This window comes from Aeromonas sp. BIGb0405 (assembly GCF_024807335.1).
Classification (GTDB): Bacteria; Pseudomonadota; Gammaproteobacteria; order Enterobacterales; family Aeromonadaceae; genus Aeromonas; species Aeromonas rivuli.
Genome location: NZ_JANUEP010000002.1, coordinates 749,085 through 806,755, shown reverse-complemented (window position 1 = coordinate 806,755; position 57,671 = coordinate 749,085). Strand labels below are relative to the sequence as shown.

Below are 57,671 nucleotides of genomic sequence, written 5' to 3'. Positions count from 1 at the left end.
CTTCTGCTTTGGTACGAGCCACGTTGCTGCTGACATCGAAACCGTCAAACAGCATCTGGCGCAGACTGAGGCCAGCCTCTTTGCGGGTCATGGAGTCATCGACACCAGGGCCCCCCAGACGAGTAGCTGGACTGTCGGTATTCTCATACCCCACCCCGGCTCTCAGATCTATGGTGGGGTAATAGCCGCCCTTGGCACCATCATGCTGATACATGCGGGCCTGATAGAGATCAAATGCCTCCTTGATCTTGGGATGAGTCGCCAACGCCTGAGCAACGGATTGCTCCAGCGTTTCGGCCTGAACCAGGCCAGGAAGTAATACAGCGCCACTTACAAGCATGGCAACAATCGTCTTTTTCATAATATCTCCAGTCATATGCTTTTATTGATTGTTGGCTTATCGTTCCCTCAGTGCCGACTGTTTGGCCCGCAATATCGGTTTTAGCAAATAGTCTAGAACACTCTTTTTACCAGTGATGATATCTGCACTGGCTAACATACCGGGGATGATGGGTAATGCATTTGTTTCATCGCCCAGAAAGCTTTTATCCGTCCTGACTCGTACCAGATAGAAGGAGTTACCTTCCTCATCTTGAATAGAGTCGGCACTTATTTGTTCTACCTTGCCATGTAAGCCCCCATAGATGGTGAAATCATAGGCAGTGAATTTCACCACGGCTTCCAATCCGGGTCGCAAAAAAGCAATATCCTTGGGCGACACCTTGGCTTCAACTAAGAGTGTATCCTCAAGTGGCACTATCTCCATCAAATCCATGCCTGGCTGGACCACACCACCCAAGGTATTGATCTTCAGCTTTTTGATGGTGCCTTTAAGAGGTGCAACCACGCTGGTTCTGTCGACGCGATCTCGCAGCCCCACCTGGCCTGCGGAGAGCTGACCCAATTTACCCTGACGCTCATTCAATTCAGTCTGGGCATCGGCTCGGAATTTCAGTGCGATATCATTGCGCTTGGAGATGGCTTCCCGCAATGCGGAGTTTAGTTTGGGAATTACCAGGCGATTACTCTCCAGCTCACCCTGCATTTCGTTTACCTGGCGTTCCAGTTTGATCAATTCAACCTGAGGTACTATCCCCTCTTTCGCCAATGGGCGGCTGATATTCAATTCTTGGCGAGCAAGATCCACACTGCGGCCCACGGTACGTATTTTCGAGTTGAGTTCGATTAGCTCCTGCTCTTTTTGCTCTATCTGTTGTCCCAGGATATAGAGCTGATTCTGAAGGTTGTTGAGCCGATCATTTTGCACCGACACCTCACGGGCCGCATATTCGGCAAATACATTCTCATAACCTTCCGGGAAATCGATGGCCTGTTTGTCAATCGCCACCTGCTCGCGCCAACTCACGTTAGCCTCGCTTTTGACGACCACGCTGCGGATCTCCGCTCGCAGGCGAGCGATGTCGCCCTTTAGGGTGACCAGCTCCTGCTCGCGCTCACGAAAGTCGGAGCGAAACCGGGTGTCATCGATGCGCAACAAGGTCTGGCCCTTCTCGACGATGTCGCCCTCCTTGACGAAGATCTCTTTGACAATCCCCCCCTCCAGGTTCTGGATCACCTGCAATTGGCGGGATGGGATCACCTTGCCCTGTCCCACGGTCACCTCGTCGAGCTTGGCCCATGCGGCCCAGATCAGGGCGCTCATAAAGAAGAGGAAACAGCACCAGAGTAGCACTCGTGCCCGGGTTGGTGTACTGAGCAATACGGCGGCGGCCCCATCATCCACGAAGGCCAGATGCTCCTGGGCGGGCAACACATCCTTCTTAAGCATTAGATGCCTCCTGAACCCGTACCTTGCCTTCTTTGAGCTGTTGCAACACCTGAACCTTGGGACCGTCCGCCACTATTTTGCCTTGCTCGATAACGATCACCCGATTGACCACATCCAGCATCAATGTTTTGTGGGTAATGACAATCAGGGTAGTCTCAGAGCCGAGCCTGGCCAGCTCCTGCTTGACCTGTTGCTCGGACTGGTTGTCCATGTTGGAGGTCGGCTCATCCATCACCAGTATGGGAGGGTCATTGAGCAGCGCCCGAGCCAGCAAAATAGCCTGGCGCTGACCACCGGATAGCTGACGCCCCCCCTCACCAATCTGGCGATCCAGACCGTTGGGATCCCGATTGGTGAAGTTGGTCACCCCGGCTCGCTTGGCGGCGCGCAACACCCTGGCATCATCCACCAGAGGATTGCCCAGCATGATGTTGTCACGCACCGAGCCAAAGAAGAGCGTCACATCCTGGGGCACGCAACCTATGTTACGGCGCACCGCGGCAGGGGCCAGCTGATCGAGATCGAAACCATCCAGACGCACCGAACCATCGGTCGGGCGATATAACCCCATCAGTAACTTTTCAAGCGTGGTCTTGCCCGCCCCGATCCGACCTATGATTGCCACCTTCTCGCCCGGTTCAATCTTGAGACTGATGTCGTGCAAGGTGCTGGTCTCCATGCCCGGGTATTTGAAGGTAACATTCTCGAATTCGATGCGCCCCTCCACCACGGGGTGGTGAATGTACTGCCGCCCCTCCTCCTGCTCACCCGGGGTGCTCATGATCCCCTCTAGGATGGTCAACGCAGAGCGGGCCTGGTTATAGCGGGTGGCGAGCACGGAGAGCTGCACCATGGGCGCGATGGCACGACTCGACAGCATGACGGCCGCTATCATGCCGCCCATGGTGACCAGGCCATCCGAGATCTGGTAAACACCGACAATCACCAGTCCGACCGTCACCACCTGCTGGATGTAACTCGCCAGGGATGACATGGAGTTGGTGATACGGCGGGTCTGTACCCCCCAGGTGGATATGTGGGAAACCGCCTGTTCCCAGCGATGCTGGAACATGCTTTCGGCCCCGAAGATCTTGACGGTTTCAAGACCCGCGATGCTCTCCACCAGGTTGGCGTTTTTCTGGGAGGCGAGCCGTGAGCCCTCCTCAATCGACTGTTTGAGGGAGCCCTGTATATAGAAGCTGTAGGCCAGCAGGATCAGCATGGCAACGATGGGCACCACCACCATGACCCCGGCAAACATCCAGATCACCACCAGGAAGAAGATGGCAAATGGCAGATCGATCAGGGTTGAGACAGTGGCCGATGTGAAGAACTCCCGCACCGACTCAAACTCCTGCAAATGTTTGGCAAAGGCACCGGTAGACGCGGGTCTCGACTCCATTCGCATCCCCATCACCTTGGCAAAAATCTTGGCCGACAGCAGCACATCCGACTTCTTGCCGGCAATATCGATAAAGTAGCTGCGCAACTGGCGCATCACAAAATCGAAGGTAAACACCACCACGGCGCCCACCGCTAGCACCCAGAGGGAATCGAAGGCAAGGTTGGGTACTATTTTGTCATAGACGTTCATGGTGAACAGAGGGCTGGCCACCGCAAACAAATTGATCAGAATGGAGGCCACCAGGACATCGCGATAGATGCCCCGCGACTCCAGCAGGGTACTCCAGAACCAGTGACCATCGCGGGTCTCCAGCACTTTGGGGGAGCGTTCGTCGAAGCGAAACTGCTTCTTGACGAAAAAGAGCCGCCCCAGATACGCATCGCCGAGTTGAGCTGCCGTTAGCCACTCGGCCGCATCGCCTGCCTGAGGAAAAATAACCTTGGCCTGACTGCGATCCTCGTTCCACTCCAGCAAGATGCAGGCACCGCCATCGCGGGTCTGCAAAATACAGGGCAACAGCAGTGAGGATATTTGTTCGAGAGGTTGCAGCACCTCCCGGGCAGAGAGGCCAGCACGTTCTGCGGCGCGGCTGAGCAGCGCCGTGGTCAACCGACCGGACACCAGTGGCAGCCCAGTGGTCAACGCATCCTTGCTATTGGGAACGCCATAGAAGCGGGTCAGGAAGACCAGGCATTCCAACAGCTCATCGATATGGTCGGTTTCTGCTTGCATAAAATCCTGTTCGATAAATAGGCTGGGGGTCAACCTTGCTTATCCATGCTCAGCGCCAAAACGCCGTTTACCTGAGGCGTCTGGTTGTGATGATAAGCACAAAGATACTCACATGATACCCAATAAAAACACGTAATCCCTAATAAGAGACATGCCATCGTGCGCTGTGGCCCATGTCACCTCTATCACGATAAGGCACCAAACAGGTCACCTCAAGGTTCGGTGCTACATCGGCCTGATAACATTGAATGCGTGGCCTGACAGATATCTCCGAACGGCGCACCTTAACAGCTTAACGACCTGAGAACTATAGAACAGAGTCTGATTTTCATCTAATAACCCACTGTTTTTTTTGCTAAATTTGATAGGTTAGTCAGCTATTGGCTATCGAGTAGAAAGGGGGTTCCCAACCGATGGCCCTGAGGACCGCTCTCAGACAAGCCTGCTGCAATCAGACTCATGGCTGTCCAGCGATTCTCGCACCAGTCCGGAGCCAGCAGGGTCGGTTTACGGGCCGAGGCAGAGACCCTGTGATAGACCACCTCCGGCGGCGTGTGCTGGATCATGGCGACCGCCGCCGCCACATATTCTGCCAGCGTCGGCACCACCAGCCTCCCTGCCAGCCAGGCTTTGCCCAGGGTGCTGCCAGTCACCACATGCAGAGGGTGCAACTTGATCCCCTCGACCCCGGTCTCGACGACTCGTTGCAGGGTCTGCACACTATCCATCGCCTGTTCACCCGGCAAGCCGACAATGAGATGCGTGCACACCTTGATACCACGCACCTGGGCACGGCGCACCGCATCGGCATAAGCCCCATAGCCGTGGCCACGATTGATCCGCCTGAGTGTCTCGTCATTGGCGCTTTGCAGCCCCAACTCCAGCCACACCTCATAACCCTGGGACTGATAACCGGCCAGCAGATCGAGTACGGCATCCGGCACGCAATCAGGCCGGGTGCCGACACACAAGCCCACCATGTCGCTCACCGAGAGCGCCTCTTCGTACATCTGCTTCAGATAGGCCACCTCGGCATAGGTGCTGGTATAGGCCTGAAAATAGGCGAGATAGCGCCGCGCTCGCGTCACTTCCTCACGCCGGGCCTTGAGTTGAGCCATCACCGAGAGCTGCTGGGCCGACTCATCGGCGAAGGAGGAGACATTGCAGAAGGTGCAGCCCCCACGCCCCAGGGTGCCGTCCCGATTCGGACAGCTGAAGGCACCATGAATGGAGAGTTTGTGGATCTTCTCACCATGGCGGCGCTTGAGATCCTGCCCCAGGGTATTGACCATTTCATGTAACTGCATGACAACTCCCGATAAAAAGCGAAATTGTACAGGCTGGGTTGGCCATCATGCTGAGCTGGATCAAGAGTCAGCCCGGTGTAAAAACATATAAATATTCATCCTGAACCGAATAAATATCTCCAACCGAGACTTTATCCCGTTCGGTGCTGCCGTCATGCTGGCAACAGTGAACCTCAGGTGATGAGAATAAATTCCACTAAGCTTTTGTTTATAAAAACAAATAAATCGGTATCTCGGTGGGAAGTAAAAGCAAGTCGCACAACAGAGAAATGTGATCGAACTCATTCACTGATTGCGCAGCTTGGTAAGATTACTACAAGAGGGTCTGGTCGCTACCTCAACTGACAAAGTGCAATATTTAGATATATAACGCTGGTATATCAACAAAAAGCAAACCAATACACCAAAACACCCCCCACATATCAATACGCAACCACATTTTGTTATGTGGATGTAACAAGTAAAACATCTGACTTGTCCAATTGACCTAGTGCAAAATTCCCATTAGTTTGGAGATTCGCCACTTCAGGCAGACGGAACCACAAGAGCCAATCGCAATTTATGCAGTTTGCGAATCAAGGCCGAGCAAGGGAGATATGCAATGTCACTATATGATCCAAAGCTGGAGAGGGATAACTGTGGCTTCGGCCTGTTGGCCCACATGGAAGGGGAAGCCAGCCACAAGCTTGTCCGTCTCGCGATGTCAGCATTGGCTCGCATGCAACACCGCGGCGGTATCTCCGCCGATGGCAAGACCGGCGATGGCTGCGGCCTGCTGCTGCAAAAACCCGACAGCTTCTTTAGAGCCGTGGCCGAGGAGAAGGGTTGGCATCTGGGTCGCAAGTATGCGGTCGGCATGCTGTTCCTCAACCCGGACCCCGTGTTGGCCCAGCAAGCCCGTGACATCATCAACGAAGAGCTCGAGCGGGAAACCCTGAGCCTGGTCGGCTGGCGTCAGGTGCCTATTGATACCCATGTCCTCGGCCCCATTGCCAAGGCGTCCCTGCCCAGCATAGAGCAAGTCTTCGTCAACGCCCCTCCCGGCTGGGTCGACAAGGATCTCGAGCGCCGCCTCTATATAGTGCGTCGCCGCATCGAGAAGCGGATCAGCGATGACTACTTCTACGTGGTCAGCCTCTCCAATCTGGTCACCGTCTACAAAGGGCTCTGCATGCCCGTGGACCTGCCGCATTTCTACCTGGATCTCGCCGACATCCGTCTGCAGTCAGCCATCTGCGTCTTCCACCAGCGCTTCTCCACCAACACCAGCCCGCGCTGGCCGCTGGCGCAGCCGTTCCGTTATCTCGCCCACAACGGCGAGATCAACACCATCGCCGGCAACCGCCAGTGGGCCAAGGCGCGCAGCTACAAGTTCGCCACCCCGCTCATTCCGGATCTGCAAGAGGCCGCCCCCTTCGTCAACACCACCGGATCGGACTCCTCCAGCCTGGACAACATGCTGGATCTCTTCCTGGCCGGTGGCATGGATCTGTTCCGCGCCATGCGCCTGCTGATCCCGCCTGCATGGCAGAAGCACCCCAACATGGATGAGGACTTGCGGGCCTTCTACGACTTCAACTCCATGCACATGGAGCCCTGGGACGGCCCGGCCGGTATCGTCATGACCGACGGCCGCTACGCGACCTGCGCCCTGGACCGTAACGGCCTGCGCCCTGCCCGTTATGTCATCACCAAGGACAAGTTCATCACCCTCGCCTCCGAAGTGGGCACCTGGGACTACACCCCGGACGAGGTGCTGGAGAAGGGCCGGGTTGGCCCGGGTGAGCTGTTCGTCATCGACACCAGCAATGGCAAGGTGTGGACCAGCTTCGAGATCGATGACGATCTCAAGAGCCGCCACACCTACAAGCAGTGGATGACAGATCACTGCAAGCGCCTCATCCCCTTCGAGCAGATGGACGACGCCAACACCGGCGCCCGCGAGCTGGACGACGATCAGCTCAAGACCTATCAGAAGCTGTTTGGCTACTCCTATGAGGAGCTGGATCAGATCATTCGCGTGCTCGGCGAAAACGGCCAGGAGGCGGTGGGCTCCATGGGCGACGATACCCCCATGGCGGTGCTCTCCTCCCGTCAACGCACGCTCTATGATTACTTCCGCCAGATGTTTGCCCAGGTGACCAACCCGCCCATCGATCCCCTGCGGGAAAATCATGTCATGTCCCTGGCGACCTGCATCGGCAGCGAGCAGAACGTCTTCAACGAGACCTTTGGTCACGCCCATCGGGTGCTGTTCCAGTCTCCTATCCTGCTCTACTCCGACTTCCATCAGCTGCTGGCCCTGGAAGGGGATCACTATCGCCACACCCTGATCGACCTCAACTTTGCCCCAAGCGAAGGGCTGGAGGCCGCGGTGCAGCGCATCTGCCAGGAGGCAGAGACTGCCGCCCGTGCCGGTACCGTGCTGCTGGTACTCTCGGACAGAAACATCAGTGCCGATACCCTGCCTATCCCGGCCGCCATGGCGGTGGGCGCGGTGCAACGCACCCTGGTTGACAACAACCTGCGCTGTGACGCCAACATCCTGGTAGAAACCGCCAGCTGCCGCGACCCGCACCACTTCGCCGTGCTGCTCGGCTTTGGCGCAACTGCCGTCTACCCCTATCTCGCCTACGAGACCCTGGCCAAGCAGCTGGAAGAGGGCGTGCTCAAGATGAGCCTGCGCCAGGCCATGCTCAACTACCGTAATGGCATCAACAAGGGCCTCTACAAGGTGATGTCCAAGATGGGCATCAGCACCATCGCCAGCTACCGCTGCTCCCAGCTGTTCGAGGCGGTAGGTCTGTCCAAGTCCATCGTCGAGACCTGCTTCCGCGGCGTGTCCAGCCGGATCCAGGGTGCAGACTTTGACGATATCCAGCAGGATCAGCACAATCTGGCCCGTACCGCCTGGCTCAAGCGCAAGCCCCTCAACCAGGGCGGCCTGCTCAAGTACGTCCACGGCGAGGAGTACCACACCTATAACCCGGACGTGGTGCAGACCCTGCAAACCGCGGTGCGCTCCGGCGAATACAGCGACTACCTGCACTATGCCCGGCTGGTCAACGAGCGGCCGGTGGCGACCCTGCGCGACCTTATCGGGGTCAAGCAAGGCCAGCAGGCCATCTCCATCGACGAGGTAGAGCCGGCCACCAATCTCTTCAAGCGCTTCGACTCTGCCGCCATGTCCATCGGCGCCCTCGGCCCTGAGGCTCACGAAGCCCTGGCGATTGCCATGAACCGCCTCGGCGGTCAGAGCAACTCGGGGGAAGGCGGTGAAGATCCCAAGCGTTTTGGCACCGAGAAGAACTCGCGCATCAAGCAAGTTGCCTCGGGCCGCTTCGGCGTCACCCCCCACTATCTGATGAATGCGGATGTGGTGCAGATCAAGGTGGCCCAGGGCGCCAAGCCCGGCGAAGGCGGCCAGCTGCCCGGGGACAAGGTGACAGCCCAGATAGCCCAGTTGCGCTATTCGGTGCCTGGCGTGACGCTCATCTCGCCGCCGCCCCACCATGACATCTACTCCATCGAGGACTTGGCCCAGCTCATCTTCGACATCAAGCAGATCAATCCGGGCTGCCTGGTCTCGGTGAAACTAGTCTCCGAACCCGGAGTGGGCACCATCGCCTGCGGCGTGGCCAAAGCCTATGCCGACTTCATCACCATCTCCGGTTATGACGGCGGCACAGGGGCCAGCCCCATCACCTCGGTCAAGTATGCCGGCTCCCCCTGGGAACTGGGCCTGGCCGAGACCCAACAAGCCCTGGTCGCCAACGGCCTGCGCCACAAGGTGCGGTTGCAGGTGGATGGCGGTCTCAAAACGGGTCTGGACATCATCAAGGCGGCCATCCTCGGCGCCGAGAGCTTCGGCTTCGGTACCGGCCCCATGGTGGCGCTCGGTTGCAAATACCTGCGTATCTGCCACCTGAACAACTGCGCCACCGGCGTGGCCACCCAGGATGAGAAACTGCGTCGCGACCACTTCACCGGTCTGCCGGAGATGGCGATGAACTACTTCAGGTTCGTGGCTCAGGAGACCCGTGAGTTGATGGCCGGTTTGGGTATCAGCCAGCTGACCGACCTCATCGGCCGCACCGAGCTGCTCGAAGCCCTGCCCGGCCTCACCGCCCGCCAGGCCAAGCTGGATCTCTCCGGCATCCTGGCCAAGCCGGTGGCGGTGGCGGGTTCCAGCCTGTTCTGCCAACAACACAACCCCACCTTCGACAAGGGGCCGCTCAACCTGCGCATGGTCGAGGACCTGCTCGAGGCGGTGGAAACCAAGAGCGGCGGCGAGTATCGCTACGACATCCGCAACACAGACCGCTCCATCGGTGCGCGCCTGTCCGGTGAAATTGTCACCCGTCACGGTAACCAGGGCATGGCCAGCGATCCGGTACGCGTACACTTCAACGGCACCGCAGGCCAGAGCTTCGGCGTCTGGAACGCCGGCGGTCTGGAGCTGATCCTGACCGGTGACGCCAATGACTACGTGGGCAAGGGCATGACCGGCGGCAAGCTGGTGGTCAAACCCCATGTCGGCGTGTCGTTCAAGTCCCATGAGGCGGCCATCATCGGCAACACCTGCCTCTATGGTGCCACCGGCGGCAAACTCTATGCGGCAGGTACCGCAGGCGAGCGCTTTGCGGTGCGTAACTCCGGAGCCCTGGCGGTGGTCGAGGGCATTGGCGACAACGGCTGCGAATACATGACAGGCGGCATAGTGACCGTCCTCGGTGAAACCGGGGTCAACTTCGCGGCGGGCATGACCGGCGGCTTCGCCTACGTGCTCGATAGCGATGGTCACTTTACCAAGCGTACCAACCCCGAACTGGTGGAACTGCTGGAAGTGGCAGACCTTGCCATTCATCAGGAACACCTGCGCGGCATCATTACCGAACATCTGAACGAAACCGGCAGCTCACGCGCCGAGGAAATTTTGGCCAACTTTGATTCCTATGTGCCGAAGTTCAAGCTGATCAAGCCCAAGTCTAGTGACGTCAAGGCACTGTTGGGCCACACCAGTCGTTCCAGTGCAGAACTCAGAATCCAGGCGCAGTAAGGAGGGAACCTATGAGCCAGAACGTATTCCAATTTGTTGATGTTCAGCGGGTCGACCCGCCGAAGAAGCCATTGAAAATCCGCAAGATCCAGTTTGTGGAGATCTACGAGCCCTTCAACCAGGCCCAGGTCGGCATGCAGGCGGATCGCTGCCTCGACTGCGGCAACCCCTATTGCGAGTGGAAGTGCCCGGTGCACAACTACATCCCCAACTGGCTGAAACTGGCCAACGAGGGACGCATTCTGGAGGCGGTGGAGCTCTCCCATCAGACCAACAGCCTGCCGGAAGTGTGCGGCCGGGTCTGCCCGCAAGACAGGCTCTGTGAGGGTGCCTGCACCCTCAACGACAGATTCGGCGCCGTGACCATTGGCAACATCGAAAAATACATCACCGACAAGGCGTTCGAGATGGGCTGGCGCCCGGATCTCTCCAATGTGGTGAAAACCGATAAGCGGGTCGCCGTCATAGGCGCGGGCCCGGCCGGGCTCGCCTGTGCCGACGTGCTGGCCCGTGGTGGCGTCAGCGCCGTGGTGTTTGACAAGTATCCAGAGATTGGCGGCCTGCTCACCTTTGGCATCCCCTCCTTCAAGCTGGAAAAAGAGGTGATGCAGCGCCGCCGCGAGATCTTCGAGGCCATGGGCATCGAATTCCGCCTCGAGACCGAAGTGGGTAAAGATGTCTCCTTCGCCGACTTGCTCGGCGAGTTTGACGCCGTTTTCCTCGGGGTCGGCACCTACAAGTACATGAAGGGCGGCTTTACCAACGAAGAGGCCCCTGGCGTCTATGATGCCCTGCCCTACCTCATCTCCAACGCCAACCGGCTGCTGGGCTTTGAGAAGGCGCAGGCCGATTACATCAACTTCGCTGGCAAGCAGGTGGTGGTGCTCGGCGGCGGCGATACCGCCATGGACTGCGTGCGCACCGCCATCCGCCAGGGCGCCGACAAGGTGATCTGCGCCTATCGCCGCGATGCCGAGAACATGCCGGGCTCCAAGCGCGAGGTGCAAAATGCCCGCGAGGAAGGGGTCGAGTTCATGTTCAACCTGCAACCCATTGGCGTCGAGCTCGATGCCCATGGTCGCACCTGCGGCATCAAGGTGGTGAGCACCGAACTGAGTGCCCCCGATGCCAACGGTCGCCGCAATCCGGTGGTGGTTGAAGGCTCCGAGCAGGTGCTGGCCGCCGATGCCGTGGTCATGGCCTTTGGCTTCCAGCCCAACCCACAGCCCTGGATGGCTGAGTTCGGTATCGAGCTGGATAATCGCGAGCGGATCCGTGCTCCCGAGCAGTCCGACTTCGCCTTCCAGACCACCAATCCCAAGGTGTTTGCCGGTGGCGATGCGGTGCGCGGTTCGGATCTGGTAGTGACCGCCATCTACGAAGGTCGCAAGGCCGCCGAAGGGATCATGGACTATCTGAGTGTCTAAGCCCGGCCGTCGTCGATAGCGAACCCAGGAGACATCCTCGTGGTGTCTCCATCAGCTACGAAGGCCGCAAGGCCGCCGAAGGGATCATGGACTATCTGGCCGTTTGACCCAGGCCATGAGTCCGAAGGCCTTCTCTGGTCGCTCTGACTAACAAACCGACGCCCCCGTCCCTGCGGGGGCGTTTTTTTGTGCAAGCGATCACCCAAGGCCGCCTCGCCTGTAGGCTTGGCGCGGATTTTTGCTATGATTGCCGCAACTTAGGCGGGCTTGAGCCCCTAGACGAGGTTTCTGATGAAAGTAGGTATTATCGGCGCCATGGAGCAGGAAGTTGCCCTGCTGCGCGCCCAGCTTAGCGACATGACCACCACCAAGATTGGCGGTTGCGAGTTTTATAGCGGCACACTGGCAGGCAAAGAGGTGATCCTGACCCGCTCCGGCATCGGCAAGGTCGCCGCCAGCGTCGCCACGTCGCTGCTGCTGGAGAGATTTACCCCCGACTGCGTGATCAATACCGGCTCCGCCGGCGGTTTCGATCAAGAGCTGCGGGTAGGGGATGTGGTGATCGCCAGCGAGATGCGCTTTCACGACGTGGACGTGACCGCCTTTGGCTACGAGATGGGCCAGATGGCGCAACAACCCGCCGCCTTCCCCTGCGATGCGCGTCTCATAGCCCTGGCCCAGGAGTGCATCGCCCTGCACGGCAAGCATCAAACCAAGCTGGGCCTCATCTGCACCGGCGATCAATTCATGTGCAAGCCGGATGCCATCAATCGTGCCCGCGCCGACTTCCCGCAGATGCTGGCGGTCGAGATGGAAGGGGCCGCCATCGGCCAGGTGTGTCATATGTTTGGCGTGCCTTATCTGGTGGTGCGCGCCATGTCTGACATCGCAGGCAAGGAGCAAGTGGAATCCTTCGACGCCTTTATCGAGGTCGCCGGCCAGCACTCCGCCGAGGTGATCCTCTCCCTGCTCGGCAAGCTGTGATAACCCTGCCCTCCCTCGATACCCTGACCCTGATGGCGGCCACCCCGGCGGCCATCATGGGGGGCGCCGCCTTGCTCGAAGCCCTGCTGCCAAGGCCTGACTGGTTACGTCTCTCCGCAGCCGAGCCCCTGCTCAGCCGACTGGGCCACAAGGTTCATCGCCCGGACGGCACCCCGAGCGCGCAGTGGCAGGCGGGCATACTGGCACTGCTGGTCGTCTGGCTGCCCTGCGCGGCCGGGCTCTGGGCGGTGCGCAACCTCGCCCTCTCCGAGCCGCTGTTCGACCTCTTGTTTCTGTTGCTGATGATAGAGTCCCGCCCTCTGCGTACCTTGGCCACGGCGGGAGGCGCCTTGCTGAAAAGCGATACCCTGCCCCTGGCCAGGCTGCAAGCCGCCCCTTGGCTCAAGCGCGAAACCGGCAAGCTCTCGGCCATGGGCCTCGCCAAGGCGCTGTGCGAGACCTGCACCTTGCGCCTGCTCGGCGGCTGGGCGGGGCCCCTGCTTGGCTTTGCCCTCGCCGGGGTGCAAGGCGCCTTGTTGTGGCGTTTGGCCCAGCTGATGCAATACGCCTGGAGCTGCAAGCAACCGGCTTTCGTGCAATTCGGCCGCCCGGCCGCAGCCCTCTATCAGGGATTAGCGGCCCCCGCCGCCCTGCTGCTGGCGCTGCCCACCCTGTTCCCCAAGGTCAAAGAGGGGATGAGTGCCCTGCGCACTGGCGTGAGCCGTTGGCCCCACCCCGCCGCTGGCGCCCTGCTTGCCACCCTGGCGCACCAATGCACACTGCGCCTTGGAGGGCCCCGTTACTATCAAGGCACGCTAGTGCGACTGCCGGTGCTGGGGGATGGGGGCGATCCCTCCTGGGAGAGCCCGCGTCGGCTGCTCACTCGGCTCCTGTGTATAGGTTGGGGTTGGCTCGCGCTGGCCTTGCTGTTGACTCTGGCCGGAGGCCTGCATGGTTAAGCGCCTGCTGCCCTGTGCCTTGCTCTGTCTGTTGGCGGCCAGGGCGTATGGCGCCGAACCGCCCCAGCGCATCATCAGCCTGACCCCCCATCTCACCGAGCTGTTGGTCGATATGGGCGCCGGGAGCCGCATCGTCGCCACCGATGATGCCTCCGACTATCCACCACAGGTGCGCGCCCTGCCCCATGTGGCCAATTACCGCAGTATCAATGTCGAGGCCTTGCTGGCGCAAAAACCGGATCTGGTGGTGGCCTGGCGCTCGGCCCAGTCCCGCATGCTGGCCCCCATCGAACAGCTTGGCATCCCGGTGTTTTACTCTGAACCCACCGACTTTGCCTCTCTTGGCCAGGAGATGCGTGCCCTGGGCGAGCGACTGGGGTTGCAGCAGAGTGCCAATGCCCAAGCCGATGCCTATCTCGCCAGACTGGCGGCTCTTGAGGCCAAATATGGTCATGGTGAGTCCATCCGCGTCTTCTATCAGCTCTGGAACCCGCCGCTGACCAGCGTTAGCGGCTACGCCTGGCCGGCGCAAGCCATCACCCTGTGTGGTGGCCGTAATCTGGTCGATGATGCGGCCGGTCCCTACCCCCAGGTAGGGCTGGAGCAGATCATCAAGGCCAATCCCCAGCTCATCCTGGCGGGCAGCCGAGACAAGCATGTGCTGGAGCACTGGCAACAGTGGCCCATGCTGGATGCGGTTAAACAACACCGACTCGCCCTGATCAACCCGGATGAGCTGCACCGATTTACCCCGCGAGCACTCAACGCGGTTGAACAGGTGTGCCAGGCCATCGCCACGGCGCGCGCGACCCAACCTTAAGATCTGGAGATCACCATGACCCTCTCTCGTCGCTCCCTCATGCTGCCCCTGTTATGGTCCTGCCTGTGCGGTGCAGCCTTGTTTGGCAGCAATGCCATGGCCGTTGTCCCCATCGACCAGCAGACCCTGCAGAGCTGGCAGAAACAGTCGAGCAAGCGGCCACTGCTGCTGGATGTACGCACGAAAGAGGAGTTTGCCGAGGGCCATATTCCTGGCGCTATCAACATTTCCCACGACCAGCTCATCAAGCGTCTGGCCGAGATCGGCGATGACAGAAGGCTGCCTGTGGTGGTCTATTGCCAAACTGGGCGGCGTGCCGCCCTTGCCGAAGCCGAACTGGAAAAAGCCGGATTTAGCCATGTCTATCACCTCAGCGGCGACTACCAGGGCTGGGTGAAAAGCAAACAGGCCGTCACTAAATAGCCAGTGGATAAATTGACCGAACGGGCCATCAGCTGATTATTGTTGGCCCTGATTTTGCATTCAATCTCCCCAGACTCCTCTTCACACGAGATATATCTATGTTCAACGAGAAAACGATCCTGGTTACCGGTGGCACCGGCTCTTTTGGCAAGCGTTTCATCCAGATGGTACTGGAGCGTTACCAACCGGCTCGTCTTATCGTCTATTCCCGTGATGAATTGAAACAGTTCGAGATGCAGCAGCACTTCAACCACCCCTGCATGCGCTACTTCATCGGCGATGTGCGTGATGGGGAGCGGCTCGACATGGCGATGCGAGACGTGGACTTCGTGGTGCATGCCGCGGCGCTCAAGCAGGTGCCCGCCGCCGAGTACAACCCCATGGAGTGCATCAAGACCAACGTAGGTGGCGCCGAAAACGTCATCAAGGCCGCGCTCAACAATGGGGTCAAGAAGGTGATCGCCCTCTCCACCGACAAGGCCGCCAACCCGGTCAATCTCTACGGCGCCACCAAACTCTGCTCCGACAAGTTGTTTGTCGCCGCCAATAATATGGCGGGCAAGAACCCGACCATCTTCTCCGTGGTTCGCTATGGCAACGTGGTTGGTTCCCGCGGCTCTGTGGTGCCCTTCTTCGAACAGCTCATCGCCAAAGGGGCGTCGAGTCTGCCCATCACCCATGCCGAGATGACCCGCTTCTGGCTCACCTTGCAGCAAGGGGTGGAGTTCGTACTGGCCAACTTTGCCCGCATGAAGGGAGGGGAAGTATTCGTTCCCAAGATCCCCTCGGTGCGCATCACCGATCTCGCCAGTGCCATGGCCCCAGATCTGCCCCAGGAGATCATTGGCATCCGCCCGGGCGAGAAGCTGCACGAGGTGATGTGCCCGGCCGATGACTCCTACCACACCTTTGAATTCAAAGATTATTACGTGATCTCCCCCAGTATCAGTTTCAGCAGTCGCAACAATGACTTCGCGATCAATGCCCTGGGGGAGACCGCCACCCTGGTCGACCCTGGGTTTGAATACAATTCCCTCAATAATCAGCACTTCCTGTCGATAGATGAACTACAGACCATGAACCAGCAGGTGCTAGCCGAATGATCCCCTATGGACGTCAATCCATCACGGATGATGATATCGATGCCGTCGTTGCCGTTCTGAAGTCGGACTATCTAACACAAGGTCAGATGGTCCCCGCCTTTGAACAGGGAATAGCCGACTATTGCCAAGCCCCCCATGTGATCGCCTGCAGCAACGGCACCACGGCCCTGCACCTCGCCTGCGCCGCGCTGGAACTGGGCGCGGACGACTGGGTCTGGGTCTCGGCCATCAGCTTCGTCGCCTCGGCCAACTGTGCCCGCTACTGCGGTGCTCAGGTGGATTTTGTCGATGTGGATCCCGAGACCGGCAACCTCAGCGTGACGGCGCTGCGAGAGAAGCTGAGCGCCGTCCAGGGAACCTCCCGCCTGCCCAGGGTGCTGGTCGCCGTGCATCTGGCGGGCCAACCCTGCGATCTCGCCGAGATTGGCGCCCTGTGCCGGCAATATGGCATTCACCTCATTGAGGATGCCTGCCATGCCCTGGGGGCCAGCTATCAGGATGCCCCCATCGGCAGCTGTGCCCACAGCGACATGACCGTCTTCAGCTTCCACCCTGTGAAACCCATCACCACGGGGGAAGGGGGCGCCGTCACCACCCGCGATGCCGCGCTGGCCGCCAAGCTGAGGCTCTATCGCAGCCACGGCATCACCCGCGATGCCGAGCAGCTGGACTCTCCCAGTCCGGGTGGCTGGTACTATGAGCAACAGGTGCTCGGCTTCAACTATCGGCTGACCGACATTCAGGCCGCGCTGGGCCTGAGCCAGCTCGGCCGCTTGTCCCACTTCATCGACCGGCGCCAACAACTGGCTGCCCGCTACGATGAATTGCTGACCGAGCTGCCGCTGCAACCGCTGCGTCAAATGGATGACCGCCGCAGCGGCTACCACCTCTATGTGATCCAGGTCGCCAACCGGGACCGGGTGTTTGCGCAGCTGAGAGAGGCCGGCATCGGCGTCAACGTCCACTACATGCCCATTCCGGCCCAGCCCTATTACCGTGAACTCGGCCACGACCCTGCCGACTATCCTGGCGCCCAGGCCTATTATCGGCACGCCATCAGCCTCCCCCTGTTCCCCGGCCTCTCATCAACCGAGCAGGACAAGGTCGTCGAGGCCCTGGAGCGGGTACTATGCGCTTAGCCTTGGGGACTGTGCAGTTCGGGCTCGCCTATGGCATCAGCAATAGCGCGGGCGAGGTAGCAGATGACGAACTCGACACCATACTGGCCCTGGCGCGCAAGCTGGGGATGGATACCCTGGACACGGCTCAGGCCTATGGCAATGCCGAATCGCGGCTTGGCAGCAGGCCGACCGCCGACTTTCGCCTGGTAAACAAGCTGGCCCCCGGCATCCGGCCCCCCGAGGTCAACGCCTGCGTACAGAGCAGCCTGCAACGATTGGGGCGCACCAGGCTGGATGGCTTGCTGCTGCACCGCAGCCAAGATGCCAGCCCTGCCCTGTTCGAAGCGTTGGCGACACTGCAGCAAGAGGGCAAGGTGGGTAAGACAGGGGTCTCCGTCTACTCCCCCGAGGAGCTGGCACTGTGGCTGGAGCAGGGTTACCCCCTGGAGCTGGTGCAGTTGCCTGCCAACCTGCTCGATCAGCGCTTTTTACGCTCGGGCTGGCTCGACCGATTGCAGGCCATGGGATGTGAAATCCATGTGCGCTCCTTCTTCCTGCAGGGGCTGTTACTGATGCAGCCAGATCTGCGACCCGACTATTTTCAGCGCTTCGCCCAGCCACTGACCCGGCTGGATCACTGGCAGCCCCATCTTCCGCTTCTCGACAAGGCGCTGTCACTGATAGCGGCCCTGCCCCAGGTGAGCCGGTTCGTGGTAGGGGTCTGTCATGCCCATGAGCTGGCCGCCATCGCCGCGGCCTATGCCCGGCGGCAGACATTGAGTGACACCGAGCTGGCCGGCCTCGCCTGCGACGAACCCGGCCTCATCAACCCGGCACAGTGGAAGTCATCATGATCCTCGGAATCCTACAGGCCAGGGCGGGCTCCAGCCGGCTGCCAGGTAAGGTACTCAAACCCTTGCTGGGCGTCCCCATGCTAGCCCGCCAGATTGAACGACTGAAACGATCGACCAGGCTGGATCAGCTGATGGTCGCCACCAGTGACCAGGCCGACGATCTCGCCATAGCGGCGCTCTGCGCAGAGCTGGACGTGCCCTGTTTTCGTGGCCCCCTGGACGACGTGTTGCAACGCTTCCATCTGGCCGCTCAACGATTTAACCCCAGCCAGATCGTCAGGCTCACCGGTGACTGCCCGCTGGCAGATCCCGCCCTCATCGATGAACTCATCGAGCTCCACCTGCAGGGTGGCTATGACTACAGCAGCAACTGCTGGGATCCCAGCTACCCGGATGGCCTGGACGCCGAGATCCTGAGTGCCGCCACCCTGCGTCTGCTGGCAGCGCAGGCTCAGAGCCCGGCCGAGCGCGAGCATGTCACCTATTACATCCGCCAACATGCCGAGCTGTTCAAGATAGGCAGATTGAGCCGCACGCCGAGCCTGGCCCAGCTGCGCTGGACGGTGGACGAGCCCGCCGATTTCGAGCTGGTCGAGCAAATCTACCGCCAGCTCTATCCGGGCAAGCCCGCCTTCACCACAGAAGACATCCTCGCTCTGTTGGCGCGGGAGCCGCAACTGGCGACCCTGAACACCCAACACCGGCGCAATGAAGGGCTGGAAACATCTCTGGCCAAGGAGAAGCACTCATGACCTCACGTTATCAACATTCAATGGCACTCTCTGCCCGGGCCGAACAGAGCATTCCCCTTGGCTCCCAAACCTTCTCCAAGAGCCGTCTCTGCTTCCCCTACGGCGCCGCCCCGCTCTTTATCGAGCGCGGCCAGGGCGCCAGGGTGTGGGATGTGGATGGCAACTCGTATCTGGACTTTGCCAGCGGTCTGCTCGCCATCAGCCTCGGCTATTGCGACCCGGATGTGAACCAGGCCGTGCTGGAGCAGCTCAACCTGGGCTCCATCTTCTCGCTTCCCCATCGGCTGGAAACCGAGGTTGCCGAACAGCTGATCGAGCTTATCCCCTGTGCCGAGATGGTGCGCTTTGGCAAGAACGGCACCGATGCCACCTCCGCCTGCATCCGCCTCTCCCGCGCCGTGACCGGCAGGGAGCGGGTCGCCGTCTGTGGTTACCATGGCTGGCAGGACTGGTACATCGGCTCCACCACTCGCCATCTGGGGGTACCCGAGTGCGTGCGCGAACTGACCCATCGCTTCGACTACAACGATCTGGGCTCCCTCAAGGCCCAGCTGGAGGCCCATCCCGGCGAGTTTGCCGCCGTGATCCTGGAGCCCATGAACGTCGCCTGGCCCACCCCCGAATTTCTGCCCGGCCTGCGCCAGCTCTGCGACGAGCACGGCGCCCTGCTCATCTTCGATGAGACCATCACCGGCTTTCGCTTCCACCTTGGCGGCGCCCAGACCCTGTTCGGGGTCACGCCGGATCTGGCCGCCTTTGGCAAGGGCATGGCCAACGGCTTCCCCATCTCCGCCGTGGTGGGCCGCCGCCAGTACATGGGCCGCATGGAGGATATCTTCTTCTCCGGCACCTTTGGCGGTGATGCCATCGCCCTGGCGGCGGCCAACGCCGTCATCAAGAAGATGCGCCGGCTCGACGTGCCAGCACGACTGGCCGAGCGGGGCCAGCAACTGCTCGATGGGCTCAACGCACTGCTGCAACAAATAAACGCCCCGAGCTGGCTGCAAAGCGCCGGTCACCCGAGCTGGAGCTTCCTGCTGATCGGCGATTCGGCCAACCACTCCAGCTGGCTGCTGAAAAGCTACTTCATCCAGGAGCTGTGCAAGCGGGGCATTCTCAGCCTCGGCAGCCACAACCTCAACCTCGCCCACAGCGAGCAGGACGTTCACACCCTGTTGAGCGTCTATGCCGAGGTGCTGCCAAAGCTTATCCGTCTGGATGCCGACAAGGCCATTCATCAATCTCTGGATGGCGAGCCGATCCAGCCGGTGTTCAAGGTGCGCTGAGTGCTGCCCCTGTGGATTTTCAGCGAAGGGGACAAGGGGCGGGGTCTGGGTCACCTCAGTCGCTGCAGCGCCTATGCCGCCGCCTGGCGGCAACAGGGCGGCACTGTCCACTGGGTGGTCGAGGGCGATGAGCTGGCCAGCGCCATGCTCAAGGAGGAGTCCGTTCGCTGGGGCAACTGGCAGCAAGAGCCCATCTCCCCACAGCAGGCAGTCGCCATTGTCGACTCTTATTCGGCGAGCCTGACGACACTGCAGAGCATAGCGGCGGGGTTTGTGCGGGTGATTTACCTCGATGACACCGAGCGCCTGGACTATCCAGAGGGGATGGTGATCCATGCCAGCCCCGGTACCCCAGGCAACAAGTGCGGTGCCGCCCTCTGGCAGTGGGGACCGGGTTGGCAACCCCTGCGCCCTCCGTTCTGGTCCGTTCCCGCCCGAACCCGGGTTCCCGAGCGCATCGAGCGCATCCTGATCATCATGGGGGGAACCGACCTGCGCGACCTGACTCCCTGGTTGGTCACCTGGCTACGCCAGCACTGTCCGGAGGTGGAGCTGGACGTCGTCATCCGGGAGCACGATCCGCGACTGTCGGGATGCAGGCAACATCACCGCCTCGATGCCAACCAGATGACCGCTCTCATGTGTCGCTGCGATCTGGCCATCAGCAGTGCCGGACAGGTGACCTATGAGCTGGCGCGCTGCGGTCTGCCGGGCCTGCTCATCGGCGTTGCCGACAACCAGGCCAGCCAGCTGGCTGGCTGGTGCGGTCCGGACGCCTTCCTCCCGGGCGGCTGGTGGCATGATGCCGGCTTGCTCTCCCGGCTGGAACAAGGGCTGGCAAGACTGGCAGCACCGGACGAACGCTCCAGACGAGCACGCAAGCTGCAAGCGCTGATGGCAGGAAACGGCACCCTGGAGGCCCTCTCATGGCTCAACCAGAGATAGATCTGCAGCGCCGCTTCGAGCTGGCCGGCGTCACCCTCATCCCTTTTTCCATGCTGGACGAGCAGCAGATAGTGGCGGTCTGGCAGATGCGCAACCATCCGGATATTGCACGCTGGATGAACACAGGGGGTGACATCAGCCAGGAGGCGCATCGCGCCTTCATGGCACGCCAACACCAGGAAACTCGCAACCTGAACTACCTCTGCCAGGACCCTCAAGGGATCCTGGGGGTACTCTCCCTGCACCGGCTGGACTGGCACAATCGCCTGGCCTGGCTCGGGATCTATCGCAATCCCTGGCGCAGCGAGAAACGGCTTGGCGCGCGCCTGCTGACCGCCGTCAACCGGCTCGCCTTCGACGTCGCCCATCTGCACACCCTCAAGCTGGAGGTCGCGGCGGACAATGAAAGAGCCATTCAAGCCTATCTGAGTGCAGGCTTTCGCCATGAAGGCGCCTGGCGGGAGGCGGTCTATCGCCCCCAAACAACAAACCATGTCGATCTCGTGCTGATGGGGATCACCGAACAGGAGTGGACACATTCATGACCCAAGCCATGGCGAGCGCCATCAATCCGGATCGCTGCTTCATCATCGCCGAACTGTCTGCCAACCATGGCCACTCCCTGGAGACGGCGCTGGCGACGGTACGCGCGGCCAAGGCATGTGGTGCCGATGCCATCAAGATCCAGACCTACACGGCCGACACCATCACCCTGGATTGCGACAATGAGTATTTCCAGATCAATCAGGGCACCATCTGGGATGGCACCACACTCTACAAGCTCTATCAAGAGGCCTATACCCCCTGGGAGTGGCATGCCGCCATCCAGGCCGAGGCGCAGAAAGAGGGGCTGGTCTTCTTCTCCACCCCCTTTGATGTCACCGCGGTCGATTTTCTGGAAGACCTCGATGTCCCCCTCTATAAGATCGCCTCGTTCGAAATCACCGACATTCCCCTGATCGAATACGCAGCCAGCAAGGGCAAGCCGATGATCATCTCGACCGGCATCGCGACCCTGGCCGATATCGATGCCGCCGTGCAGGCCTGCCGCCGCATGGGCAATCAGGATATTACCCTGCTCAAGTGCACCTCCTCCTACCCCGCTCCGGTGGAGGAGGCCAACCTGCTCACCATTCCCAATATGCGACAGACATTCGGGGTGAAGGTAGGATTGTCCGACCATACCCTGGGAGAGGCCGTGGCCATGGCCGCTACCGCGCTGGGGGCTAGCGTGATTGAAAAACACTTTATTCTGGATCGCGCCCTGGGTGGGCCGGACGCCTCCTTCTCCATGACACCGGACGAGTTCTGCCATATGGTCGACGGGATCAGGCAGGTTGAAGCAGCCCTGGGGGAGGTCTGCTACAGCCTCAATGACAAGGCGATGGCAAACCGGCACTTCTCCCGCTCACTCTTCGTCTGTGAGCCGATGAAAGCCGGAGAGGTCTTTACCTCCCGCAATGTCCGCTCCGTCCGACCTGCGGATGGATTACCCCCGGTTCACCTCCCCTCCCTGCTGGGTCGCCGTGCAAGCCAGGATATTCAGGCTGGCACACCGCTGGCATGGCCATTGATTGCCCAAGTTGCCGAGGAGCAGTAGATGCAACAGAAGAACGTCTTCATGGCTCGGGAAGGGAACGAATGGTACGAGCGCAACAAGGCCGCCATCCTCGAGAAATCCCTGGCGAGTGACCCCATCTTCAAGGCGCTGGAATATCTGGGCAGCAAACCTGCCAGGATCCTGGAGATAGGCTGTGCCAACGGCTGGCGGCTGGCACAGCTGGCCGAGCACTACGGCGCCCGTTGCTATGGGGTGGATCCGTCCGCCAGCGCCATCCAGGATGGGCTCTCCCGCTATCCAGGGTTGCAGCTCACTGTGGGAACAGCCGACAACCTGCCCGAGATAGAACCGGTCGATCTCATCATCTTCGGCTTCTGCCTCTATCTGTGCGATCCCCAGGATCTGTTCAGGATTGCCGCCGGCAGTGATGCCCTGCTGGCGGATCGGGGCCTCATGACCATACTGGATTTCAATCCCCCGGCCGGCCACTATCGCAACGACTATCAACATCACGCCAATCTCTTCAGCTACAAGATGAATTACGGAGAGTTGTTTGGCTGGCACCCGGGCTACCATCGCCTGTTTGAACACGTGCAGCATCACGACGGTGGCGCCGAACTTGAGCCGGACGCACTGATTTCGGTACAGATATTGCGCAAGGACGCGAGGCTGCTCGCGGCGAAAAATCCTTATGCGAAGCGATAAAAAATGCCGACCCACGGGTCGGCATTGTTCTTTTCGGGCCCGGTTACAGGTCCATCTTTCGGCTGATGTTCTGAACAGGCCTTCCGGCCTGTTTCCTACGCTTTCTTCCTGAAGAGAGCCATCACTTCGTTATCGATCATATCGACGCTGTCGAGCGCCCTCGGATACATCTCCCTTACCTTCCCCAGGAACTCCAGCCACAGCTCGATGGCCGGCTTCATCAGCACCAGTGTCTCCTCTTCCCCCTCGAACGAATAGAGAATGGAGCTCAGCAGGGTGAACACATAGTTCATCGACCCCACCATGGTCTGGGAAATATGCTGTTGCCGGGTCGCGGCGATCTGGGCAAGGTAACCAAAATTGCGCAGCATCAGCTGGTTCAGCTCATTGCGGGACGAGAATGGCTGCTGCCATTCGTCCATCATCTTGTCGATGAACACATTGAAAAACTCGACGTCGAGCAGCGGGGAAAAGTCTTGCTTGGACAAGGGAATGGGCTCGCAGAGTGCCGAAATCTCCCCCAGCAGGGCGGACTTGTCGATCGGCAGGGAGAGGCTTATCTCCGTGCTCGGCAAGGCCCTGGCCTTCTCAATCCTGGCGCCATCGCTGCAATTGAAGCAGCGCACCTCGTCATTGGTGGCCAACACCTGCTCCATCACCCGGCGGGAGGTATCAAACATGGCGTTGCTGATAACCATGCCACCGAAGTTCCCCTCACGCTGCCACAGGCTGTCGCCATACATCATCTCCCCCAGGGCCCCGGCATTCTCCTCATCGTTGTAATAGGAGCTGAGCTTGGAGTGATGGTGTCCCTTGTGCTTGTAGCCATTGTCCAGACCGAACAGATAGAGATGCTTGAACCCGAGGTGGATGGGGGCACTGATCCCGATATTGCCCACCAGGGGATTCACCCCGCCGAGCCCGGCACAGGGCTTCAGTTGAGAGAAGTAGTTCTGGTAGAGCACTACCCCGGGCTCGCTGAGCTTGAACCCAAGCGCCGAGTTGTTGAACAGGGTGGCACAATCTGGATGGATGACGTCGGTGCTCAGGAACAGCACATCGCGCAGATAGTCAGGATCATCCAGATTCACCAGGAAGTCATAGACGATCTTGGTACGCTCGGTCTCGACATGGATATCCGGCTTGATGCCCACCTTGTGCAAGGCCGAGATGGCACTGCCACAGGAGATCAGGATGGCCTTGTCCTGATTTTCTGCGATGACGGCGATGGATTCGTCCAGCGAGGGACCGTTGGCGATGATGAAGATGGGGGTACGTTGATACTGGGGCGAGATCCGCCGATCTTTTTGCAGGAACGGCACACCACGCTCGATATTGTTGATGGTGTGAGACAAGGCGATCAGGTTGTCATCGAAGAAGCCCCAGCCCATCACCAGCAGATAATATTCCTGCTGCACCTTCTCTATCAGTTTCTTTATCTTATCGCCCTGATACCCCCACATGATGAAGGCGTTGGCGATGAGGAAAGAACCCCGACTGTGAATGGCCGACGCGAAATCCTTGACTATGGTCTCTTCATCCTGTCCCAGCAGTATGTGCAGCCCCAGATTCTCCTGATGCAGATAGGCCAGCAGGGGAGCCCAGTCGAAGCAAAACAGCGACCCGTAAAACAGATCCAGATCCGGCTCAAACAGGAACAGGGTGCCAATCTTGCACTGCTCATAGAGGTAACCGAGATGGTAACCCAGCCCCACCCCGAAGATCAGGGCGCTGGGTACCTCATGGGGTACTCGATCCAGCATCACCTCCCGGGCCGAGATATCGTCGAGATAGGCATTGAGTTTGTTGAGGTATTCCACATGCATGAAGCCAAGTGGATTTGCCTCCTGGCTGAAGGAGAACTTGGATAGCCCCCCCTTCTCCATGAACTCGGTCACCAGCGTCTCGCAGATGAGGTAGGGTTCGGCCCCATAAACGGCGACCTCATCGTCGAGCCAGGCCAAGTTGGGTTGGCCATTCTCATTGCAGAAGAATCGGAAAGGGCGTGCGGGTTGGTAGGCTTCGTACATATCGGCGATATGGGGGATATATTGGCGAAATGCCGCCATATTCTGTTCAAAGCGCAGCGGTAAGGCCATCGCCATGGCCGCTTCCTGTACTGCCTGCTGTTGAAGTCGCAGTGCGTCTTGTTCGGCTTTGACCAGGGTTGCGTCGATATTGAGTGACATCAAAACTCCTTGCTGTTCACACGATAAGCTCGCCCAGCCTTGTTGGCTCTCCCAACCAGAGTCAGCTGCTTGAAAATAGTTTGATGATGACTGGTAGCCAAGACACTCATGCTTGCTTCTTGAATGGTGAGCACGGTTGCCAACGTAGCGATGTCCTGCTGTTGCGCTGGCTCATCCTTAGCTAGTTGTACCAGGCGCGCGACCAAGTCCAACCTGTCATCCATGCAAAGCAACGCATTATCATATTGCTGCTGCTGCAGCAGCGTCTCCATCAGATGAGCATTTTCCGTCAGTGCCTCATCGAGGGAGGATAGTGTGATGCTCACAACTCACCCAGCTGTTGTCTCATCTGATAGCCTTGCTGTTTTTCGGCCTCTGGCAGCTGATCCCAACCGGATTTGATGGTCACCATCAGCCCCATCACCTCCTCAAGCGGCGCAATATCCCGTGCCAGACTCGCATCCCAGATACGCTCATCCATATAGGCATAGAGTCCATACAGATCCTCGGCCATGGCCCCCTGGCTCAGGTCGAGCGCATCCTGCAGTCCGTGCAGCAACCCTTGCGCCTTGGAAACAGCAACCGATTTTGCCTCCATATCTTGCCGCTCGATGGCGCCCTTGGCCTGAGCCAGGCGCTCGAGAAGGCCTTGCATCATAAGCTGAATGACACGATGAGGATCGGCGACCGTCAAATCAGCCGCGATGCTGGTTGCCTTATATGCCTTCAGATTACGGTTGTACATGATATGAGTCCTCGTAATATCACGATTAATCAATTCTTATTGTTTATTTGTAGCGACGCCAGGGCGGATGCCGAGTTATTCATTTTGACCAACAAGGCATCCAGGCTACCGTATTGGGCCCGCAAGGCCGCTTCATATTTTGTCAGCTGGGCATTGGCCGTCGATGTTTTTTGAGTGAGGCTGCGCAGATCCGAATTCAGCACATCTTCCCGCTGTGCCAACATGCCGCCACTCTTGGTGTATTCCTTCAGCCCCTTGTTCAAGGTGGATGCCAAACCATCATCCCCCCCAAATAGCGCCACAACCTGATCGAAGTTCTTGTCGATAGCCTCGCTGAACTTCGTCTTGTCCAGAGACAGCTTGCCCTTGTTATCCATCTTCATGCCGATCTCGAAGACGGTGGAATAGGTGCCACTGTTTTTGGAGGGGCTGACCAGCAGATTGCTCATGAAAGAGCTGATGGCGCGGGTAGTGGCGTCACCAGCCAGGGCGCCGCCATCATCCTGCTTCACACCGCCGACGAAGGTGCCACGCTTGTCCAGGGCGTTCATCTTGTCTTGCAGCGTGTTGTAGCCATCCACAAACTGCTGGACCAGCTCCTGGATAGAGGTCTTGTCGGTGGTGATATCCACCTTGTTTGACTTGAGCGCCCCAGGTACGCTGCTGTCTTTATCCGCATCCGAGACGCGCAGTACGGTTATCTTCAGATCCTGAATGGAGTCATCAAAGGTATTGGTGTCACTCTTGAGGACGTTGCCATCCACGTTGATCTCGGCACTGCTGGCTGGCCGGGTCTGGTTCATGACCCCGCCCCCCGCCTCAAAAATACCGAGTTCAGCCGTATTGCCGGTAATGGTCAGATCCTTGCCATCCCCCGAGATACCGGAGTCAATCATCAGCTTGGCCTTGCCATCTGCCGTGTTGACGATGTTGGCACTGAGACCGAAGTTATCCCCATTGCTGTTGATGCTCTTGCGGATATCTTGCAGGGTATAACCCGCCTTGACGTCCACCTTGAACGTCTTGTCACCGGCCTTGAACGTCAGCTGACCATCCTGAGTCACCATAGGGGTCGTAGAGCTATCGAATATCCCCTCCTGACGACTCGTCTGTGCCAACTTATTGACAGTAATGTTGTACTGCCCATTGGATCCACCAGTCTTGCTCTCCACCTTCAAGATGGGATCGTCTTTGCTCTGGGTAATGTTGATGGCGCGTTTGTTGAATGCGCCGGGGGCACTCAACTTGTCGAGAATATCGGTGAAAGCAGATATGGAGGACTTGAGCTGACCTATGCCAGACAAGGTGATCTGTGTACTGTTTTGCTTGGTCACGATCGGCTGTTGCAACTGGGCCTTTTTAGCTGCCACACTCGCCGCGATCACGCTCTCAAGATCGAGTCCAGAACCCGCTCCCGCAGAAGTAATTGCCATCACGTCCTCCTGTCTATCAACTTAAAAATTTAGGTCACACCTGATCATCAAACAGCAGTCCAGATAGGCTAATACCACTGTTGCTCGTCTGGTCCATCGACTGTAACCGTTTGCTTATCAATAGCATTTCTTCACTCGGGATCTGGCGAATGACTTGCTTGGTATCAACATCAATCACCTTGATAACGGGTTGATCAAGCTCAGGAACCAGACTGAAATTGATGGTCCATCCTTTCAGCTTGCTCAGGTTGTCCAACCTTTCCTGCAATTCTTGGGCCTCTTTTTCAATCAAGACCTGCTCTTTACGTAATTCCGAGGTTTTGGTATGCGTAGGCTGTTCCTGCGATACCTTGGCTGTCGATTCGACACTCGCCTGTTCGACTGCGTTAGCTCCACCGGATGTGGGCGGAGAAACAGACATAGCGGCCTGAGGGCCGCCATGCTGAGTTAGTGTCGAAGTAACAGAAGGCAAGATTATCGATTCAGTGGCCATCTGCTGCTCCTCCTAATCAATCTGTGTTGGACTTTTGGGTACCGGCTTAGCCCAACAGTTGCAGGGCTGACTGCGGACGCTGGTTGGCCTGAGCCAAAATGCTGGACGCCGCCTGTTGCAGAATATTCTGCTTGGTCATGTTGGCAGTCTCAGTCGCAAAGTCTGCATCCCGGATACGGGAGCGCGCAGCACTGACGTTTTCGGAAATGTTGGACTGGTTGCGGATGGTCGAATCCAGGCGGTTTTGCACCGCACCCAACTCGGCACGCTTACCATCTACCACGCCCAGCATGGCATCGACTGCACCCAGAACATCTTGAGCATTGCTCTGGCTACTGATACTGATCCCACCGACAGTAGAACCGCTGGTGAAGATACTTCCGACTGCAGCGCCACCTGATGCAGATACCGCCGCCGCAATACCTGAAATACTGAAGCCATCAGCCTGAGACAGGCTAAAGCCGATGGTCTGGTTGGCATCGGCGCCCACTTGGAAGTTACCAGCATAAGTGCCATCCAACAGCTTGGTGCCGGCGAAGGTGGTGTCTTTGGAGATGCGGTTGATCTCTGACCCCAGCTGATCAACTTCCTTTTGCAGGGCTTCGCGATCCTTGGCGGAGTTGGAGCCATTGGCAGATTGCTGGGCCAGGGTGCGCATACGCTGCAGCATGCCAGTCACTTCATCCATGGCCCCTTCCGCGGTCTGCGCCAGGGAGATGCCATCGTTGGCGTTGCGGTTGCCCTGATCCAGACCATTAACTTGGGAGGTCAGACGGTTGGAGATCTGCAGACCCGCCGCATCATCCTTGGCGCTGTTGATACGCAGACCGGATGCCAGGCGAGTGTACGAGGTATCCAACGATTTGCTGGTGTTCATCAAATTACGCTGGGCGTTCAATGATGAAGTGTTGGTATTGATAAACATGGCCATAAAAAATTTCTCCTGATGAACAAGAAACTGCGGGCTCTGCTTGTGTCACACAGTCAGGATCCCACCGTTCAGGTGGACAGCTTGAACGAGTCTGTTCCACCTGGCGGGTCCCTTGTTTGAACGGACATAGGACCCGCAGTTGCGCAAATGTTGGATTTCCGAACACCCCTCAATTTGCTTCATATCCTGTAACGGCAGCCCCATCAGAAGCTTTAGGACATTTATTGCCACCCTCATCAACAAAGAGGCAAGCGCCTTCCGCCTTACTGCTCAGGGTGGCAAAGAAAGGCCAAAATGATGGCCCAGAAATGGAGTGTGTCCCTTGACAGAGCTCCTTCATATAGATAATCGCTGACGCTATTGATGCGGGAAATTACGGGAGATAATGGTGCGCTGTTTTTGGCGTCAGATATGAGAGCAGCCAATCGTTGGTCAGAGAAGAGATCACTCCCAAGAGAACAATCTCGAGGATAACAAGATGAGAGTTCTGCACAACCAGTTGGGAAGTATGGAAAAATTTCTTTATCAATAGAACGAGGTGTTCATTCGAACACCTCGCTACGCTATCAAAACGTTGAAACTAACCAGCTTAGCCCAGCAGTTGCAGTGCTGACTGTGGACGCTGGTTGGCTTGTGCCAAGATGCTGGAAGCAGCCTGTTGCAGGATGTTCTGCTTGGTCATGTTGGCGGTTTCGGTGGCAAAATCCGCATCACGGATACGGGAGCGTGCAGCCGATACGTTTTCGGAGATATTGGCCTGGTTGCGGATGGTCGAATCCAACCGGTTTTGTACCGCCCCCAGCTCGGCACGTTTGCCATCCACCACACCCAGCATGGAATCGACAGCTGCCAGCACGTTTTGGGCGTTGCTCTGGCTACTGATACTGATACCACCGGCACTGCCACCGACAAAGATAGCGGAGACCAACACAGTCGCCCCAGTGGCTGTCGTAATTGACGTCCCAGCCGCAGCCGAAATCCCTGAAATGCTGAAGCCACCAGCCTGACTCAAACTAAAGCCTATGGTCTGGTTGGCATCGGCCCCCACCTGGAAGGTTCCGCCATAATTGCCATCCAGCAATTTTGTACCAGCGAAGGTGGTATCGGTAGAGATACGGTTGATTTCAGACCCCAGCTGGTCCACTTCCTTCTGCAAGGCTTCGCGATCCTTGGCGGAGTTGGAGCCGTTGGCAGATTGCTGGGCCAGGGTGCGCATACGCTGCAGCATGCCGGTCACTTCATCCATAGCCCCTTCGGCGGTCTGCGCCAGGGAGATGCCGTCGTTGGCGTTGCGGTTGCCCTGATCCAGGCCGTTGACCTGGGAGGTCAGACGGTTGGAGATTTGCAGACCCGCCGCATCGTCTTTTGCACTGTTGATGCGCAAGCCCGATGCCAGACGGGTATAAGAGGTATCCAACGACTTGCTGGTGTTCATCAAGTTACGCTGGGCGTTCAATGATGAAGTGTTGGTATTGATAAACATGGCCATAAAAAATTTCTCCTGATGAACAAGAAACTGCGGGCTCTGCTTGTGTCACACAGTCAGGATCCCACCGTTCAGACGGACAGCTTGAACGGGGCTGTACCATCTGGCGGGTCCCTTGTTTGAACAGACATAGGACCCGCAGTTGCGCAAATGTTGGTCTTCCGAACACCCCATCAATTGCTTCACACTCTGTAGCGGCTGCACAATCGGAAGCTTTAGGTAATTAATTGCCGCCCTGACACTTTCAGCGGCAAACACTCTCCTCCTGACAAGGGGAAGAGACCAAGACAAGGGAATAGAGGAACAACACAGAAATGGCCCAGAGCTGGTCATGACGCAGCGTCAATGGAGAGGCATGCCACACGCTCTACCAGCTTTATATTGGCATGGTTCATGCTTTCAATTTACAGTCGCCGGTTTTCCGGCGCCCATAAAAAAGGCCGACAGTGTCGGCCAAAGAAGAGCTTACGCTCAGGAGAACAACCTCTGATGTGACAGACCGAACAATCTGCGCGACACTAGAGGGGTAGTACCAATAAGAGACTTTCTCTGTTGATAGAACAAGGCGTATATCCGAACACCCCATTGTTCCATCTTCTTTACCAGGGCGGCCTGAACAACCGCCCTTTTCTTTTGCTTAAAATTTAGTTCTGCAGCAGGGAGAGTGCAGACTGAGGGCGCTGGTTGGCCTGTGCCAGGATGCTGGACGCCGCCTGTTGCAGTATGTTTTGCTTGGTCATATTGGCGGTCTCGGTCGCGAAGTCCGCATCACGGATCCGGGAGCGTGCAGCACTGACGTTTTCGGAAATATTAGACTGGTTGCGAATAGTCGAGTCCAACCGGTTTTGCACCGCACCCAACTCGGCACGCTTGCCATCGACCACGGTCAACATGGAATCAACTGCGGCCAAGACATTCTGAGCATTGCTCTGGCTGCTGATGCTGATGCCACCAGCACTTCCTCCAAGGAAAATCGTTGATATACCCACAGCGGCGGCAGTCCCTGCAATCGTAGTTGCCGCTGCTGCCGCAATCCCGGAGATGCTGAAGCCATCGGCCTGAGACAGACTGAAGCTGATGGTTTGATTGGCATCTGCGCCCACCTGGAAGGTGCCACCGAAGGAACCGTCAAGCAGCTTGGTGCCCGCAAATGTAGTCGCGCCAGAGATACGATTGACCTCTGCCCCTAGCTGATCCACCTCTTTTTGCAAGGCCTCACGGTCCTTGGCGGAGTTGGATCCATTGGCCGATTGCTGGGCCAGGGTGCGCATCCGCTGCAACATGCCGGTCACTTCGTCCATGGCCCCTTCAGCGGTTTGAGCAAGGGAGATACCATCGTTGGCGTTGCGGTTACCCTGATCCAGACCGTTGATCTGGGAGGTCAGGCGGTTGGAGATCTGCAGACCAGCTGCATCATCTTTTGCGCTGTTGATGCGCAGGCCGGAGGCCAGACGCGTGTAGGAGGTGTCCAAAGATTTGGTGCTGTTCATCATGTTGCGCTGGGCATTGAGCGATGAAACGTTGGTATTGATGTACATACTCATAACTATTCTCCTAAGCTATTAAATTTTATCTTTAATTCACTCAGGCTTTATTTTTTTCTGTGCCTGATATGTTCTGGTTAACGGCGCTTTTTGAGAGGACTTTAGCGATTTTTTCGCTGTTCGTTCCATTCTCGCCGCTTAACCTATTTATCGGTCCGTTATCGTCAGACTTAAGTAAATAAACGAAAAAAATAACGGCTGAACGCACATCGCCGTCACTGCGGGCATGAGCCGGGTCAGTCGCCTCCCCCATCGCAAGCCTGCTATCAGGGCGCTGGGGACGCTCAAAGCGCGGTGGATCTCTCAATTTCACATGGTCAGACTTGGCGCTTGCCCATTCAGCCTCTAGAATCTGCGCCCCTCTTTTGTTCGAGTCGATGTTTCTCCATGCAGAGCCTGGTTGATCAGATTGTCTATGTCAGCGACATGTTCGGTACCGCCGTGTTCGCATTTTCCGGCGTGCTGGTTGCGGGCCGATTGAGGATGGACGCCTTTGGCGTGTTGGTACTGGCGGCAGTGACCGCCATCGGCGGTGGCACTATTCGTGACATGATCCTCGGCGCCACCCCGGTATTCTGGGTGCGCGATACCCTCTATATCTGGGTCATATTGCTGACGGCCCTGCTGGGCATGTGGCTGGTTCGCTTGCCCAAGCGCCTGCCCTGGTATGTTCTACCGGTGGCGGATGCCTTTGGCCTGGCGCTCTTTACGGTGATCGGCGCCCAAAAGGCGCTCCATTTTGGCGCATCCGGCCTGATTGCCGTACTGATGGGCACCATGACAGGGGTTGCCGGCGGCATGATCCGCGATGTATTGGCCCGGGAGATCCCCATGGTGCTGCAAAAGGAGATCTACGCCACCGCCTGTATCCTCGGCGGCATCGTCTATACGGTGGCACTCGAGTGCAGTCTGGATAGGGTGCTGGCCATGTTTATCAGCATGGCGGTGGTGTTTGGCCTGCGCGTGGCCGCTATCTACTGGCATCTCTCCCTGCCAACCTTCAGTCTGCAACGGGGCTAGCGGTCGGCGCTGACGCCTGCATGGCCATGCCTGAATGACGAAAGCCCGCCTGATTGAACCAAGCGGGCTTTTCTGTTGTCATAGAGAGCAGTCATTATCAGGCAGGAACCTTCATGCAAAAATTCGGGATCATTACCTCGCTGCTGCTCATAGTGACCACCATGGGTGCCAATGCCCAGCTTCTGTTTGGTCGACTGGCCTCCACGCCGGTGCAGGAATTCAATCAGCAGATCCGCCTGGCGAGCAATAAACAGCAGACCTGGGTGAATGACTACAGGGCCATCGCCTTGCGTTTCGTGGGCCATGCTGACGTACCGAGCCGGATCCAGGCGCAACAACTGGATAATGATCTGGTGCTCTCGGTTGCCCTCGATGGCAGCAAGAATGACATGCTCTACATCCTGACCCTGTTTCGCAGTGACAACCTCTGGCAGATGCGCCAAGCCCAGATGGGCTGGCGTTGCCAGGGTCAATCTACCTTTACTCCCGTCCCCTGCCCCTAGGCCGCTGACGACGAGCAGGAGACCCTCATCGCCATACAGCTCGGCTCCGATCACGATTCAGACAGCTCGAGTGCAATAAAAAATCCGGCCATAAGCCGGATTTTTTATTGGCGGCACCGCGAGGTGCCGCACCATGCCCGAGCCTGGTGCTCAGGGGCGATAGACCTTGACGTTGTCAAAGCCCTGCTCTTTCAGATAGAGCGCCTGCAGTTTGCTCATCACGCCGCGATCGCAATAGAGCAGATAGGTCTGCTCTTTCGGCAGGTCACCAAAGGCGGTCGCCAGCTTGAAGAAGGGGATATGCAGCACCTCACGCCCCTCGACCACCAGCGGTTTCTCATCGCGCTCATCATTGGAGCGGATATCCAGGATGATCTCGTCTGCGGCCAGTACCTGGGTGGTCTCCACCTCTTGCACCTGGGCTGACGTCTCTTCACCAATACGGCGGATATCCAGATGACGAGCCTCGCTCACCACCTTGTCCAGAATAGCGAAGTCGAAGTTGCCCTCCTCCGCCTCGATGTTGGAGAGCACGGCCTTGATGGTCGGCTTCTTGGAGATGACACCGCAATACTCCGGCATGGTCTCGGCAAACTCCAGGGTACCGATGTGGCGCGCCTGGCTGATGATGTCCGGCTTGTCCCAGGTGATGAGCGGGCGCAGTATCACCTTGTCGGTCACCCGGTCGATCACGTTCAAGTTGGTGAGAGTCTGGCTCGATACCTGACCCACGCACTCGCCAGTCACCAGGGCCGGGATCTGGAAGTAATCGGCCACCTGGCCTGCGGCGCGCATCATCATGCGCTTGAGCACCACCCCCATCTGGCCGTTGTCCACTTTTTCGAGGATCTCGGCCACCACGGGTTCAAAGTCGATGGCGGTGAAGCGCACCTTGTGGGAGGCGCCAAACTTGCTCCACAGGTAATAGGCCACCTGCTTGACCCCGATCTCATGGGCGGCACCACCCAGATTGAAGAAGCAGTAATGCACGCGGCAACCGCGCTTGATGAACTGATAGGACGCCACCCCTGAGTCGAAACCACCGGAGAGCAGGCTCAGTACATCCTCCTGGGTCGCCATGGGGAAACCGCCGAGGCCGTGGTGCACGGCACTGATGATGTAGAGATCGTCATTCTCCACCTCCAGGTTGACCTGGACATCGGGCTTCTTCAGCCGTACACCACCGGTTGCACAGTGCTGATTCAGACCACCACCCACATAACGCTCCAGCTCCAGGGAGCTGAAGTCATGCTTGCCGACCCGGCGGGCTCGCACACAGAAGGTCTTGCCCTGCAGCTTGTCGCCCCAGACGGCGCGAGTCTGCTCGAAGATGTCATGCAAATCGGTGAAGGTGCTCACCTTTACTTCGAGGAAATACTGGATGCCGGGAATACAGGCCAGGGTCTCCAGATAGCGGGCGTGGAAGTGATCGTTGCGCGAGCTCACCACCAGCTTGTCCCAATCCATTCGCACGCGGGCGTCCTCGTCGAAACGGCGCAACACGTTACGGATATTGCCCTGCAACATCTTGGTGAAGCGCTGACGCACTGACTTGCTCTTGATGGTAATTTCTGGGAACAGCTTGATGATGAACTTCATGTCATTGACTCGAGTGACCTTAACAAAAGGGCGCGAATTATAGCAGAGCTTGCCGCCATCGCCTACCGGCATGGCGTGGGGACGCGGGTCGCCTATCCGCAAGGGCCTGAGCCCATTGGCAAACATGGCCACAGCCGTTTGCCGCGCTCAGGGGAACTGGGTATATTGCCCCTCCTCTGTTACTGGCGACGCAAGCGGCGATCACTTCGAGATGAAGACCTTTATCTATTACCCCGGCATGGAGGTGCGCGATGAGCTCTGGCTCAAGTTCGCACTGCTCTGGCTGGAGCGGCTCGCCTTCGTATTCACCCTGAGCGAGCAGAGCCGACTGCCGCCCCTGCTCGACCTGCTGACCCAGCAGAGCAATCTGCTGGCACCCTCCCCCAGCGCCGCCGACTTCGATGCCATCACCCCCCGGTTAACAGAACAGTTAGGCACCCTGCTCGCCCCGAGCTTTGTCCGTCACCGGGTTTTTGGCAACAAGGCGCTCATCGACCGCTGGCAGCAAGGCGCCAATCACGACTGCTTCTGCCCGGCCCAGGCCGGGCTGACCCACCTGCATCAATACTGCCTCGGCCATGGCCTGGCCAGCCAGGATGAGGGGGGCATTCGCATGGCGCGGCGCCTGGCCAATCTCCTCTCCATGTACCTGGCCCGGGAGTGGGCACTGACCCACGATGGCATCCTCATCACCGACCATGACTACCTGGATCGCCTGCTCCACCTGGCCGAATCCCGCTACCAACCTCAAGGGGGTCAGGAGTGCTTCCACCTCGAGATTGGCCTGCGCCTGCCGGCACATCTAGGGACACTCCCCTTCGATACCCTGCTCGCCAAACGCCGTCACCCTGACTTTACCCTGGCCCTGACCGGGTTTCATGAGGCGCTCGCCACCCTTATCAAGGGACTGGAGGAAGGAAGAGCGACCCCACCCATGCTGACGGCATTTGCCAGGGCGAGGGACCTTCTCGAGGATGAACAGCTAGACACCCGGTTATCCTCCCCCCCTCAGGCTGCCGCCATGGCGCCTCTTGTGCTGCCGCTGACCTTGCTGATCAGCACGGCGCCAGGGGCCGCGCACCAGCTCAGCCGCCTGCAGGCCACCAATGCGGCATTGGCTCGCCCCCTCGTCTTCCATCCCATCAAGAAGAGCCACTTCCTGCGGCGCAAGAGCCTGCACGGTTTCACCCGCCTCGGCCAGATCCGCCACGGTTAACCAGAGGGGGAAACAGCAAGCCCCCCGCTCACAACCAGCCTTCGCACCTTATGAGGGAGCGCGCAGGGACGCCGCCTGCCAGGTCTTGAAGCCGCCGGAGAGCTTCTTCACCTTGACGTCGTGCTGGCTGAGCAGGCGGCAGGCCACACCACCAACAAGCAGGATCCGTTTCATCGGCAAGACGCCAGCCAGCGATAGCTCGCCATAGTATTAGACAACACTAATTTAGGCTTCAACGAAATTTTGTTTGCCCGCAATATGCAGTATTCTTGGCCCTCCGGCAGTCGCTCAACAGGATGTTTCCCCTCATGTCGTCTATCGCACTTCGTCAACCAGTGCCCACCTCGTCCACGCCCCTCTTCTTTCGCCTGGACGCTCGTAGCCAACGACTGGTTGCCCTGACGGATGTGATGAAAACCCCACTGCACTGGCTCGATGAACCCAGAGCTCCCTGGCCTGCCCAGTTGCCGGAAGCCCTGCGCGGCCCGATAGAGCAGATGCTGGCCAAGGGCCAAAGCGGTCGGCTCCATCTACGCTTCGACGGCATCCTCTGGCAGATTGCCCTCTCCCACGAGCAGGATGCCTTCTGGCTCATCTGCCTGCAGACCCAGTCCCAGGAAATTACGGCAGACCTTGCCCTTCACCTGCCCAGACTCAGCCAGATGGCGAGCCAGCAGCAGTTCGCCCCCATGCTCGAGAGTCTGAAAGAGACCCTGGGGGCAGACCGGCTCGCCCTCTGGCATTACCAAGCCAGCGGTAGCTTGGGGGGCGAACAGCTCACCCCTGTCTTCTCCCTCGGCTGGGATGGCACCGATGCCGGCAAGGCGGCCACGCCCCTTGCGGCCATTCGAGGCGACAGCCGCTACATTCGCGCCCTGCGCACCCGCAAGGCATTGAGCTTCTCCGAAACCGCCCACCAGCCCATGCTCAGCCAGCACTACTACCTGAGCGAGGACAATGTCCACTCACGCCTCGATGCCGCCCTGCTCGATCAGGACAGGCTCATCGGCGTGCTCAGCCTGGAGTACCGGACCCCCACGCTGCTCAACGAGGAGATGCTGCAACTGGTGCGCCACTGCGCCCAGCAACTGGGCCACTGGCAGCCTCAGGTTGAGGAGATGGCCAGCGAGGCCGCTCAGGCCCTCTCCCTCCCCGGCGAACTCAGTCTGATGACGGGTATCGACTATTGTGAAACCCTGGTGAGCTGGGCCTGTCATATCAGTGGCGCCAGCCTGGGCTGGGTGGGTGAATACCAACCGAGGGGCAAGGATCTCTGGGTCATACCACGCCATGTCAGGCTCAAGGGTGAACCGCAACACTGGCCCGCCATGGGACTGGATCCCGGCCCCAGCGCCGAGCTGTTTCACCACGGTCAGGCGCTCTACATCGAAGATCTGGCGCTGCGCTACCCCAGCGCCACCAAGTTACTCAGTCACGATGCCAAGGCATTCATCGGCATTCCCCTGAGCCTGCCGACCCCGGGCCCCATAGGCCAGCTCATCTTGCTGCTTGACCAGCCACTGGCCGATCCCATGCCGCTGCTCGACGTACTCTCCTCCCAGGCCAAGCGGGCCGCCATCGAGCTGCAACGTCTGGCTGCCGACGATGCCCTGCGCCTGGCCGAGGTCGCCTTCAACACCCACGATGGCCTACTGGTGACCGACAGCCAAGGCACCATCCTCAAGGTCAACCACTCCTTTTGCCGCATCACCGGCTTTGCGCAGAGCGAGATGGTGGGCCAGCACATTGACCGATTGCGCCCCCCCTATTACGGCGATCGCCTCAAAGAGGAGGTGTGGCAGACGGTGCGCAAGCAGGAACTATGGATTGGGGAGGAGCAGTGCCTCAATCAGGCCGGCAACCTGTTCCCGGTCAGATTGATGGTGAGCGGCGTCAGAAATGAGCATGGGGAGATAGGTCACCTGGTCTGCAGCTTCTATGACGTCAGCAAGGAGAAAGAGGCAGCCCGCAATATCGAACAGCTCGCCTACTACGACGATCTGTGCGGCCTCTATAACCGCCGCAGCCTGACCGATGCCCTCAATCGCACCCTGAGCGAGCCCAATGGCCAGTGGGGTGCCCTGCTGCTGGTCGATCTGGATAACTTCAAGTCGATCAACGACTCCCTGGGTCATGCCTATGGCGACATGTTGCTACAGGCCGTGGTCGCACGCCTCAAGGAGCTGCCCCAGGACAATCTGGTGCTGGCCCGGACCTCGGGGGACGAGTTTGCCTTGCTGTTCACCGCCCTGGGCCAGGGCTATGTGACCGCCAAAATATTGGCAGAGCACTTTGCCCGTGAATTGATGGGCCAATTTCGGGCTCCTTTTGATATCGAATCCCACAAACTGCACTGCAGCGCCTCGATCGGCATCAGCCTGTTCTCGGGAGAGGACAAGGATCACCTGATCCTGATGCAGCAAGCCGATACCGCCGCCCACATGGCCAAGCGCGGCGGCCAGGGCAGCTATGTGTTCTTCAGTCAGGCCATGGCCGAGAAGGAGCGCAGCAAACTCGCCCTCAGCAACCAGCTGCGCGATGCCTTGCGCAATCACGAACTGCTGCTGCACTACCAGCCGCAATACCGGGTCGACAACGGTGCCCTCTCCGGCATAGAAGCCCTGCTGCGCTGGCAGAAGAGCGATGGCACCATGGTGCCTCCCGGGGAGTTCATCCCCATCGCCGAGGAGACCAGCCTCATTCAGGACATCGGCTACTGGGTGATGAAGACGGCCTGTGCCCAATACAGCTTCTGGCTCAATCAGGGATTCACGATCCCCCACCTGTCGGTCAACGTCAGCGCTCGCCAGTTCCACACCGCCGGTTTCGTGCAACAGGTGGAGTACATACTCCGTGACACCGGGGTGCCCCCCTCCCGCCTCCTGCTCGAGATCACCGAATCCGTGGTACTGGAGAACAGGCTGGAGAGTATCGCCCGTATGCATCAGCTCAAGGAGCTCGGCATCTTGCTCTCCATCGATGACTTTGGCACCGGCTACTCATCCCTCGCCTATCTGCGGGATCTGCCCGCGGACGAGGTCAAGCTGGATCGCAGCTTCATTCAGACCCTGGTGCACAGTGAACAGGACAGAGCCATCGTCAAGGCCATCCTGGACTTGGCAAGGGTGTTTCGCTTCACCGTCACCGCCGAGGGGGTCGAAGAGCAGGAGCAACTCGACATACTCAAACACCTCGGCTGCCAGCACTATCAAGGCTTCCTCACCAGCCGCCCACTGCCGGTCAAGGCACTGGAGAGTCTGCTGACGCCGTTATCAAGCGGCTAAACAAGTATGCTTTATAGGGCTTTTCGTAATAAAATAACGACCTGCTCGAAACGCTGGAGTTCCCTATGTCTGTTATTGGTCGCATTCATTCCGTAGAAACCTGCGGCACCGTCGATGGCCCCGGAATACGCTTCATCGTCTTCATGCAGGGCTGCCTGATGCGCTGCAAGTACTGCCACAACCGCGATACCTGGGACACCCATGGTGGCCGTGAAGTGACGGTCCCTGAGCTGATGCAGGATCTCACCAGCTACCGCCACTTCATGAATGCCTCTGGCGGTGGCGTGACCGCCTCCGGTGGCGAGGCCATGTTGCAGCAGCCCTTTATTGCCGAACTGTTTGCAGCCTGCAAGGCGCAAGGGATCCACACCTGCCTCGACACTAACGGTTTCGTGCGCCACTACGACGAGATGCTCGATCAGGTGCTCGACAACACGGATCTCGTCTTGCTCGATATCAAACAGATCAACGATGAGAAGCACATCCCCCTGACCCACGTCAGCAACAAGTACACCCTGGAGTTCGCCCGTTATCTCGCCGCCAAGGGCAAGACCATGTGGATCCGCTATGTGGTAGTGCCCGGCTGGACCGATGACGAAGAGAGCGCCCATGGCTTGGGTCAATTCATCAAGGAGCTGGGGGAGTCAGTCGAAAAGGTGGAGTTGCTGCCCTACCACGAGCTCGGCAAGCATAAATGGGACGTGCTGGGAGAGACTTACGAGCTGACCGGTATTCATCCTCCCAAGCGGGAGACCATGGATCAGATCCAGGCCATCCTCGGCCAGTACCATAGTCAGGTAAAATACTGATTAACTGAGACGGCCGCGGTCTGCCGCGGCCCCACGGCAAGGATGCCCCATGAGTGAAGGCCAGCTCGCGGCCCTGCTGCTCTGGTTGCTGCTGTTAGGCACCAGCATGAACCGTGCGCTCTGGCACAACCTGCGCACCACCTCCCTCTATCAACACCTGCTGCTCGGCAGCGCCATCGTTCTGATCCCGCTCTGGCTGCTGCGCGCCGGCCTTCATGATGGCCTGACCATCCACTTTCTCGGCATCACCAGCCTGACCCTGCTGCTCGGCTGGCGCCTGGCGCTCTGGGCCCCCTGCCTGACTCTGCTACTGCTCAGCTACACAGGTGTCGAGCAGTGGGCCAACGTTGGCTGGAACGCCCTGCTCGGCATAGCACTGCCGGTGGCAACCAGCTGGTTGCTGTTTCTCGCAAGCTGGGCCTGGCTGCCACGGCATCTGTTCATCTATCTGTTCATCGCCGCCTTCCTCGGCGGCGCCCTCGCCATTTCAACCAAGGTGCTGGCCACGGCCCTGCTGCTCGGACTAAGCGGCGACTACCCCTGGCAGACCATCATCGATGACTACCTCAGCATCTGGCCACTGCTGCTCTTTCCCGAGGCCCTGCTCAACGGCATGACCATGACCCTGCTCGCCATCTACCGCCCCCACTGGGTCAACACCTTCTTCGACCGCACCTACCTGGGCCGCTGAGCCGGGCTCCCCGCAATATAGAGACAACAAAAAGCCCGCTGCTGCGGGCTTTTTGTTGGTGCATCGGCGGTGGATCAGACGCTGCGGGGACGCAGGTGGGCGTGCCAGCGCGACTCCAGCTTCTTGAACAGCCAGACGATGATGAAGGTCAGCATCATATAGAGCAGGCCGGCGGTGATGAACGCCTCGAACGGGCTGTAGTAGCGGGAGTTGATGATCCGCGCCGCCCCCGTCAAGTCGACGATGGTGATGATGCCTGCCACCGCCGAGCCTTGCAGCATGAAGATCACCTCGTTGCTGTAGGCCGGCAATGCCCGACGAAACGAGTTGGGCAAGATGATCCGGGTCAGGGTCTGCCAGGGACTCATGCCAAAGGCCTGGGCTGCCTCTATCTGCCCCTTGGGCATGTTCATCACGGCGCCGCGCACGATTTCAGCCGTATAAGCGCCGGTGTTGAGGGTAAAGGCCAGCAGGGCACAGAACCAGGCCTCGGCGAACAGCGTCCAGGCCGCACTGTTTTTCAGCCACTCCCACTGGGCGGCGCCGTAGTAGATGATGAACAGTTGCACCAGCAGCGGCGTGCCACGGAAGAAGTAAATGTAGGCCCAGACAGGCCCCTTGATCAGCCAGTTCTTGTGGTTACGCAAGATGCCCACCGGCACCGCCAGCATGAGGCCAAGCAGCAAGGCGGCGGCCACCAGCAGCACAGTGGTGTAGAGGCCCTGCCAATAGGTGGGCCACTCTTTGAGGATTATCGAGAAGTCCATGGCTTACCTCGTCTTGATAGCATAATGACGCTCGGCCCACTTGAGCGCCGAGGTGGAGACAGCCGTGAACACCAGGAAGATGAGGGCTACCGCCATGTAGAAGGTAAAGGGTTGCTGAGTCGAGCCCGCCGCCAGGGATGCCTTGCGCACCATGTCATCGAGTCCGATGATGGAGACCAGGGCCGTGGTCTTGAGCAGGACCAGCCAGTTGTTGCCAAAACCCGGCAAGGCATGGCGCATCATCTGCGGGAACAGGATGCGCACAAACACCTGGGTTGCCCGCATGCCGAAGGCGCGAGCCGCCTCCAGTTCGCCCTTGTCCACCGCCAGGATGGCGCCACGGAAGGTTTCTGTCATATAAGCGCCGAAGATGAAGCCTATGGTGGCCACCCCGGCGGCAAAGGGGCTGATATCGATGTAATCGGGCACCAGGGAGACCCAATCCTGGTTGGGATTGCTCGACAACAACCAGGCATTGTACTGCTCGTTGATCCAGGTGCAGATGCCGTTGATGAGCACCTGACCGCCGAAGAAGAGCAGCATCATCAGCACCAGATCAGGAATACCGCGAATGAGGGTGGTGTAGCCAGTGGCCAGACCCCGCGCCCACTTATAGGGGGAGAGCTTGGCCAGTGCACCGAGCAGGCCGAGCAGGAGCGCCAGCAGCAGGGAGGCCAGTGCCACCTGCAAGGTGATCCAGGCACCTTCCAGCAGGGAGGCTTCGTATCCTTTCAAATCAAACATGTGCAACTCCATCGCAAACTGACTGAATGGGTATGCCTCACCCAAACAGAGGATTCAGATCCTTTCAAATCAAACACATACACATGCATCTCTATTGCAACCAAACGGGCCCGCCGTTTTCGTGGGAAAAGCCGCGGGCCCGATGACGATTGACTGGGATCAGCCTGTCGCCTCGTTATTCACCGTACACATCGAAATCAAAGTACTTGTCATTGATCTCTTTGTATTTGCCGTTGGCACGCAGGGCCAGGATGGCGGCGTTGAATTTCTCTTTCAGATCCTTGTCAGCCTTGCGCACCGCGATACCGGCACCCTCACCAAACCACTTGGGATCGGTCAGTTTCGGGCCGACAAATTCATAGGCGTCACCGCCATCTTTCTTCAGCAGACCGTCGCTGATGGCGGCAGAGTCGGCCATCACGTAGTCGACACGGCCGGACTTCAGATCCAGATAGGCTTCGTCGGCGGTACCGTAACGCTTGATGGTGGCGTTGGGGAAGTTATCGGTGATGTAGGTGTCCATGGAGGTGGCGCGCTGCACGGCAATGGTTTTGCCATCCATGAAGGCCTTGTCGAGCTGCACGTCGGTGCCTTTCTTGGCGGCGAAGCGGGCGGGAATGTGCTGGTACTTCTGGGTGAAGTCCACCTTCTTCTTGCGCTCTTCGGTGATGTCCATGGTGGCGATGATGGCGTCATATTTACGCGACAGCAGCGCCGGAATGATGCCATCCCAATCCTGCTTGACCATGGTGCACTTGACCTTCATCTCCTCGCACAGGGCGTTGGCGATGTCGATGTCAAAACCTTTTACCTCGCCGCTTGGCTCGGTCCAGGAGAAGGGAGGATAGGCGCCTTCTACACCGATCCGTACCTCTTTCCACTCCTTGGCCATCAGGCTGCCGGATGCCAGGGTGCTCAGAATGGCCGTGGCCAGTATCAGTTTTTTCATTGTCATCTCTCCTTGATAAAACAATTTGGATAATGGGAAGACTCGTCCATCAATAGATGGAAGATATGAATTGTTTGAAACGCTCTGACTTGGGATGGGCGAAGATCTCTTTCGGATTGCCCTGCTCCTCCACCACCCCCTGGTGCAGGAACATCACCTTGTTCGACACGTCACGGGCAAAAGACATTTCGTGGGTCACCACCATCATGGTGCGCCCCTCTTCGGCCAGCTCGCGCATCAGGCTGAGCACCTCCCCGACCAGCTCAGGATCCAGCGCCGAGGTGGGCTCGTCAAACAGCATCACTTCGGGATCAACCGCCAGGGCGCGGGCAATAGCGGCCCGCTGCTGCTGGCCGCCGGAGAGGTGGCCGGGATAGTAATCGCGACGCTCCCAGAGCCCGACCCGGTTGAGCAGATGCTCCGCCTTGGCGATCGCCTCGGCACGGGGCACCTTCAGCACCTGGATAGGCACCTCTATGATGTTCTGCATGATGGTCATGTGTGACCAGAGATTGAAACTCTGGAAGACCATGGCGAGGCGACTGCGAATGCGTTCAACCTGGCGCATGTCTTCTGGGGTACGTTCGCCGGTCCGGCTCGTCTTCATCCGGATCAGCTCACCGTGAAGGGATACGCTACCGGAGGAAGGGGTTTCGAGCAGATTGACACAGCGTAGAAAGGTCGACTTCCCCGATCCCGAGGAGCCGATCAGGGAGATGACATCTCCCTTGTGGGCCGTCATATCGATGCCCTTGAGCACTTCGTGGGTGCCAAAGTACTTATGCAAAGCACGAACTTCCAGTGCGGCAACGTCGCTCATCCACTACAACCTTGTCTGTCCCTAGACGCCGCTGGGGCGTGATACCACCACCACTCCATTAACAAAATGTTAACCGATGGCAACCTTCAGCGAAAATATCATCCACATGGTCAAAAAACAATACAGAGTAGAGGTTCTTGGTGTTTTATCTGTATTTTTATTGGCCTTGATAGTATTTTTCAGCACTTTGTATGCATAAAACTCGACTTAATACCGCCAGGGCGCCGGCCTGTTTCGCGCCTAATACCTCAGTTAATCCGGCACATCATCGCTTTTTCATCATAACAGCATAAAAGCCTGTTTATTCATACCAGCTGGCGATGCAAACTGGCAGTGGATCCATGTGATTTTCTTGGTTTTTTTGGCAGAAAAAGCCCGTAAGGGCAGATAACGCTCTCGCAAAAGGCTTGGGGCTCCATAAGCGCGAGGTTAAAACAAGGGTCGGATGAGTCAACTTATCTCACAGATATGTGACACCCGCTTAATAACTAATGATAAGGTGTCGTTTTTGTCATTCTCTTCTTTGAGGCCCCGATGCTGCTGAATGTCTTGCTGATCCTGCTGCCCCTGGTGATCGGCTACCTGGTTCCCCTCTCCTCCAAGCCCCTGCTCAAGCTCGTCAACGGCACCCTCGGCAAGCTGGTCTATCTGATCCTCTTCCTGATGGGTTTGGGGCTGGCCTTCGTGGAGGATCTGGGGGCTAACCTGCCGCGCATTTTCGTCATTGCGACCCTGATGCTGGCCTCTATCTCTCTGTGTAATCTGGTCGGCCTCTGGTGGCTGGACAGGCGCAATCCTCCACCCCACGATGGCAACGACTCCCAGATGCCGAGCAAGTGGAAGATGTTATGGGAGTCCGTGCAGCTCTGTTTCGTGGTGCTGGCGGGGACGCTCATTGGCCTGCTGTTCGAGCCACGCTTCCTGCCCATCGACAAGTTGAGCGAGTGGGCGCTGATGCTGCTGCTGTTTCTCATCGGAGTGCAGATGCGCAATTCCGGCATGCACCTGCGCCAGATCCTGCTCAACCCCTGGGGCATGAAGATAGCGGCCACCGTCATCCTCACCAGCTGGGTGGGCAGCCTGGTGGCCTCCCTGCTGCTCGGCCTGCCCTTGGCTCACGGCCTGGCCATGAGTTCGAGTTTTGGCTGGTATTCGCTCTCCGGCATCCTGGTCGCCGACAAGCTGGGGCCGGTGCTGGGCTCGGCGGCATTTCTGAACGACCTTGGCCGCGAGCTCATCGCCATCCTCATCATCCCCATGCTGATGCGCCGTCACCCCTCGGCAGCGGTCGGTTATGGTGGTGCCACCGCCCTGGACTTCACTCTACCGGTGATCCAGCGCTCGGGGGGCATCACCATGGTGCCGATCGCCATCGTATCCGGCTTCATCTTGAGTCTGCTCGGCCCCATTTTGATACTTGCCTTCCTCGCTATCTGATCCACAACCGGGTTCAAGGGGGGCCATCACCACGCTCCCCCCTGAACTCGGCTAAGGTTCACTCACTCACCCGGCGAGAACCCCATGAACTATCTTGCACACCTTCACCTGGCGGCCCATACCCACAGCTCCCTCACCGGCAACCTGCTCGGCGACTTTATCAAGGGCCCCTTGCCAAGCGGACTTGAGCCATCGCTGGATGCAGGCATCTGGCTGCATCGCAAGATAGATGCCTTCACCGATGCCCACCCCGAACACAGAGCCGCGGTCGCCTGCTTTGCGCCGCCCTGGCGGCGTTTTGGCGCCATCCTGGTCGATATGCTCTACGACCATTGGCTCAGCCTGCACTGGGCCCGCTTTAGCCAGACGCCACTGCCGCTCTTCTTGCAGCAGAGCTATGCCGCCCTGCTGGCCGATGAGGATCGCCTGCCAGGTGGCCTCCCCTCCCCGTTAACAGCCATGGTGCGCCAGAACTGGCTCGCCTCCTATGCCGAGCTGGACGGGCTGACACGGGCCCTCAACGGCATAGGCCAGCGGTTGCGCCGCCCGCAACCTCTCGGCCTGGCGCTGGCAACCCTGACCCCGGCCCAGTGGCGCAGCTGTGAGCAAGGCTTTCTTGCCTTCTACCCCGACCTGATGCGCTTTACCCAGCAAGAGTGGCAGGCGCGCCCCCATTTTCCTGACCCGGATCGACCATAAAAAAACGCCCCAAGGGGCGTTTTTTTATGGCTGACAACCTATGGCTGGGTCTCTTTCTTCTTGCGAATGCTCAGGCCCAATTCCCGCCCGCGCAGGCGGGCATAATAGATGGTACCGACGAAGGCGAGGATGGTGAGCACCAGCTCCACGACCGCCAGCCAGCGCTCCCCTTCATCCGCGGTGATCAGGGTCAGGGAGTGCAGGAAGTAAGGCATCAGCACGAAGTTGCCCCAGGCATGGGTGTAGGGATTGCCCTGGAGTATGCCCTTTAGGGGGAACAGCAGCGGCAGCGTCCAGATCACCGGCAGCAACCAGGGATTGATGTCAGGATGCGGAGAGAGCCAGACGTGCCAGATAATGACCCAGGCCAGCAGACCAAGGAAGCCGACCAGGGTCAGCAGACGGGCGTGAAAAGTGGTCACTTGAGGATCTCCAGCACCTGCTCGGGAGGACGGCCAATCCGGGCCTGGCCATCCTTGATGACGATGGGGCGCTCGATGAGCTTGGGATGTTGATGCATGGCCTGGATCAGGGCCTCGCCACTCAGCTCTGCCAACCCCAGCGCCTTGTAGAGGTCTTCTTTGGTACGCATCAGCTGGCGGGGATCCTCGAAGCCCAGCTGGGTCAGCAAGCGATGGATCTGAGCTTCGCTCGGCGCCTGCTCCAGATAGAGTACCACCTCGGGCTGGATGCCATGCTGCTCGAGCAGGGCCAGGGTCTCACGGCTCTTCGAGCAGCGCGGATTGTGGTAAATTTGGGTCTCGCTCATGATAACTCCCTGATTTATCGCATGAGAGGGGAAGAAACGGCGCTATTGTATGGCAAAGCCTGAGGCACGTCTTCCATTGATGGAATGAAACCAGAGGGTTATCAAATTGTATGAGACGCCTTTCATTCTGGCCTGAAGAGGCCCCAACCTGATGACGCATCTCAAGGAGAGGCAATGAAAGCAATCCATGCCATGGCACTGACCGCTCTGCTGAGCGCCTGTACCCCGCAACCCGAGTTGACCGACACCCAGGGTGAACCGGTCAGCTTGCAGCGGTTCGCAGGCAAGCCACTGCTGGTCAACTACTTTGCCCAGTGGTGCGCGCCCTGCCTGCGGGAGATGCCGCTGCTCAATGCCCTGCAACGGGAGGGCAAGGTGCAGGTCGTGGCGCTGAGCTTCGACAGCATGAGCGCGCCCGCGCTGGCAGAGCTGGCCCGCCGTCACGATATCCAGGTGCCCATCATGCAGGTCAACGGCGAAACCGGCGCCAGGCTGCCCTTCCCCCGCCCCGCCCAGCTGCCCACCAGCTATCTGCTCGATGCCGATGGCAAGCTGGTGCAGACCCTGGTCGGTGAACTCAATCACGCACGGCTGGCGACCCTGACCCGCCAGTGATCGGCAATCACCTGTGCCTGCCTGGGCAGGCCAGCTGCTCCGTCCGGGCATACCAGGCAATAAAAAGGGCGCAGCGGTGACCCGCTACGCCCTTATCCGCCGCAAGAAGTGTCACATCTTGAGGCTCTCCAATGCTTTTTTCTCACGTTCCAACTCGGTGATCCTGGCCTCGATACGGGCCAGATTCAGTTTGTTGCTGGTCGTGCCACGGGCGACGATCAGCTCGTCGATGGCGGCCTGGTAGTCGCCGCGCAGGGAGAGGGTCTCGGCCCGCGCCATGTGCAGCTCTTCCATCTTGCCCGCCTTGCGATAGGCATCGGCCAGCAGACTCCAGGTCAGGCTGTTCTCTTCATGCTCCCGGGCGTAGGGATCCAGAATGGCGATCGCCTTGGCGGTGTTGCCGCCCTCCAGATAGGCGTTGCCCAGGTTGATCACCACCACCTCGTTATCCGGCATCCGCCGTCTGAACTGCTCGAGGCGGGCGATGGCCTGGGCATTGCGCCCCTTGGCAAGATCGATGTCAGTCTGGCCATCCAGGATGAACAGGTCCTCCGGATGGCGGCTGGCCAGCTCCTTCATGATGGCATCGGCCTCGTCCGCCCGTTTGAGCTGAAGCAACACCAGGGCCTTGCCATAAAGAGCAGCGTCCTTGAGGGGGTAATCGCCCCGACTCAGCCGTTGCTCGAAGAAGGTGAGCAGGGCCGCCTGTGTCTCCGTACCAAAACGCGCCTGAATACGTACCTTGGCAAACCAGAAGTCCAGGCTAGGAGGCAGGCTGCGTTTGCCGTAACTGGCGGCCCTGGCGCGGGCCTCGGCAATCCGGGTCTCGGGCAGGGGGTGAGTCAGCAACATCTCAGGGGGCTTGCTGGCGTAGCGATACTCCGCCGCCAGCTTCTGGAAGAAGGTCGCCATGCCGCTGGGGTCAAAACCCGCGTCATAGAGCGTCTTCATGCCGATCCTGTCCGCCTCGTATTCGTTGTCCCGGGTGTAGTTGATGGCCGACTGCATCGACAGACCGAGGGTAGTCTGCAGGGCGGCAATACCGGCGGTCGGGTTGATCACCGCCAGGGCGATGGAGCCCACCAGACCGGCGAGGGTCATGGCCGAGCTGCTCGCCTGGGCTTCAAGATAACGGGCGATGTGGCGCTGGGTGACGTGGGTGATTTCGTGGGCCAGTACCGAGGCGAGCTCACTCTCGCTGTCGGCATAGAGAAACAGGCCGGTATGTACCTTGACCCGCCCGCCAAGGAAGGCCGCCGCGTTGATGCTGGGATCGTTGATCAGGAAGAAGGTGAAGGGGAAGCGCACCCCGTCAGCGTTGGTCAGCAGTCGCTGACCCAGATCGTCAATGTACTGGCTGAGCACGGGATCATCGATAACGGGCAGACCGGCACGGGCAAAGCGCATGAAGGCGTTGCCGTAGCGCACCTCCTGCTCGATGGGCAGCGCCGCCACCCCGGCTGTGCCTATGTCGGGCAACTGATTGTTGGCCTGGGCAGTAAAGCTGGCGCTCATCAGGGAGGTCAGCAGGGGAATGCTTGCCATCAGGGGGGAAAAACGTGCCACGTTATCTCTATCTCCTTTAGGAAGGGGCTTCGGCAGGATACCCTTGCCCCTGACGGCCCACAAGCGTTGTTTCAGGCTGCCATCACGGCCATAATAGCGGCGTCTCGCCCGCTGGAGCCGTTATGGAACACCTGGATCTGACCTCCTATCGCTGCCCTGAGCCACTCATCATGGTCAAGCTCTGGCTGCGCCAGGCTAAAACCGGTCAATCCCTCGCCATCAGCCTGTCCGACCCCGGCTCGCGCCGCGATATCCCGGCCTATCTGACGCGCCTTGGCCATAGCATACTGAGCGCTGAACAAACCCCTTCGCACCTGCACCTGCAATTCACGGTCGGGGAGCCATCCTGTTGTTGAGGAATACTCCATGTTTGAAGTCCTGAAACGCTGGTATCAGACTCGATTCTCCGATCCCAATGCCGTCACCCTGTTCCTGTTATTGCTGTTCTGTTTCGCCATCCTCTGGCTGTTTGGCGACATCTTGGCGCCGCTGCTGGTGGCCCTGGTGATGGCCTATCTGCTGGAGTGGCCGGTGAGCCGGTTACAGCGGTTGGGTCTGGGGCGAACCCCCGCCACCGGTCTGGTATTGCTGCTGTTTCTCACCCTGACCGTGCTGGCGCTGCTTGGTCTGATCCCGACCCTGGTCAGCCAGGGGATCAATCTGGCCAAAGAGTCCCCCGCCATGCTGGGCCACACCCAGGACTATGTGCGTACCCTGCCCGAAAAGTACCCCGAGCTCATCGATGTCAGCCTGGTGGAGACGCTGATCGACAACATACGCCAACGCATCCTGAGCGGCGGCGAGACCCTGGTCAGCGCCTCGCTCAGCTCCCTGGTCAACGTGGTCGCCCTGCTCATTTACCTCATACTGGTGCCCTTGATGGTGTTCTTCATGCTCAAGGACAAGGGGGTGTTGCTGGCGGGCATACGCCGCTTCCTGCCCCGTAACCGAACCTTGGTCAATCGGGTCTGGGTGGAGATGAACGATCAAATCATCAACTATATCCGCGGCAAGGTCATCGAGATCCTCATCGTCGGCATCGCCACCTATATTCCCTTCGCCCTGATGGGACTGCGCTACTCGGTGCTGCTGGCGGTGGCGGTGGGTTTCTCCGTCCTCATTCCCTACATAGGGGCGGCGGCGGTGACAGTGCCGGTGACCATGGTGGCGCTGTTCCAATGGGGGCTGACACCTGAATTTGCCTGGCTGATGGTCGCCTATCTGGTGATCCAGGCCCTCGATGGCAATCTGCTGGTGCCGCTGCTCTTCTCCGAAGCCGTCAATCTGCACCCTGTGGTGATCATCATCGCCGTGCTGGTCTTTGGTGGCTTATGGGGATTTTGGGGGGTCTTCTTCGCCATCCCGCTGGCGACCCTGGTCAAGGCCGTACTCAATGCCTGGCCCAAACGAGACGAGAGCCCGGCCCCTTAAGGGTGATCCATTGGAGACCACGCCATCGTGACCCAGCGAGCAGAGTTCAACCGGGATGAAAATTATCCTGACATAGGGCGCCAATTTATTGATATTAAATGCGTTGCGCCCTGCTAACTTGCATCTGCTCCGGGCATCGGCTTAAATGTTCGCCTTTTTTCATTCGACACCTCTGGCCTATCACACGGGCAGTTAAACAAGGACGATTTACATGACCCCTGTTCGATCGACACCGTCAACCGCCCGGAAGCTGGCTAGCCTCGCAGCCCTGTTGGCCTCTTGCTCCATTGGCACTGCCCACGCCGACATCGATCTGGGTGCCCTGAGCCCCTTCTCCAGTGACAGCCCCACCAGCCCCATTCCCAAAGGGTTGGTGCTGGGAGGCGCCTTTATCGGCGGCCAGGCCCGTTATCAGCATCAGGATGACACCATGCTGCCCATACCTGGTGGACTCTATTTTGGTGAGAACCTGATGTATCTGGGGGACAGGGCCCGCTACTACCTCTCCCGGGATGGCAATCTGTCGACCTATGCCTTCGGGCGGGTGCGCTTTGGCAACCTGGATCCCGATGACGATCGCTTCTTCGATGGCATAAACAAGCGCAAGGGCGAGTTTGAGGCCGGATTTGGTGCCGATCTGGTGACCCCGTATGCCTTGTTGACCCTAAGGGCCACCAGCGATGTCACGGGGACCAGCAACGGTCAGGAAGTGATGGCATGGGCCAACTTCCCCATAGTGCGCGACAGGCTGCTGGTCATGCCGGGCTTTGGTCTGATGCTGCGCAGCCACAACATGGCCAACTACTACTTCGGCGGCGTCTCTGACGATGAGGTGGCACCGGGCCGCCCGCAATGGAACACGGGCACCACCCTCTCCCCCATGGCCTCCATCATTGGCAGCTATCGTTTCAGCCCCCACTGGATTGGTGGATTCGGCGTCAACTACGAGCTCTACGATAACGACATCGCCGACAGCCCTCTGGTGCAACATGATGGCGAACTCTACGCAGGCGTCGGGCTGGGCTATATCTGGTGACGCCTCCTGGGCTGCGCACAAGAACATAAAAAGAGGCCCGCATGATGCGGGCCTCTTTCTGAATCGATGAGCGGCCAGGTCACAGGGTTGCGAGGAACGCCTCCAGCGCCCCGGTGACCGCCGCTGACGCCTCCAGACTGGCCAGATGACCGGCTCCCGGGATCTCTTTGAGCGGACACCCCAGCTCCTCGGCCATCAGATACCCCTCCAGCACAGGATGTATCTTCTCCTCGCAGCCCATGATGACCAGACTCGGCTGGCTGAAGTATTGCAGCCAGTCGATGCGATCCTCTCGCCCGATCCAATGCTGACCGAGCCGTACCAGGGCGTCGATCTTGTCTGCGGGCCACTGGGCAAGCCGGGCCATCATGGCCTGCTGCAACAGCGGATGGGGGTGATTTGCCAGGTAACGTTCGGTAAAACCGGCGGCGATGGCGCTGGGCACGGTTCCCTTGGCGGCTATCTCATCCAGCCAGCCCTGGTAGCGCGCCCGGCTGATCTGGGGCTCCCAGCCAGCAAAGCAGCCTTGCAGCACCAGGGCGCGCACCCGAGTGGGCACCAACTTGGCCAACTCTATGCCCCAGATCCCCCCCAGCCCCTGACCGACCAGTACGAATTCCGCTATGCCCAGGCTATCCATCAACTGCAGCATCTGGCTGGCCACGTCGGTCAGATTGCCGTTGGTTGCAGGCAAGCCCCCCGACTGACCATGGCCCCACAACTCGGGAACGATGCAGCGGTAGCGCCCCTTGAGCGCCTCTAATTGCGGACGCCACGCTTCGGCATCCATCAGGTAGGCATGGCCAAACAGAATGGCCGGTCCCTGCCCCTCGTCCAGGTAGGCGAGCGGGCTGGCATCAATTTCCACAAACTGTCTCATGAGTTCCTCGAACAAGTTGGCCTGGGAACCAGAACCTCAGGCGACACCCAGGATGTTCTGGCACAGGGTGCTATGAACGGAAGTTTACCATATGACCCCTGGCACGGGGCGTGCGACTGGTGCAAGCTGGGAAGACTCAAAGAGGGAGATGATCATGAGCAAGGCTACCAAGCTTGGCAAGAAAGAGTATGAGAAGGCATTGGTCAATCTGCAGTCCGAGCTGGTCAAGCTGCAGGAGTGGGTCAAACAGGAGGGGCTCAAGGTCGTGGTCCTGTTCGAAGGGCGCGATGCCGCGGGCAAAGGCGGGGTCATCAAGGCCATCACCGCCCAGCTCAACCCACGGGTGGTCAAGGTCGCGGCCCTGCCCGCCCCCTCCGACCGCGAACGCACCCAGTGGTACTTCCAGCGTTACGCCTCCCACCTGCCCGCCGCCGGTGAGATGGTGCTGTTCGACCGCTCCTGGTACAACAGGGCTGGCGTCGAGCGAGTGATGGGCTTTTGCGAGGACGACGAATACCGCGAGTTTCTGCGCGCCTGCCCCGAATTCGAGCGCATGCTGACCCGCGCGGGCATCATTGTCATCAAGTACTGGTTCTCGGTATCGGACGAAGAGCAGGAGAAGCGCTTCCTCGACCGCATCCATACCCCCATCAAACGCTGGAAATTCAGCCCCATGGATCTCCATGCCCGCTCGCGCTGGGTCGAGTATTCCCGCGCCAAGGATGACATGTTCGTCTATACGGACACCGAGGATTGCCCCTGGTTCGTGGTCGAGGCGGATGACAAGCGCAGCGCCCGCATCAATTGCATCTCCCACCTGCTCAGCCGGATCCCCTACAAAGCCATCAAGTACGACAAGATAACCTTGCCTCCCATAGAGACCCAAGGCTACGAGCGCCCCGCCCTCGCCAAGCAGAGCTTTGTACCCGATGTGGCCCATCGACTGCGCAAGGGCAAGGCGCTCAAGGAGCCCAAAGCAGTCAAGCCAGCCAAGAACACGGCCCCGTTGGAAGCCAGATCGGCGGCGACAGTGCCATCGATTACCGCCGCCCCGGCCAACGCAGCCCCTGCAAAGAAAACAACAGTGGCAACACCTGCCGCCAGCACAATCCCTGCAAAGAAAACAACATCGGCAAAACCTGCCGCCAACGCAGCCCCGGCAAAGAAAACGGCAGCGGTGACACCTGCCGCCAACGCAATCCCTGCAAAGAAAACGGCACCGGCAAAACCTGCGGCCAACGCAGCCCCTGCAAAGAAAACAGCATCGGCAAAACCTGCCGCCAACGCAGCCCCGGCAAAGAAAACAACATCGGTAAAACCTGCCGCCAACGCAGCCCCGACAAAGAAAACAACAGCGGCAACACCTGCCGCCAACGCAGCCCAGGCAAAGAAAACGGCAGCGGTAACACCTGCCGCTAAAGCAGCCCAAGCAAAGAAAACGGCAGCGGTAACACCTGCCGCTAAAGCAGCCCAGGCAACCGCAGCAGAGCCGCCCCAAGGCAGAGGCAAAGCCGCCGACCCTAAGCAGTGATCCCCCCTGAATCCCTGTGCCAATAAAAAGCCGGTCTCACGACCGGCAAAAGGCATTGCATGAAAAGTCAGGCCAGGAAGCCCCTGGCCCCTCCGGGCTGATGGTCAACCACGAATGTATTTGGCTGTACGGGGGAAAGCCTGCTCCTTGCTATCGAACAGGTAGCAGGCCTCGGCCGGGATGCCGACGCTGTAGGATTGACCGCTGCTCACCTCGATGTCCGCATTGGCCTTGACGGTAAAATCATGGCCTTCCACGTCCATGTAGATGAAGGACTCGGCGCCCAGGTGTTCAGCGACCTGCACCTGCCCGGTGACCTTGCTGTGTGCATGGGGGTGATCCAGGGTCACCAGGTGCTCGGGACGCACCCCCAGTTCCACCTTGTCACCGACCGCGGCGCGACGGGCATCGACGCGAGCACGTACCCTATCCCCCGACACCAGCTTGATCAGACACTCCTGCTCGCCGATCTCGGCCAGCTCGCCGCTGAGGAAGTTCATCTTGGGTGAGCCGATGAAGCCTGCCACGAACTTGTTGTCCGGGTTGTGGTAGAGATCCAGCGGCGTACCGAACTGCTCCAGATTGCTGGTTGCCTCCCCCTTGAGCGGGCTCAACACCACGATGCGATTGGCGAGGGTCATGGCCTCAATCTGGTCATGAGTCACATAGATGATGGTGGAGTTGAGCTCCTTGTGCAGCTTGGCTATCTCGATGCGCATCTTGACCCGCAGGGCGGCATCCAGGTTGGAGAGCGGCTCATCGAACAGGAATACCTGCGGCTGCTGGACGATGGAGCGACCGATGGCGACCCGCTGGCGCTGACCGCCGGAGAGCGCCTTGGGTTTGCGCTCAAGCAGAGGCTCGAGGCCCAGGATCTCGGCGGCACGCATCACCCGCTTGTGAATATCGTCCTTGCCCATCTTCTTGATCTTGAGGCCAAAGGCCATGTTCTCGTAGATGTTCATGTGCGGGTAGAGGGCGTAGGACTGGAACACCATGCCGACGTTGCGCTCCACCGGCGGCACGTCGTTCATGTAACGACCCCCTATGGTCAGCTCGCCGCTGGTGATGTCCTCAAGGCCCGCTATCATCCGCAGCAGGGTCGATTTGCCGCAGCCTGACGGGCCGACGAAGACGATGAACTCTCCCTCCTTGATGGAGAGATTGATATTGCGCAGCGTGTCCTTGTGGACAGCCGGGTCGTAATTCTTGCGAACGTTGTTGAGTACTACTTCAGCCATGACGAGCTCCGCTCTTGAATCTGTGCAAATCGTGATAGCGGGGAGATGTCTCTCCCTGCCATAAAACATCAGCCCTTGACGCCACCGGCTGTCAGGCCACCGACCAGCCAACGCTGAGCCAGCAAGAACACCAGGGTGATGGGCAGGCCGGATAGCACGGCGGCTGCGGCGAAGTCACCCCACAGGTAGTTCTGTGGATAGAGGTACTGCTGGGCACCGACCGCCAGGGTCAGGTTGTTCACATCCTGCAGCAGGATGGAGGCCATGGGCACCTCGGTAATGGCACCGATGAAGGAGAGGATGAACACCACCGCCAATATGGGTACCGACAGGGGCAGCAGGATCAACCTGAACGCCTGCCAGGGAGTGGCGCCGTCGATGGCCGCCGCCTCCTCCAGGGAGGAGTCGATGGTCTCGAAGTAACCCTTGATGGTCCACACGTGCAGCGCTATGCCCCCCATGTAGGCCAGGATCAGGCCACCGTGGGTGTTGAGGCCAAGCCAGGGAATGTACTCCCCTATCTTGTTGAACAGCGCATAGATGGCGACCAGCGCCAGCACCGCCGGGAACATCTGGAAGATCAGCATGCCCTTCAAGATGGTCTGCTTGCCGCGAAAACGCAGGCGGGCAAAGGCATAGGCGCAGGTGGTGGAGAGCACCACTATCATCAGCGCCGTGATGCCGGCCACCTTGATGGAGTTCCACAGCCAGGTCAGTACCGGGAAGGGAGGCGGTGTCACACTGCCATCGGCGTTGGTGATGGTCATGCCCAGCGCCAGCTTCCAGTGATCAAGCGTGGGGTTGGAGGGGATGATCTCCCCCACCGAGAAGTTGCCGTTTCGAAACGAGATGGCGATGACCATGATCAGCGGGAAGATGATCACTGCCAGGAAGCCCCACATCACCAGGTGAGTTGCCCACACCCGGTACTTGACAGATTTAGGTTGTACGATAGCCATATAGCTCCCCTTACAGTTGATCAGCTTTGGAAAGCTTGAGGTTGAGCAGTGCCAATGCCCCGACAATCAGGAAGATGGCGGTGGCGATGGCGCTGGCCAGACCGTAGTCCTGACCACCCGAGCCCTGGAACGCGATCCGGTAGGTGTAGCTCACCAGCAAGTCCGTGGTGCCGGCCGGGGTACTGGCGCCTATGATGTCCGGCGCACCATTGGTCAACAACTGGATTAACACGAAGTTATTGAAGTTGAAGGCAAAGGAGGCAATCAGCAACGGTGTGAGCGGCTTCATCAACAGCGGCACCGTGATCTTGAAGAAGTTCTGCACCGGGCCGGCGCCGTCCATGGCAGACGCCTCATAGAGATCTTCCGGGATGGCTTTGAGCAGCCCCATGCAGAGGATCATCATGTAGGGGTAGCCGAGCCAGGTATTGACGATGAGGATCATCGTCTTGGCCAGGAAGGGGCTGGTGTACCAGTCCGGTTTGATGCCGAATGCCGCTTCCAGGAAGAGGTTGATCTCACCGAAGTTCTGGTTGAACAAGCCCTTGAACACCAGGATGGAGATAAAGGCCGGGATGGCGTAGGGCAGGATCAGCATGACCCGATAAAATCCCCGTCCTTTGAGCTGCTCCCACTGTACCAGGCAGGCGACGACCATGCCGATAGCCAGGGTCAGCACCACAGAGCAGGTGGAGAAGATGACGGTCCAGATGAAGATCTGGAAGAAGGGTCCCTGGATACCCGGATCGGTGAGGATGCGGGTGAAGTTCTTCCAGCCCACTGCGACCACGAAGCCTGGCGCCACGCTCTTGCCGACAAACTGGCCCTGCTCGTCGATGTACTGATAAAAACCCGTCTCTGTATTGGGCATCATCAGCTCGCCACTCTGGTTATCACGCAGCAGATTGCTCTCCTTGAGCATCACCCCGGATTTCAGCACGGCGCCATCAACCAGCTGGGTATAGAGCGGCTTTTGCGCGGCAAACTTGCGCAGGCTGCTCATGGTGAGCTGTATGCCGCCTTCGGGCAGCAGCAGATCCAGCTCGGAGAGA

General features: G+C 59.0%; 52 protein-coding genes and 1 pseudogene (2 of these 53 cut by a window edge). 28 read left to right on the top strand and 25 right to left on the bottom strand.

Annotation, left to right across the window (positions count from 1 at the left end; all coding sequences use genetic code 11):
* From M2366_RS08475 to M2366_RS08460, 4 genes are all read right to left on the bottom strand, one after another.
* A protein-coding gene (locus M2366_RS08475) for a TolC family outer membrane protein (protein ID WP_005907529.1) crosses the window boundary here: on the bottom strand, nt 1-361 show its start. 959 nt of this gene lie to the left of the window's left edge; 361 of the gene's 1,320 nt are visible here — the first part of the coding sequence; its start codon is at nt 359-361; its stop codon lies beyond the left edge, outside the window.
* A gap of 36 nt (nt 362-397) precedes the next feature.
* The gene (locus tag M2366_RS08470; protein WP_042043570.1) at nt 398-1,789 is read right to left on the bottom strand and encodes an HlyD family type I secretion periplasmic adaptor subunit; all 1,392 of its coding nucleotides are present in this window, start codon (nt 1,787-1,789) and stop codon (nt 398-400) included.
* Nucleotides 1,782-3,926, bottom strand: coding sequence for a type I secretion system permease/ATPase (locus M2366_RS08465; RefSeq protein WP_042043603.1), 2,145 nt, complete (start codon nt 3,924-3,926; stop codon nt 1,782-1,784). The genes M2366_RS08470 and M2366_RS08465 overlap by 8 nt, the downstream gene beginning before the upstream one ends.
* A 377-nt stretch (nt 3,927-4,303) precedes the next feature.
* Entirely contained in the window at nt 4,304-5,233 is a 930-nt protein-coding gene (locus M2366_RS08460) for a TIGR01212 family radical SAM protein (protein WP_224430715.1), read from the bottom strand.
* A 601-nt stretch (nt 5,234-5,834) separates the two neighbouring features.
* Between M2366_RS08460 and gltB the strand changes: the two genes are divergently transcribed.
* The 15 genes from gltB to M2366_RS08385 all read left to right on the top strand — a co-directional run bounded on the left by gltB (nt 5,835) and on the right by M2366_RS08385 (nt 23,232).
* Entirely contained in the window at nt 5,835-10,292 is a 4,458-nt protein-coding gene (gltB, locus tag M2366_RS08455) for a glutamate synthase large subunit (RefSeq protein WP_224430716.1), read from the top strand.
* Between the two features lie 11 nt (nt 10,293-10,303).
* Entirely contained in the window at nt 10,304-11,719 is a 1,416-nt protein-coding gene (locus M2366_RS08450) for an FAD-dependent oxidoreductase (RefSeq protein WP_259269436.1), read from the top strand.
* A gap of 291 nt (nt 11,720-12,010) precedes the next feature.
* Nucleotides 12,011-12,703 carry a 5'-methylthioadenosine/S-adenosylhomocysteine nucleosidase gene (gene mtnN / locus M2366_RS08445; protein ID WP_259269435.1) on the top strand — a complete coding sequence of 231 codons (693 nt, stop codon included), beginning with the start codon at nt 12,011-12,013 and terminating at the stop codon, nt 12,701-12,703.
* Between the two features lie 5 nt (nt 12,704-12,708).
* A complete protein-coding gene (locus M2366_RS08440) occupies nt 12,709-13,662 on the top strand; it encodes a cobalamin biosynthesis protein (RefSeq protein WP_404972792.1) in 954 nt (317 codons plus the stop codon).
* Entirely contained in the window at nt 13,655-14,482 is an 828-nt protein-coding gene (locus M2366_RS08435; RefSeq protein WP_224430718.1) for a cobalamin-binding protein, read from the top strand. Before M2366_RS08440 ends, M2366_RS08435 begins: the two co-directional genes overlap by 8 nt.
* A 15-nt stretch (nt 14,483-14,497) precedes the next feature.
* Nucleotides 14,498-14,905, top strand: a complete 408-nt coding sequence (locus tag M2366_RS08430; protein WP_259269434.1) for a rhodanese-like domain-containing protein — start codon at nt 14,498-14,500, stop codon at nt 14,903-14,905.
* Between the two features lie 98 nt (nt 14,906-15,003).
* Nucleotides 15,004-16,008, top strand: a complete 1,005-nt coding sequence (gene pseB / locus M2366_RS08425; protein WP_259269433.1) for a UDP-N-acetylglucosamine 4,6-dehydratase (inverting) — start codon at nt 15,004-15,006, stop codon at nt 16,006-16,008.
* On the top strand, nt 16,005-17,147 hold the full coding sequence (pseC, locus tag M2366_RS08420; protein ID WP_259235813.1) for a UDP-4-amino-4,6-dideoxy-N-acetyl-beta-L-altrosamine transaminase: 1,143 nt from the start codon (nt 16,005-16,007) through the stop codon (nt 17,145-17,147). The genes pseB and pseC overlap by 4 nt, the downstream gene beginning before the upstream one ends.
* Nucleotides 17,138-17,983 carry an aldo/keto reductase gene (locus M2366_RS08415; protein WP_259269432.1) on the top strand — a complete coding sequence of 282 codons (846 nt, stop codon included), beginning with the start codon at nt 17,138-17,140 and terminating at the stop codon, nt 17,981-17,983. The genes pseC and M2366_RS08415 overlap by 10 nt, the downstream gene beginning before the upstream one ends.
* Entirely contained in the window at nt 17,980-18,735 is a 756-nt protein-coding gene (locus M2366_RS08410) for a glycosyltransferase family protein (RefSeq protein WP_259269431.1), read from the top strand. Before M2366_RS08415 ends, M2366_RS08410 begins: the two co-directional genes overlap by 4 nt.
* Nucleotides 18,732-20,021, top strand: coding sequence for an aminotransferase class III-fold pyridoxal phosphate-dependent enzyme (locus M2366_RS08405; RefSeq protein ID WP_259269430.1), 1,290 nt, complete (start codon nt 18,732-18,734; stop codon nt 20,019-20,021). Before M2366_RS08410 ends, M2366_RS08405 begins: the two co-directional genes overlap by 4 nt.
* On the top strand, nt 20,022-20,966 hold the full coding sequence (locus M2366_RS08400; protein ID WP_259269429.1) for a hypothetical protein: 945 nt from the start codon (nt 20,022-20,024) through the stop codon (nt 20,964-20,966). It begins immediately after the preceding gene.
* Nucleotides 20,948-21,511 (top strand): UDP-4-amino-4,6-dideoxy-N-acetyl-beta-L-altrosamine N-acetyltransferase, encoded by a 564-nt coding sequence (gene pseH, locus M2366_RS08395; RefSeq protein ID WP_259269428.1) that lies wholly within the window; start codon nt 20,948-20,950, stop codon nt 21,509-21,511. Before M2366_RS08400 ends, pseH begins: the two co-directional genes overlap by 19 nt.
* Complete coding sequence (gene pseI, locus M2366_RS08390) at nt 21,508-22,566, top strand: pseudaminic acid synthase (protein WP_259269427.1); 1,059 nt, start codon at nt 21,508-21,510, stop codon at nt 22,564-22,566. Before pseH ends, pseI begins: the two co-directional genes overlap by 4 nt.
* Complete coding sequence (locus M2366_RS08385; RefSeq protein WP_259269426.1) at nt 22,567-23,232, top strand: trans-aconitate 2-methyltransferase; 666 nt, start codon at nt 22,567-22,569, stop codon at nt 23,230-23,232.
* 95 nt (nt 23,233-23,327) lie between these two features.
* Here the strand turns inward: M2366_RS08385 and M2366_RS08380 are convergent, their stop codons facing one another.
* The 8 genes from M2366_RS08380 to M2366_RS08345 form a co-directional block, all read right to left on the bottom strand.
* Entirely contained in the window at nt 23,328-25,421 is a 2,094-nt protein-coding gene (locus M2366_RS08380) for a 6-hydroxymethylpterin diphosphokinase MptE-like protein (RefSeq protein WP_259269425.1), read from the bottom strand.
* The gene (locus tag M2366_RS08375; RefSeq protein ID WP_259269424.1) at nt 25,421-25,747 is read right to left on the bottom strand and encodes a hypothetical protein; all 327 of its coding nucleotides are present in this window, start codon (nt 25,745-25,747) and stop codon (nt 25,421-25,423) included. The genes M2366_RS08380 and M2366_RS08375 overlap by 1 nt, the downstream gene beginning before the upstream one ends.
* Nucleotides 25,744-26,166, bottom strand: a complete 423-nt coding sequence (gene fliS / locus M2366_RS08370; protein WP_241343939.1) for a flagellar export chaperone FliS — start codon at nt 26,164-26,166, stop codon at nt 25,744-25,746. The genes M2366_RS08375 and fliS overlap by 4 nt, the downstream gene beginning before the upstream one ends.
* 29 nt (nt 26,167-26,195) lie before the next feature.
* Nucleotides 26,196-27,602 carry a flagellar filament capping protein FliD gene (fliD, locus tag M2366_RS08365; protein WP_259269423.1) on the bottom strand — a complete coding sequence of 469 codons (1,407 nt, stop codon included), beginning with the start codon at nt 27,600-27,602 and terminating at the stop codon, nt 26,196-26,198.
* Nucleotides 27,603-27,633: 31 nt separating this feature from the next.
* Complete coding sequence (locus M2366_RS08360; protein ID WP_259235802.1) at nt 27,634-28,092, bottom strand: flagellar protein FlaG; 459 nt, start codon at nt 28,090-28,092, stop codon at nt 27,634-27,636.
* 46 nt (nt 28,093-28,138) lie between these two features.
* Nucleotides 28,139-29,023, bottom strand: a complete 885-nt coding sequence (locus M2366_RS08355) for a flagellin (protein WP_259235801.1) — start codon at nt 29,021-29,023, stop codon at nt 28,139-28,141.
* A 589-nt stretch (nt 29,024-29,612) separates the two neighbouring features.
* Nucleotides 29,613-30,512, bottom strand: coding sequence for a flagellin (locus M2366_RS08350; RefSeq protein WP_259235800.1), 900 nt, complete (start codon nt 30,510-30,512; stop codon nt 29,613-29,615).
* 641 nt (nt 30,513-31,153) lie between these two features.
* Nucleotides 31,154-32,053 (bottom strand): flagellin, encoded by a 900-nt coding sequence (locus M2366_RS08345; protein ID WP_259235799.1) that lies wholly within the window; start codon nt 32,051-32,053, stop codon nt 31,154-31,156.
* Nucleotides 32,054-32,440: 387 nt separating this feature from the next.
* Here M2366_RS08345 and M2366_RS08340 point away from each other — a divergent pair, with 387 nt between their 5' ends.
* Nucleotides 32,441-33,073: a trimeric intracellular cation channel family protein gene (locus tag M2366_RS08340; protein ID WP_042043537.1), complete on the top strand. Its 633-nt coding sequence runs from the start codon at nt 32,441-32,443 to the stop codon at nt 33,071-33,073.
* Nucleotides 33,074-33,186: 113 nt separating this feature from the next.
* Entirely contained in the window at nt 33,187-33,576 is a 390-nt protein-coding gene (locus tag M2366_RS08335) for a hypothetical protein (protein WP_042043536.1), read from the top strand.
* 150 nt (nt 33,577-33,726) lie between these two features.
* Here M2366_RS08335 and thiI read toward each other — a convergent pair whose 3' ends face one another.
* Complete coding sequence (thiI, locus tag M2366_RS08330; RefSeq protein ID WP_259269422.1) at nt 33,727-35,175, bottom strand: tRNA uracil 4-sulfurtransferase ThiI; 1,449 nt, start codon at nt 35,173-35,175, stop codon at nt 33,727-33,729.
* 211 nt (nt 35,176-35,386) lie between these two features.
* Here thiI and M2366_RS08325 point away from each other — a divergent pair, with 211 nt between their 5' ends.
* A complete protein-coding gene (locus tag M2366_RS08325; RefSeq protein WP_259269421.1) occupies nt 35,387-36,391 on the top strand; it encodes a hypothetical protein in 1,005 nt (334 codons plus the stop codon).
* 48 nt (nt 36,392-36,439) lie between these two features.
* Here the strand turns inward: M2366_RS08325 and M2366_RS08320 are convergent, their stop codons facing one another.
* Nucleotides 36,440-36,565, bottom strand: a complete 126-nt coding sequence (locus M2366_RS08320) for a hypothetical protein (protein ID WP_259269460.1) — start codon at nt 36,563-36,565, stop codon at nt 36,440-36,442.
* Between the two features lie 134 nt (nt 36,566-36,699).
* Between M2366_RS08320 and M2366_RS08315 the strand changes: the two genes are divergently transcribed.
* From M2366_RS08315 to M2366_RS08305, 3 genes are all read left to right on the top strand, one after another.
* Nucleotides 36,700-39,675: a GGDEF and EAL domain-containing protein gene (locus tag M2366_RS08315; RefSeq protein WP_259269420.1), complete on the top strand. Its 2,976-nt coding sequence runs from the start codon at nt 36,700-36,702 to the stop codon at nt 39,673-39,675.
* A gap of 65 nt (nt 39,676-39,740) precedes the next feature.
* Nucleotides 39,741-40,484 (top strand): pyruvate formate lyase 1-activating protein, encoded by a 744-nt coding sequence (gene pflA, locus M2366_RS08310; RefSeq protein ID WP_042043488.1) that lies wholly within the window; start codon nt 39,741-39,743, stop codon nt 40,482-40,484.
* 49 nt (nt 40,485-40,533) lie between these two features.
* Nucleotides 40,534-41,175, top strand: a complete 642-nt coding sequence (locus tag M2366_RS08305) for an energy-coupling factor ABC transporter permease (protein ID WP_259269419.1) — start codon at nt 40,534-40,536, stop codon at nt 41,173-41,175.
* A gap of 74 nt (nt 41,176-41,249) precedes the next feature.
* On the opposite strand, the gene M2366_RS08300 is transcribed toward M2366_RS08305, so the two are convergent.
* The 4 genes from M2366_RS08300 to M2366_RS08285 all read right to left on the bottom strand — a co-directional run bounded on the left by M2366_RS08300 (nt 41,250) and on the right by M2366_RS08285 (nt 44,455).
* Complete coding sequence (locus M2366_RS08300) at nt 41,250-41,942, bottom strand: ABC transporter permease (protein WP_042043485.1); 693 nt, start codon at nt 41,940-41,942, stop codon at nt 41,250-41,252.
* A 3-nt stretch (nt 41,943-41,945) separates the two neighbouring features.
* On the bottom strand, nt 41,946-42,686 hold the full coding sequence (locus tag M2366_RS08295; RefSeq protein WP_042043484.1) for an ABC transporter permease: 741 nt from the start codon (nt 42,684-42,686) through the stop codon (nt 41,946-41,948).
* Nucleotides 42,687-42,861: 175 nt separating this feature from the next.
* Nucleotides 42,862-43,635: an ABC transporter substrate-binding protein gene (locus M2366_RS08290; protein WP_042043482.1), complete on the bottom strand. Its 774-nt coding sequence runs from the start codon at nt 43,633-43,635 to the stop codon at nt 42,862-42,864.
* 49 nt (nt 43,636-43,684) lie between these two features.
* Nucleotides 43,685-44,455 carry an ABC transporter ATP-binding protein gene (locus M2366_RS08285; RefSeq protein WP_042043480.1) on the bottom strand — a complete coding sequence of 257 codons (771 nt, stop codon included), beginning with the start codon at nt 44,453-44,455 and terminating at the stop codon, nt 43,685-43,687.
* A gap of 534 nt (nt 44,456-44,989) precedes the next feature.
* Here M2366_RS08285 and M2366_RS08280 point away from each other — a divergent pair.
* Nucleotides 44,990-45,892, top strand: a complete 903-nt coding sequence (locus tag M2366_RS08280) for a lysine exporter LysO family protein (RefSeq protein WP_259269418.1) — start codon at nt 44,990-44,992, stop codon at nt 45,890-45,892.
* An 84-nt stretch (nt 45,893-45,976) separates the two neighbouring features.
* Nucleotides 45,977-46,591 carry an ACP phosphodiesterase gene (locus M2366_RS08275; protein ID WP_259269417.1) on the top strand — a complete coding sequence of 205 codons (615 nt, stop codon included), beginning with the start codon at nt 45,977-45,979 and terminating at the stop codon, nt 46,589-46,591.
* A 38-nt stretch (nt 46,592-46,629) separates the two neighbouring features.
* Here the strand turns inward: M2366_RS08275 and M2366_RS08270 are convergent, their stop codons facing one another.
* Together M2366_RS08270 and arsC are read right to left on the bottom strand one after the other, a co-directional pair.
* Nucleotides 46,630-47,013: a DUF2069 domain-containing protein gene (locus M2366_RS08270; protein WP_042043475.1), complete on the bottom strand. Its 384-nt coding sequence runs from the start codon at nt 47,011-47,013 to the stop codon at nt 46,630-46,632.
* Entirely contained in the window at nt 47,010-47,360 is a 351-nt protein-coding gene (gene arsC, locus M2366_RS08265) for an arsenate reductase (glutaredoxin) (RefSeq protein WP_259269416.1), read from the bottom strand. The genes M2366_RS08270 and arsC overlap by 4 nt, the downstream gene beginning before the upstream one ends.
* A gap of 174 nt (nt 47,361-47,534) precedes the next feature.
* On the opposite strand from arsC, the gene M2366_RS08260 reads away from it, so the two are divergent.
* Nucleotides 47,535-47,975, top strand: a complete 441-nt coding sequence (locus M2366_RS08260; RefSeq protein ID WP_259269415.1) for a TlpA disulfide reductase family protein — start codon at nt 47,535-47,537, stop codon at nt 47,973-47,975.
* A 111-nt stretch (nt 47,976-48,086) separates the two neighbouring features.
* On the opposite strand, the gene M2366_RS08255 is transcribed toward M2366_RS08260, so the two are convergent.
* Nucleotides 48,087-49,541 (bottom strand): M48 family metalloprotease, encoded by a 1,455-nt coding sequence (locus M2366_RS08255; protein WP_396021342.1) that lies wholly within the window; start codon nt 49,539-49,541, stop codon nt 48,087-48,089.
* A 122-nt stretch (nt 49,542-49,663) separates the two neighbouring features.
* Between M2366_RS08255 and M2366_RS08250 the strand changes: the two genes are divergently transcribed.
* The 3 genes from M2366_RS08250 (at nt 49,664) to M2366_RS08240 (ending at nt 52,008) form a co-directional block, all read left to right on the top strand.
* On the top strand, nt 49,664-49,897 hold the full coding sequence (locus tag M2366_RS08250) for a sulfurtransferase TusA family protein (protein WP_224430744.1): 234 nt from the start codon (nt 49,664-49,666) through the stop codon (nt 49,895-49,897).
* Between the two features lie 10 nt (nt 49,898-49,907).
* Nucleotides 49,908-50,972 carry an AI-2E family transporter gene (locus M2366_RS08245; RefSeq protein WP_042043469.1) on the top strand — a complete coding sequence of 355 codons (1,065 nt, stop codon included), beginning with the start codon at nt 49,908-49,910 and terminating at the stop codon, nt 50,970-50,972.
* Between the two features lie 211 nt (nt 50,973-51,183).
* Entirely contained in the window at nt 51,184-52,008 is an 825-nt protein-coding gene (locus M2366_RS08240) for a MipA/OmpV family protein (protein WP_042043468.1), read from the top strand.
* A gap of 79 nt (nt 52,009-52,087) precedes the next feature.
* Here M2366_RS08240 and M2366_RS08235 read toward each other — a convergent pair whose 3' ends face one another.
* The gene (locus tag M2366_RS08235) at nt 52,088-52,888 is read right to left on the bottom strand and encodes an alpha/beta fold hydrolase (protein ID WP_042043467.1); all 801 of its coding nucleotides are present in this window, start codon (nt 52,886-52,888) and stop codon (nt 52,088-52,090) included.
* A gap of 148 nt (nt 52,889-53,036) precedes the next feature.
* Between M2366_RS08235 and ppk2 the strand changes: the two are divergent.
* Nucleotides 53,037-53,834, top strand: a pseudogene (gene ppk2 / locus M2366_RS08230) (polyphosphate kinase 2); the annotation flags it as partial.
* A 689-nt stretch (nt 53,835-54,523) separates the two neighbouring features.
* Here ppk2 and M2366_RS08225 read toward each other — a convergent pair.
* From M2366_RS08225 to malF, 3 genes are all read right to left on the bottom strand, one after another.
* Nucleotides 54,524-55,660, bottom strand: a complete 1,137-nt coding sequence (locus M2366_RS08225) for an ABC transporter ATP-binding protein (RefSeq protein ID WP_042043466.1) — start codon at nt 55,658-55,660, stop codon at nt 54,524-54,526.
* A gap of 68 nt (nt 55,661-55,728) precedes the next feature.
* Nucleotides 55,729-56,619: a maltose ABC transporter permease MalG gene (gene malG / locus M2366_RS08220; RefSeq protein WP_042043465.1), complete on the bottom strand. Its 891-nt coding sequence runs from the start codon at nt 56,617-56,619 to the stop codon at nt 55,729-55,731.
* Between the two features lie 10 nt (nt 56,620-56,629).
* On the bottom strand, nt 56,630-57,671 hold the 3' portion of the coding sequence (gene malF / locus M2366_RS08215; protein WP_259269414.1) for a maltose ABC transporter permease MalF. It continues 608 nt past the right edge of the window; 1,042 of the gene's 1,650 nt are visible here — the last part of the coding sequence; its start codon lies off the right edge, out of view; it ends in the stop codon at nt 56,630-56,632.

Coding starts and splice junctions, on each gene's coding strand:
- M2366_RS08470 (WP_042043570.1), bottom strand. CDS start 1,789: ATGCTTAAGAAGGATGTGTTGCCCGCCCAGGAGCATCTGGCCTTCGTG.
- M2366_RS08465 (WP_042043603.1), bottom strand. CDS start 3,926: ATGCAAGCAGAAACCGACCATATCGATGAGCTGTTGGAATGCCTGGTC.
- M2366_RS08460 (WP_224430715.1), bottom strand. CDS start 5,233: ATGCAGTTACATGAAATGGTCAATACCCTGGGGCAGGATCTCAAGCGC.
- gltB (WP_224430716.1), top strand. CDS start 5,835: ATGTCACTATATGATCCAAAGCTGGAGAGGGATAACTGTGGCTTCGGC.
- M2366_RS08450 (WP_259269436.1), top strand. CDS start 10,304: ATGAGCCAGAACGTATTCCAATTTGTTGATGTTCAGCGGGTCGACCCG.
- mtnN (WP_259269435.1), top strand. CDS start 12,011: ATGAAAGTAGGTATTATCGGCGCCATGGAGCAGGAAGTTGCCCTGCTG.
- M2366_RS08435 (WP_224430718.1), top strand. CDS start 13,655: ATGGTTAAGCGCCTGCTGCCCTGTGCCTTGCTCTGTCTGTTGGCGGCC.
- M2366_RS08430 (WP_259269434.1), top strand. CDS start 14,498: ATGACCCTCTCTCGTCGCTCCCTCATGCTGCCCCTGTTATGGTCCTGC.
- pseB (WP_259269433.1), top strand. CDS start 15,004: ATGTTCAACGAGAAAACGATCCTGGTTACCGGTGGCACCGGCTCTTTT.
- pseC (WP_259235813.1), top strand. CDS start 16,005: ATGATCCCCTATGGACGTCAATCCATCACGGATGATGATATCGATGCC.
- M2366_RS08415 (WP_259269432.1), top strand. CDS start 17,138: ATGCGCTTAGCCTTGGGGACTGTGCAGTTCGGGCTCGCCTATGGCATC.
- M2366_RS08410 (WP_259269431.1), top strand. CDS start 17,980: ATGATCCTCGGAATCCTACAGGCCAGGGCGGGCTCCAGCCGGCTGCCA.
- M2366_RS08405 (WP_259269430.1), top strand. CDS start 18,732: ATGACCTCACGTTATCAACATTCAATGGCACTCTCTGCCCGGGCCGAA.
- pseH (WP_259269428.1), top strand. CDS start 20,948: ATGGCTCAACCAGAGATAGATCTGCAGCGCCGCTTCGAGCTGGCCGGC.
- pseI (WP_259269427.1), top strand. CDS start 21,508: ATGACCCAAGCCATGGCGAGCGCCATCAATCCGGATCGCTGCTTCATC.
- M2366_RS08385 (WP_259269426.1), top strand. CDS start 22,567: ATGCAACAGAAGAACGTCTTCATGGCTCGGGAAGGGAACGAATGGTAC.
- M2366_RS08380 (WP_259269425.1), bottom strand. CDS start 25,421: ATGTCACTCAATATCGACGCAACCCTGGTCAAAGCCGAACAAGACGCA.
- fliS (WP_241343939.1), bottom strand. CDS start 26,166: ATGTACAACCGTAATCTGAAGGCATATAAGGCAACCAGCATCGCGGCT.
- M2366_RS08360 (WP_259235802.1), bottom strand. CDS start 28,092: ATGGCCACTGAATCGATAATCTTGCCTTCTGTTACTTCGACACTAACT.
- M2366_RS08355 (WP_259235801.1), bottom strand. CDS start 29,023: ATGGCCATGTTTATCAATACCAACACTTCATCATTGAACGCCCAGCGT.
- M2366_RS08350 (WP_259235800.1), bottom strand. CDS start 30,512: ATGGCCATGTTTATCAATACCAACACTTCATCATTGAACGCCCAGCGT.
- M2366_RS08345 (WP_259235799.1), bottom strand. CDS start 32,053: ATGAGTATGTACATCAATACCAACGTTTCATCGCTCAATGCCCAGCGC.
- M2366_RS08340 (WP_042043537.1), top strand. CDS start 32,441: ATGCAGAGCCTGGTTGATCAGATTGTCTATGTCAGCGACATGTTCGGT.
- M2366_RS08335 (WP_042043536.1), top strand. CDS start 33,187: ATGCAAAAATTCGGGATCATTACCTCGCTGCTGCTCATAGTGACCACC.
- thiI (WP_259269422.1), bottom strand. CDS start 35,175: ATGAAGTTCATCATCAAGCTGTTCCCAGAAATTACCATCAAGAGCAAG.
- M2366_RS08325 (WP_259269421.1), top strand. CDS start 35,387: ATGAAGACCTTTATCTATTACCCCGGCATGGAGGTGCGCGATGAGCTC.
- M2366_RS08320 (WP_259269460.1), bottom strand. CDS start 36,565: ATGAAACGGATCCTGCTTGTTGGTGGTGTGGCCTGCCGCCTGCTCAGC.
- M2366_RS08315 (WP_259269420.1), top strand. CDS start 36,700: ATGTCGTCTATCGCACTTCGTCAACCAGTGCCCACCTCGTCCACGCCC.
- pflA (WP_042043488.1), top strand. CDS start 39,741: ATGTCTGTTATTGGTCGCATTCATTCCGTAGAAACCTGCGGCACCGTC.
- M2366_RS08305 (WP_259269419.1), top strand. CDS start 40,534: ATGAGTGAAGGCCAGCTCGCGGCCCTGCTGCTCTGGTTGCTGCTGTTA.
- M2366_RS08300 (WP_042043485.1), bottom strand. CDS start 41,942: ATGGACTTCTCGATAATCCTCAAAGAGTGGCCCACCTATTGGCAGGGC.
- M2366_RS08295 (WP_042043484.1), bottom strand. CDS start 42,686: ATGTTTGATTTGAAAGGATACGAAGCCTCCCTGCTGGAAGGTGCCTGG.
- M2366_RS08290 (WP_042043482.1), bottom strand. CDS start 43,635: ATGAAAAAACTGATACTGGCCACGGCCATTCTGAGCACCCTGGCATCC.
- M2366_RS08285 (WP_042043480.1), bottom strand. CDS start 44,455: ATGAGCGACGTTGCCGCACTGGAAGTTCGTGCTTTGCATAAGTACTTT.
- M2366_RS08280 (WP_259269418.1), top strand. CDS start 44,990: ATGCTGCTGAATGTCTTGCTGATCCTGCTGCCCCTGGTGATCGGCTAC.
- M2366_RS08275 (WP_259269417.1), top strand. CDS start 45,977: ATGAACTATCTTGCACACCTTCACCTGGCGGCCCATACCCACAGCTCC.
- arsC (WP_259269416.1), bottom strand. CDS start 47,360: ATGAGCGAGACCCAAATTTACCACAATCCGCGCTGCTCGAAGAGCCGT.
- M2366_RS08260 (WP_259269415.1), top strand. CDS start 47,535: ATGAAAGCAATCCATGCCATGGCACTGACCGCTCTGCTGAGCGCCTGT.
- M2366_RS08250 (WP_224430744.1), top strand. CDS start 49,664: ATGGAACACCTGGATCTGACCTCCTATCGCTGCCCTGAGCCACTCATC.
- M2366_RS08245 (WP_042043469.1), top strand. CDS start 49,908: ATGTTTGAAGTCCTGAAACGCTGGTATCAGACTCGATTCTCCGATCCC.
- M2366_RS08240 (WP_042043468.1), top strand. CDS start 51,184: ATGACCCCTGTTCGATCGACACCGTCAACCGCCCGGAAGCTGGCTAGC.
- M2366_RS08235 (WP_042043467.1), bottom strand. CDS start 52,888: ATGAGACAGTTTGTGGAAATTGATGCCAGCCCGCTCGCCTACCTGGAC.
- M2366_RS08225 (WP_042043466.1), bottom strand. CDS start 55,660: ATGGCTGAAGTAGTACTCAACAACGTTCGCAAGAATTACGACCCGGCT.
- malG (WP_042043465.1), bottom strand. CDS start 56,619: ATGGCTATCGTACAACCTAAATCTGTCAAGTACCGGGTGTGGGCAACT.